The 56975-nt window shown below is 70.8% G+C and carries 56 protein-coding genes and 3 pseudogenes (1 of these 59 running past the window's edge); 32 read left to right on the forward strand and 27 right to left on the reverse strand.

The features are described from left to right. A partial coding sequence (locus AB0J06_RS10245; protein WP_357426798.1) for a LysE family transporter occupies window positions 1-349 on the reverse strand: 349 nt, incomplete at its 3' end. A gap of 201 nt (window positions 350-550) precedes the next feature. On the opposite strand from AB0J06_RS10245, the gene AB0J06_RS10250 reads away from it, so the two are divergent. Further along, complete coding sequence (locus AB0J06_RS10250) at window positions 551-3760, forward strand: penicillin acylase family protein (protein ID WP_357426800.1); 3210 nt, start codon at window positions 551-553, stop codon at window positions 3758-3760. 52 nt (window positions 3761-3812) lie between these two features. Here AB0J06_RS10250 and AB0J06_RS10255 read toward each other — a convergent pair whose 3' ends face one another. The 8 genes from AB0J06_RS10255 to AB0J06_RS10290 all read right to left on the reverse strand — a co-directional run bounded on the left by AB0J06_RS10255 (window position 3813) and on the right by AB0J06_RS10290 (window position 10437). After that, complete coding sequence (locus tag AB0J06_RS10255; protein WP_357426802.1) at window positions 3813-4181, reverse strand: metal-sulfur cluster assembly factor; 369 nt, start codon at window positions 4179-4181, stop codon at window positions 3813-3815. Beyond that, window positions 4178-4663, reverse strand: coding sequence for a Fe-S cluster assembly sulfur transfer protein SufU (gene sufU, locus AB0J06_RS10260; RefSeq protein WP_357426804.1), 486 nt, complete (start codon window positions 4661-4663; stop codon window positions 4178-4180). Before sufU ends, AB0J06_RS10255 begins: the two co-directional genes overlap by 4 nt. Continuing rightward, the gene (locus AB0J06_RS10265) at window positions 4663-5967 is read right to left on the reverse strand and encodes a cysteine desulfurase (RefSeq protein WP_357426806.1); all 1305 of its coding nucleotides are present in this window, start codon (window positions 5965-5967) and stop codon (window positions 4663-4665) included. Before AB0J06_RS10265 ends, sufU begins: the two co-directional genes overlap by 1 nt. Before the next feature lie 34 nt (window positions 5968-6001). Then, the gene (gene sufC / locus AB0J06_RS10270) at window positions 6002-6775 is read right to left on the reverse strand and encodes a Fe-S cluster assembly ATPase SufC (RefSeq protein WP_357426808.1); all 774 of its coding nucleotides are present in this window, start codon (window positions 6773-6775) and stop codon (window positions 6002-6004) included. Then, the gene (locus AB0J06_RS10275) at window positions 6772-7119 is read right to left on the reverse strand and encodes a non-heme iron oxygenase ferredoxin subunit (protein ID WP_357427043.1); all 348 of its coding nucleotides are present in this window, start codon (window positions 7117-7119) and stop codon (window positions 6772-6774) included. Before AB0J06_RS10275 ends, sufC begins: the two co-directional genes overlap by 4 nt. Before the next feature lie 11 nt (window positions 7120-7130). Beyond that, a complete protein-coding gene (gene sufD / locus AB0J06_RS10280; protein WP_357426810.1) occupies window positions 7131-8273 on the reverse strand; it encodes a Fe-S cluster assembly protein SufD in 1143 nt (380 codons plus the stop codon). Between the two features lie 77 nt (window positions 8274-8350). Then, window positions 8351-9781, reverse strand: a complete 1431-nt coding sequence (sufB, locus tag AB0J06_RS10285) for a Fe-S cluster assembly protein SufB (protein WP_357426812.1) — start codon at window positions 9779-9781, stop codon at window positions 8351-8353. Then, window positions 9778-10437 carry a transcriptional regulator gene (locus AB0J06_RS10290; protein ID WP_357427045.1) on the reverse strand — a complete coding sequence of 220 codons (660 nt, stop codon included), beginning with the start codon at window positions 10435-10437 and terminating at the stop codon, window positions 9778-9780. The genes sufB and AB0J06_RS10290 overlap by 4 nt, the downstream gene beginning before the upstream one ends. A gap of 236 nt (window positions 10438-10673) precedes the next feature. Here AB0J06_RS10290 and AB0J06_RS10295 point away from each other — a divergent pair, with 236 nt between their 5' ends. After that, window positions 10674-11627 carry a COX15/CtaA family protein gene (locus AB0J06_RS10295; protein ID WP_357426814.1) on the forward strand — a complete coding sequence of 318 codons (954 nt, stop codon included), beginning with the start codon at window positions 10674-10676 and terminating at the stop codon, window positions 11625-11627. Between the two features lie 78 nt (window positions 11628-11705). Here AB0J06_RS10295 and AB0J06_RS10300 read toward each other — a convergent pair whose 3' ends face one another. From AB0J06_RS10300 to AB0J06_RS10310, 3 genes are all read right to left on the reverse strand, one after another. Next, entirely contained in the window at window positions 11706-12632 is a 927-nt protein-coding gene (locus AB0J06_RS10300; RefSeq protein WP_357426816.1) for a hypothetical protein, read from the reverse strand. Window positions 12633-12684: 52 nt separating this feature from the next. Further along, window positions 12685-13017, reverse strand: coding sequence for a hypothetical protein (locus AB0J06_RS10305; protein ID WP_357426818.1), 333 nt, complete (start codon window positions 13015-13017; stop codon window positions 12685-12687). 239 nt (window positions 13018-13256) lie between these two features. After that, complete coding sequence (locus tag AB0J06_RS10310) at window positions 13257-14219, reverse strand: heme o synthase (protein WP_357427046.1); 963 nt, start codon at window positions 14217-14219, stop codon at window positions 13257-13259. A 256-nt stretch (window positions 14220-14475) separates the two neighbouring features. Between AB0J06_RS10310 and tkt the strand changes: the two genes are divergently transcribed. The 6 genes from tkt (at window position 14476) to pgl (ending at window position 22917) form a co-directional block, all read left to right on the forward strand. Continuing rightward, complete coding sequence (tkt, locus tag AB0J06_RS10315; protein WP_357427048.1) at window positions 14476-16638, forward strand: transketolase; 2163 nt, start codon at window positions 14476-14478, stop codon at window positions 16636-16638. Between the two features lie 12 nt (window positions 16639-16650). After that, window positions 16651-17829 carry a transaldolase gene (tal, locus tag AB0J06_RS10320; protein WP_357426820.1) on the forward strand — a complete coding sequence of 393 codons (1179 nt, stop codon included), beginning with the start codon at window positions 16651-16653 and terminating at the stop codon, window positions 17827-17829. Then, window positions 17826-19475: a glucose-6-phosphate isomerase gene (locus AB0J06_RS10325; RefSeq protein ID WP_357426822.1), complete on the forward strand. Its 1650-nt coding sequence runs from the start codon at window positions 17826-17828 to the stop codon at window positions 19473-19475. Before tal ends, AB0J06_RS10325 begins: the two co-directional genes overlap by 4 nt. A 40-nt stretch (window positions 19476-19515) precedes the next feature. Continuing rightward, window positions 19516-21030 carry a glucose-6-phosphate dehydrogenase gene (gene zwf / locus AB0J06_RS10330; RefSeq protein ID WP_357426824.1) on the forward strand — a complete coding sequence of 505 codons (1515 nt, stop codon included), beginning with the start codon at window positions 19516-19518 and terminating at the stop codon, window positions 21028-21030. Further along, window positions 21027-22046: a glucose-6-phosphate dehydrogenase assembly protein OpcA gene (locus tag AB0J06_RS10335; protein ID WP_357426826.1), complete on the forward strand. Its 1020-nt coding sequence runs from the start codon at window positions 21027-21029 to the stop codon at window positions 22044-22046. The genes zwf and AB0J06_RS10335 overlap by 4 nt, the downstream gene beginning before the upstream one ends. 100 nt (window positions 22047-22146) lie before the next feature. Continuing rightward, window positions 22147-22917: a 6-phosphogluconolactonase gene (pgl, locus tag AB0J06_RS10340; RefSeq protein WP_357426828.1), complete on the forward strand. Its 771-nt coding sequence runs from the start codon at window positions 22147-22149 to the stop codon at window positions 22915-22917. A 9-nt stretch (window positions 22918-22926) separates the two neighbouring features. On the opposite strand, the gene AB0J06_RS10345 is transcribed toward pgl, so the two are convergent. The 11 genes and pseudogenes from AB0J06_RS10345 to uvrA form a co-directional block, all read right to left on the reverse strand. Beyond that, entirely contained in the window at window positions 22927-23271 is a 345-nt protein-coding gene (locus tag AB0J06_RS10345; RefSeq protein ID WP_357426830.1) for an RNA polymerase-binding protein RbpA, read from the reverse strand. A gap of 126 nt (window positions 23272-23397) precedes the next feature. Next, the gene (secG, locus tag AB0J06_RS10350) at window positions 23398-23658 is read right to left on the reverse strand and encodes a preprotein translocase subunit SecG (protein WP_357426832.1); all 261 of its coding nucleotides are present in this window, start codon (window positions 23656-23658) and stop codon (window positions 23398-23400) included. A 120-nt stretch (window positions 23659-23778) separates the two neighbouring features. After that, window positions 23779-24573, reverse strand: coding sequence for a triose-phosphate isomerase (gene tpiA, locus AB0J06_RS10355; protein ID WP_357426834.1), 795 nt, complete (start codon window positions 24571-24573; stop codon window positions 23779-23781). Beyond that, window positions 24573-25775, reverse strand: a complete 1203-nt coding sequence (locus tag AB0J06_RS10360) for a phosphoglycerate kinase (protein WP_357426836.1) — start codon at window positions 25773-25775, stop codon at window positions 24573-24575. The genes tpiA and AB0J06_RS10360 overlap by 1 nt, the downstream gene beginning before the upstream one ends. After that, window positions 25772-26776, reverse strand: a complete 1005-nt coding sequence (gap, locus tag AB0J06_RS10365; protein ID WP_357426838.1) for a type I glyceraldehyde-3-phosphate dehydrogenase — start codon at window positions 26774-26776, stop codon at window positions 25772-25774. Before gap ends, AB0J06_RS10360 begins: the two co-directional genes overlap by 4 nt. A gap of 255 nt (window positions 26777-27031) precedes the next feature. Beyond that, on the reverse strand, window positions 27032-28012 hold the full coding sequence (whiA, locus tag AB0J06_RS10370; RefSeq protein ID WP_357426840.1) for a DNA-binding protein WhiA: 981 nt from the start codon (window positions 28010-28012) through the stop codon (window positions 27032-27034). Between the two features lie 56 nt (window positions 28013-28068). Next, complete coding sequence (locus tag AB0J06_RS10375) at window positions 28069-29103, reverse strand: 2-phospho-L-lactate transferase CofD family protein (protein ID WP_357426842.1); 1035 nt, start codon at window positions 29101-29103, stop codon at window positions 28069-28071. Continuing rightward, on the reverse strand, window positions 29100-29975 hold the full coding sequence (gene rapZ / locus AB0J06_RS10380; protein WP_357427050.1) for an RNase adapter RapZ: 876 nt from the start codon (window positions 29973-29975) through the stop codon (window positions 29100-29102). The genes AB0J06_RS10375 and rapZ overlap by 4 nt, the downstream gene beginning before the upstream one ends. Before the next feature lie 118 nt (window positions 29976-30093). Next, a complete protein-coding gene (uvrC, locus tag AB0J06_RS10385) occupies window positions 30094-32145 on the reverse strand; it encodes an excinuclease ABC subunit UvrC (protein ID WP_357426844.1) in 2052 nt (683 codons plus the stop codon). Between the two features lie 101 nt (window positions 32146-32246). Next, window positions 32247-32732, reverse strand: a complete 486-nt coding sequence (locus AB0J06_RS10390) for a Rieske (2Fe-2S) protein (protein ID WP_357426846.1) — start codon at window positions 32730-32732, stop codon at window positions 32247-32249. A 367-nt stretch (window positions 32733-33099) separates the two neighbouring features. Next, window positions 33100-36009 (reverse strand): annotated as a pseudogene (gene uvrA / locus AB0J06_RS10395) (excinuclease ABC subunit UvrA); the annotation flags it as partial. Between the two features lie 349 nt (window positions 36010-36358). Between uvrA and AB0J06_RS10400 the strand changes: the two are divergent. Further along, a complete protein-coding gene (locus AB0J06_RS10400; RefSeq protein ID WP_357426848.1) occupies window positions 36359-37510 on the forward strand; it encodes an LCP family protein in 1152 nt (383 codons plus the stop codon). Window positions 37511-37519: 9 nt separating this feature from the next. On the opposite strand, the gene rsgA is transcribed toward AB0J06_RS10400, so the two are convergent. Further along, complete coding sequence (gene rsgA / locus AB0J06_RS10405) at window positions 37520-38572, reverse strand: ribosome small subunit-dependent GTPase A (RefSeq protein ID WP_357426850.1); 1053 nt, start codon at window positions 38570-38572, stop codon at window positions 37520-37522. A 203-nt stretch (window positions 38573-38775) separates the two neighbouring features. Here rsgA and AB0J06_RS10410 point away from each other — a divergent pair, with 203 nt between their 5' ends. The 3 genes from AB0J06_RS10410 to AB0J06_RS10420 all read left to right on the forward strand — a co-directional run bounded on the left by AB0J06_RS10410 (window position 38776) and on the right by AB0J06_RS10420 (window position 42087). Further along, on the forward strand, window positions 38776-39495 hold the full coding sequence (locus tag AB0J06_RS10410) for a maleylpyruvate isomerase family mycothiol-dependent enzyme (RefSeq protein WP_357426852.1): 720 nt from the start codon (window positions 38776-38778) through the stop codon (window positions 39493-39495). A gap of 13 nt (window positions 39496-39508) precedes the next feature. Beyond that, entirely contained in the window at window positions 39509-40162 is a 654-nt protein-coding gene (locus tag AB0J06_RS10415; RefSeq protein ID WP_357426854.1) for an MBL fold metallo-hydrolase, read from the forward strand. A gap of 263 nt (window positions 40163-40425) precedes the next feature. Further along, on the forward strand, window positions 40426-42087 hold the full coding sequence (locus tag AB0J06_RS10420) for a methyl-accepting chemotaxis protein (RefSeq protein ID WP_357426856.1): 1662 nt from the start codon (window positions 40426-40428) through the stop codon (window positions 42085-42087). 106 nt (window positions 42088-42193) lie between these two features. On the opposite strand, the gene AB0J06_RS10425 is transcribed toward AB0J06_RS10420, so the two are convergent. Together AB0J06_RS10425 and AB0J06_RS10430 are read right to left on the reverse strand one after the other, a co-directional pair. Next, the gene (locus tag AB0J06_RS10425; protein WP_357426858.1) at window positions 42194-42805 is read right to left on the reverse strand and encodes a DsbA family protein; all 612 of its coding nucleotides are present in this window, start codon (window positions 42803-42805) and stop codon (window positions 42194-42196) included. A gap of 221 nt (window positions 42806-43026) precedes the next feature. Beyond that, a complete protein-coding gene (locus AB0J06_RS10430) occupies window positions 43027-43716 on the reverse strand; it encodes a 50S ribosomal protein L11 methyltransferase (RefSeq protein ID WP_357426860.1) in 690 nt (229 codons plus the stop codon). 176 nt (window positions 43717-43892) lie between these two features. Between AB0J06_RS10430 and AB0J06_RS10435 the strand changes: the two genes are divergently transcribed. From AB0J06_RS10435 to AB0J06_RS10450, 4 genes are all read left to right on the forward strand, one after another. After that, complete coding sequence (locus AB0J06_RS10435; RefSeq protein ID WP_357426862.1) at window positions 43893-44096, forward strand: cold-shock protein; 204 nt, start codon at window positions 43893-43895, stop codon at window positions 44094-44096. Between the two features lie 234 nt (window positions 44097-44330). After that, the gene (locus tag AB0J06_RS10440) at window positions 44331-44783 is read left to right on the forward strand and encodes a ribonuclease domain-containing protein (protein WP_357426864.1); all 453 of its coding nucleotides are present in this window, start codon (window positions 44331-44333) and stop codon (window positions 44781-44783) included. 53 nt (window positions 44784-44836) lie between these two features. Further along, complete coding sequence (locus AB0J06_RS10445) at window positions 44837-45256, forward strand: barstar family protein (protein WP_357426866.1); 420 nt, start codon at window positions 44837-44839, stop codon at window positions 45254-45256. A gap of 88 nt (window positions 45257-45344) precedes the next feature. Beyond that, window positions 45345-45977, forward strand: a complete 633-nt coding sequence (locus AB0J06_RS10450) for a LysE family translocator (RefSeq protein WP_357426868.1) — start codon at window positions 45345-45347, stop codon at window positions 45975-45977. A gap of 6 nt (window positions 45978-45983) precedes the next feature. Here AB0J06_RS10450 and AB0J06_RS10455 read toward each other — a convergent pair whose 3' ends face one another. Next, a complete protein-coding gene (locus AB0J06_RS10455) occupies window positions 45984-46607 on the reverse strand; it encodes a VTT domain-containing protein (RefSeq protein ID WP_357426870.1) in 624 nt (207 codons plus the stop codon). A gap of 494 nt (window positions 46608-47101) precedes the next feature. Here AB0J06_RS10455 and AB0J06_RS10460 point away from each other — a divergent pair, with 494 nt between their 5' ends. The 16 genes and pseudogenes from AB0J06_RS10460 to AB0J06_RS10535 all read left to right on the forward strand — a co-directional run. Continuing rightward, window positions 47102-47752 carry a hypothetical protein gene (locus tag AB0J06_RS10460; protein ID WP_357426872.1) on the forward strand — a complete coding sequence of 217 codons (651 nt, stop codon included), beginning with the start codon at window positions 47102-47104 and terminating at the stop codon, window positions 47750-47752. A 5-nt stretch (window positions 47753-47757) separates the two neighbouring features. Continuing rightward, window positions 47758-48834 carry an SRPBCC family protein gene (locus tag AB0J06_RS10465; protein WP_357426874.1) on the forward strand — a complete coding sequence of 359 codons (1077 nt, stop codon included), beginning with the start codon at window positions 47758-47760 and terminating at the stop codon, window positions 48832-48834. 8 nt (window positions 48835-48842) lie between these two features. Beyond that, window positions 48843-49070, forward strand: a pseudogene (gene gvpJ / locus AB0J06_RS10470) (gas vesicle protein GvpJ); the annotation flags it as partial. Window positions 49071-49209: 139 nt separating this feature from the next. Further along, on the forward strand, window positions 49210-49974 hold the full coding sequence (locus tag AB0J06_RS10475; RefSeq protein ID WP_357426876.1) for a GvpL/GvpF family gas vesicle protein: 765 nt from the start codon (window positions 49210-49212) through the stop codon (window positions 49972-49974). A gap of 13 nt (window positions 49975-49987) precedes the next feature. Next, window positions 49988-50197, forward strand: coding sequence for a gas vesicle protein GvpG (locus tag AB0J06_RS10480; RefSeq protein ID WP_357426877.1), 210 nt, complete (start codon window positions 49988-49990; stop codon window positions 50195-50197). A gap of 35 nt (window positions 50198-50232) precedes the next feature. After that, on the forward strand, window positions 50233-50637 hold the full coding sequence (gvpO, locus tag AB0J06_RS10485) for a gas vesicle protein GvpO (RefSeq protein WP_357426879.1): 405 nt from the start codon (window positions 50233-50235) through the stop codon (window positions 50635-50637). Window positions 50638-50687: 50 nt separating this feature from the next. Further along, window positions 50688-50837 (forward strand): annotated as a pseudogene (gvpJ, locus tag AB0J06_RS10490) (gas vesicle protein GvpJ); the annotation flags it as partial. Window positions 50838-50977: 140 nt separating this feature from the next. Continuing rightward, window positions 50978-51796 (forward strand): GvpL/GvpF family gas vesicle protein, encoded by an 819-nt coding sequence (locus AB0J06_RS10495; RefSeq protein WP_357426881.1) that lies wholly within the window; start codon window positions 50978-50980, stop codon window positions 51794-51796. Then, window positions 51793-52002, forward strand: a complete 210-nt coding sequence (locus tag AB0J06_RS10500; RefSeq protein WP_357426883.1) for a gas vesicle protein — start codon at window positions 51793-51795, stop codon at window positions 52000-52002. Before AB0J06_RS10495 ends, AB0J06_RS10500 begins: the two co-directional genes overlap by 4 nt. Beyond that, on the forward strand, window positions 51996-52304 hold the full coding sequence (locus AB0J06_RS10505) for a gas vesicle protein K (RefSeq protein ID WP_357426885.1): 309 nt from the start codon (window positions 51996-51998) through the stop codon (window positions 52302-52304). Before AB0J06_RS10500 ends, AB0J06_RS10505 begins: the two co-directional genes overlap by 7 nt. A gap of 69 nt (window positions 52305-52373) precedes the next feature. Continuing rightward, complete coding sequence (locus tag AB0J06_RS10510) at window positions 52374-53204, forward strand: MBL fold metallo-hydrolase (RefSeq protein ID WP_357426887.1); 831 nt, start codon at window positions 52374-52376, stop codon at window positions 53202-53204. Between the two features lie 210 nt (window positions 53205-53414). Continuing rightward, the gene (locus AB0J06_RS10515; RefSeq protein WP_357426889.1) at window positions 53415-54500 is read left to right on the forward strand and encodes an S-(hydroxymethyl)mycothiol dehydrogenase; all 1086 of its coding nucleotides are present in this window, start codon (window positions 53415-53417) and stop codon (window positions 54498-54500) included. Beyond that, window positions 54500-55129, forward strand: a complete 630-nt coding sequence (locus tag AB0J06_RS10520) for an MBL fold metallo-hydrolase (RefSeq protein ID WP_357426891.1) — start codon at window positions 54500-54502, stop codon at window positions 55127-55129. Before AB0J06_RS10515 ends, AB0J06_RS10520 begins: the two co-directional genes overlap by 1 nt. Window positions 55130-55490: 361 nt before the next feature. Continuing rightward, the gene (locus AB0J06_RS10525; protein ID WP_357426893.1) at window positions 55491-56285 is read left to right on the forward strand and encodes a hypothetical protein; all 795 of its coding nucleotides are present in this window, start codon (window positions 55491-55493) and stop codon (window positions 56283-56285) included. Window positions 56286-56370: 85 nt separating this feature from the next. After that, window positions 56371-56625: a hypothetical protein gene (locus tag AB0J06_RS10530; protein WP_357426895.1), complete on the forward strand. Its 255-nt coding sequence runs from the start codon at window positions 56371-56373 to the stop codon at window positions 56623-56625. Window positions 56626-56738: 113 nt separating this feature from the next. Beyond that, window positions 56739-56975 carry the beginning of an EAL domain-containing protein gene (locus AB0J06_RS10535; RefSeq protein ID WP_357426897.1) on the forward strand. The gene runs 2805 nt beyond the window's last position, so the window shows 237 of its 3042 coding nt (coding positions 1-237); it begins with the start codon at window positions 56739-56741; its stop codon lies beyond the right edge, outside the window.

A 56975-nucleotide genomic window follows, 5' to 3' on the forward strand; every position in this document is an offset into this window, starting at 1 on the left:
CACGCTCGCGCTCCTCTCGCCGCAGGACCAGGCGCTCATCTCCGGCTTCGTCATCAACAAGTTCCGTGGCGATCTCGGACTGCTCCGCCCCGGCCAGCCCGAGCAGGACGACCGCCGCGAGCCAGCGCAGCGGGCCGGCGACCGGCGCGATGGCGCCGGCGAGCGCGGCGCCGCCGAGGACCGCGACAACCGCGTAGAGGCCGTCGGCGGTCGCCACGCCGAGCGCGGCGGCGGCGCCGACCCGCAGGGAGGTACGCGCGGTCAGGCCGAGGATGAGGATGGCGATGGCGCCGACGGGGACCGCGACGCCGTAGCCGGCGAGCAGGCCCGCGACGAAGACCTCACTCATGGCTTGATCACGCGGTGATCCTGCGGCGCGAGCCGCCGCACGGTCGAGGGGTTTTCGTCGCGGGCATCGACCGGCGTATGTCTTTCCGGCTACCATCCGGTAACCAAGACCTTTCCGATCTACCGCCGTCGCCACGGCGGGCCCGGCACCAGCCCCAGCTCCGCGGTCACCTGTCCCCCGCGCCGATGGAGGGATCCGCCCATGAGCCGACACGTCATCCGCCGGGCCGTCGCGGCCGCGGCGGTCGCCGCCACAGCCGCGGCGATCTCCCTCGTCGCACCGCCCGCCCCGCCCGCGGCGGCCAGCGCGTTCACCGTCGACGACTACTGCCTGGGGCAGTGCGCCGACATCCTGCCACCGGGTCAGAACGGCAACGCCACGCTGGTGGACATCCTCGGCCACCAGACGCTCGGCACCATGCCCGCGCACGCCGGCGACCAACTCGGCCGCTACGCCAACCTCGTCTACGGGTACGCCGGGCTGAGCGAGGACCAGCTCGGTCGGTTCTTCAACGACGCCTCGTTCGGCGTACCCGCGGGGCAGGTCGAGCGGAGTTACCGGCCCCGCGCGGACGTGACGATCGTGCGGGACAGGGCGACCGGCGTCCCGCACGTCACCGGCACCACCCGCACCGGCACGATGTTCGGGGCCGGCTACGCGGGAGCCGAGGACCGGCTGTTCACGATGGATCTGCTGCGCCACGTCGGGCGCGGCACGCTGACCCCCTTCGCCGGCGGCGCCCCCGGCAACCGCGCGCTGGAGCAGAGCGTCTGGCGCAACTCCCCCTACACCGAGGCCGACCTGCAGGCACAGGTCGCCGCGCTGCGGCAGCAGGGCGGCAGCCGCGGCGAATTGCTGTACAACGACGTGCAGAGCTACATCGCCGGCGTCAACGCCTACATCGGCGTCTGCATGGCCCACCGCAACTGTCCCGGCGAATATGTGCTGACCGGGCACCTCGACGCAATCACCAACGCCGGGGGGCCGGAGCCGTTCGCGATGACCGACCTGATCGCGATCGCCGGTGTGGTCGGTGGGCTCTTCGGCGGGGGCGGCGGCGCGGAGATGCAGTCCGCGCTGGTGCGGATCGCCGCGCGTGCCCGCTACGGCGCCGTCGAGGGCGACCGGGTGTGGCGCGGCTTCCGCGCCCAGAACGACCCGGAGACCGTGCTGACGCTGCACGACGGGCAGAGCTTCCCGTACGGCGACGCGGCCGACGACGCGCCGAGTGTGGTCCTGCCCGACGCCGGCTCCGCGACCGCGGAGCCGGTCGTCCGCGGCGCCACCGGATCAGCGCTGTCGAGCGCCGACACGCCCGGCGCCGATCTCGCCGCGGCCCTCTCCGGGCTCACCATCGGCGCCCACCGCGGCATGTCGAACGCCGTCGTGATCTCGGGCGCGCACTCGACGACCGGTCATCCCGTCGCCGTCTTCGGGCCACAGACCGGCTACTTCGCCCCACAACTGCTGATGGTCCAGGAGCTGCAGGGCCCGGGGATCAGCGCCCGCGGCGCCGCCTTCGCCGGACTCAACCTCTACGTGCTGCTCGGTCGTGGACAGGACTACGCGTGGAGCGCCACCTCGTCCACCCACGACATCACCGACACGTACGCCGTTCCGCTCTGCACGACGGACGGCAGCGCGCCGACGCTGCAGGCAACCCGGTACCGCTACCGCGGCGAGTGCGTGGCGATGGAGCAGATCTCCCACGTCAACCGCTGGTCGCCGACCGTCGCCGACTCCACCCCGGCGGGCTCGTACGAGATCGTCGCGTGGCGCACCCGGCTCGGCCTGGTCGGCTGGCGCGGCATGGTCGACGGGAAGCCGCACGCCTTCACCCACCTGCGCTCGACCTACCGGCACGAGGCCGACTCGGCGATCGGCTTCCAGATGTTCAACGACCCGGCGGTCATGGGCAGCGGCCAGGCCTTCATCGACGCGGCCGCCCACATCGGCTACACGTTCAACTGGTTCTACGTGAACTCCACCGAAGCGGCATACGTCAACTCCGGGCTCAACCCCGTGCGCGCGGCCGGGGCGAACCCGAACCTGCCGATGAAGGGCGAGCCGGCGTACGAGTGGCAGAGCTTCGATCCGGCCACCAACACCGCCCGCTACGCCCCGGCCGACGAGCATCCCCACTCGGTCAACCAGGACTACTACGTGAGTTGGAACAACAAGCAGGCCAAGGACTTCGGTGCGGCGGACGGCAACTTCAGCTTCGGCTCGGTACACCGCGGCGACCTGCTCGACGCCCCGGTCCGGGCGGCGCTGCGGGCCGGGCAGAAGCTCGACCGCGCCGCGGTGACCCGGCTGATGGCTCAGGCCGCGGTGACCGATCTGCGCGGCATCGAGCTCGTCGACACGCTGCTGCGGGTGGTGCAGAGTCAGGCCGTCACCGACCCGACGCTGGCCACGGCCGTCGGTCAGCTCAAGGCGTGGCGCCAGGACGGGGCCCGGCGGGTCGAGACGGACGCCGGCTCGAAGTCCTACGCGCACGCGACCGCGATCCGGGTCTTCGACGCCTGGTGGCCGCTGCTCGTCCGGGGCGAGTTCCGGCCCGGGCTCGGTCCCGACCTCTACCAGGCGCTGGTCAACGCGCTGCAGATCAACGAGTCACCATCGGGGCACCAGCGCGGCGACGCCTCCACGGTGCCGACCTCGGCGAGCGAGGCGCAGGCGCACAAGGGATCGTCCTTCCAGTACGGCTGGTGGGGCTACGTCGACAAGGATCTCCGTACGGTGCTCGGCGAGCCGGTGGTCGGCGGACCGGGGCGCGGCTACTGCGGCGGCGGCGTGCTGAGCGCCTGCCGGCAGATGCTGCTGGACACCTTGCGGGAGGCCACGGCGCAGCCGGCGACGGAGATCTATCCCGGCGACGAGCACTGCGCGGCCGGCGACCAGTGGTGTGCGGACGCGATCGTGCAGTCTCCGCTCGGCGGGATCACGCACGAGCCGATCGCGTGGCAGAACCGCCCCACCTACCAGCAGGTCGTCTCGTTCCCCGCGCGGCGCGGGGACGACGTGGCGAACGTCGCCGCGGGACGGACGGCGAGCGCCTCCAGCAGCCAGTTCGGGCATCCGGCGGGCCGGGCGGTCGACGGTGACCCGGGGACCCGCTGGGCCAGCTCCTGGACGGACAACCAGTCGATCACCGTCGACCTCGGCTCCGTGCGGCGGATCGGACGGGTGGCGCTCGCGTGGGAGGCCGCGTACGCGCGATCGTACCGGATCGAGGTCTCGACCGACGGCGGCGGCTGGCGCCCGGTCTGGGCGACGACGGCGGGCGACGGCGGCCGGGACACGCTCGCCTTCGCCGCCACCGACGCGCGGTACGTGCGGATGGTCGGGCTCACCCGGGGCACCGGGTACGGGTTCTCGCTCTGGGAGTTCGAGGTCTACCCGCGCTAACGCCATCAGGGGCACCCGCCGCGCGGCGGGTGCCCCTGATGGACACGGGAAATCAGAGGTTGAAGCCGAGCGCCCGCAGCTGCTCGCGACCCTCGTCCGTGATCTTGTCCGGGCCCCATGGCGGCAGCCACACCCAGTTGATCCGGATGTCGGAGACCAGCCCGCCTCCCGGACCCGTGGTCAGCGCCGACCGGGCCTGGTCCTCGATGACGTCGGTCAGCGGGCAGGCCGCCGAGGTCAGCGTCATGTCGAGGGTGGCCACGTTGTCGTCGTCGATGTGCACGCCGTAGACCAACCCCAGGTCGACCACGTTGATGCCCAGCTCGGGGTCGACGACGTCCTTCATCGCCTCTTCGACGTCCGCGACCGCGGCCTTAGTCGGGCCAGCCTCCGCGGGCGTCACGGTGTCCTGCTCGCTCATGCCTTCACCTCCGGGCTCACGCCCACACCGGCGCGCGCCGCGGCGTCCTTGAACGCCATCCACGGCAGCAACGCACATTTCACCCGCGCGGGATAGCGCGCCACTCCGGCGAACGCCACCCCGTCACCCAACACGTCCTCGTCCGGGGTGACCTGGCCACGCCCGGACATCAACTCCACAAACGCCTCGTGCACCGCGAACGCGGCCTCGACCCGTTGACCGCGCAGCAACTCGTGCAGCACGCTCGCCGACGCCTGGCTGATCGAGCACCCCATGCCGTCGTACGACACGTCGGAGATCAGCTCGTCGTCGACCGCCACCCGGATCGTCACCTCGTCCCCACAGGTCGGGTTGACGTGGTGCGCCTCGCCGGACGGGAGCGGAGCACCGTCGGCCGACATCGCCGGCTCGCGCAGCCCGCGCCCGTGCGGGTGCTTGTAGTGATCCAGGATGATCTCCTGGTAAAGCTGGTCGAGCTGCATCAGCCGAAGACCTTCCGCACCTCATCGAGACCGCGCACCAGCGCGTCGATCTCATCGGTGGTCGTGTAGAGGTAGAACGACGCGCGGGTGGTGGCCGGCACGCCGTACCGCACGCAGATCGGACGGGCGCAGTGGTGCCCCACCCGGACCTCGACACCCTGGGCGTCGAGGACCTGTCCCACGTCGTGCGGGTGGATCCCCTCCAGCGCGAAGGAGATCGTGCCGCCCCGGCCGACGGGCGCGGCGGGGCCGAAGATCCGCAGCCCCGGCACGGTGGCCAGCGCGTCCAGCGCGTACGCCGTGATCTCCTTCTCGTGCCACTGGATCGCCCGCATCCCGATCGCCGACAGGTAGTCGACGGCCGCGCCGAGCCCGACCGCCTCGGCGATCGGCGGCGTGCCCGCCTCGAACCGGGCCGGCGGCGGCGCGAAGGTGGAGCGCGCCATCGTGACCGTCTCGATCATGGAGCCACCGCCGAGCACCGGCGGCATCGCCGCCAGCAGCTCGGCCCGGCCCCACAGCACACCGATGCCGCTCGGCCCGCACATCTTGTGGCCGGTGAACGCGATGAAGTCGACGTCGTAGTCGACCACGTCCATCGGCATGTGCGGCACCGACTGCGAGCAGTCCAGCATCAGCAGCGCGCCGACCTCACGTACCCGCTCGGTGATCCGGGCGGTGGCGTTGATCGTGCCGAGGATGTTGGACATGTGCACCAACGAGACGAGCTTCGTCCGCTCGTTGATCAGCTCGTCGAGGTTGGACTCGTCGAGCCGTCCCTCGTCGGTGACGCTGAACCAGCGCAGCGTGGCACCGGTCCGCTCGCAGAGCAGCTGCCACGGCACGATGTTGGAGTGGTGCTCCATTTCGGAGATCACCACCTCGTCGCCGGGCCCGAGCCGGAACCGTGGGTCACCGCCGGCGCTGGCGGAGGCGTTGGAGAACGCGTACGCCACCAGGTTGATCGCCTCGGTGGAGTTCTTCGTGAACACCACCTCGTCCGGGCTGGGGGCGTTGATGAAGGCGGCGATTTTGGCGCGCGCGGCCTCGTACGCCTCCGTCGCCTCGGTCCCCAGCGTGTGCACCGAGCGCGAGACGTTGCCGTTGCGCTGCTCGTAGTGCTCGCGCAGCGCGTCCAGCACCTGTCGCGGCTTCTGCGAGGTGTTGGCGCTGTCCAGATAGACCATCCGGTGCCCGTTGACCTCCCGACCGAGGATCGGGAAATCGGCACGGACCGCGTCGATGTCGAAGCGGGGCACCTCGTCGTATTGCGGCATGCCCTCTGGAATCACGATGGTGGTCATCTCCGGCAGCACCCTTTCTCGGGAACGGGACGACTCAGGCGTTGGCCGCGCCGGCGCCTGCGACGTACCGCTCGTAGCCCTCGGCTTCCAGCTTCTCGGCCAGCTCCGAGCCGCCCTCCTCAACGATGCGGCCACCGACGAAGACGTGCACGAAGTCGGGCTTGATGTAGCGCAGGATCCGCGTGTAGTGCGTGATCAGCAGCAGGCCGGTCTCGCCGGTCTCGCGGATCCGGTTGACGCCTTCGCTCACGACGCGCAGGGCGTCGATGTCGAGGCCGGAGTCGGTCTCGTCGAGGATGGCCACCTTCGGCTTGAGCAGCTCGAGCTGCACGATCTCGTGCCGCTTCTTCTCACCGCCGGAGAAGCCCTCGTTGACGTTGCGCTGGGCGAACGCCGGGTCCATCTGCAGGCGCTCCATGGCGCCCTTCAGCTCGCCGGCCCAGGTGCGCAGCTTCGGCGCTTCGCCGTCCACGGCCGTCTTCGCGGTGCGCAGGAAGTTGGCCACCGAGACGCCGGGCACCTCGACCGGGTACTGCATGGCCAGGAAGAGGCCGGCGCGGGCCCGCTCGTCGACGGACATCGCCAGGACGTCCTGGCCGTCGAGGGTCACCGAACCACCGGTGATCTCGTACTTCGGGTGGCCGGCGATCGAGTACGCCAGGGTCGACTTGCCCGAGCCGTTGGGGCCCATGATGGCGTGGGTCTCCCCCGACCGCACGGTCAGGTCAACCCCGGCCAGGATCGGCTTGAGCTCGCCCTCGGGCAGCTTCACCGACACCTGCAGGTTGCGGATCTCCAGAACGCTCACGGTGCTGTTACTCCATTACTCGGGTTGGGACGGCCGTTGTCGTCGACTGCGATGTAGATGTCACCGTCGCGGATCTCGACGGGATAAACGGGCACCGGTTCGGTGGCGGGCAGACCGGTCGGCTCGCCGGTGCGCAGGTCGAAGCGGGAGCCGTGCAGCCAGCACTCCAGGCTGCACCCCTCCACCTCGCCCTCCGACAGCGCCACGGCCGCGTGCGAGCACTCGTCGCGTACGGCGTAGAACCCGTCGTCCTCGCCGTGCACGATCGCGACCTGCGTGCCGGCGATGTCGGCGCTGACCGCGGTGCCCTTCGGCACGTCCTCGGTCGAGCAGACCAGAACCAGCTCGGACATGGTCAGAGGGTCGCCTTCTGCAGGCGCTGCTCGATCGCGTCGCCGAGCCGGTCGCGCAGCGCCTCGACCGGGATCTTGTTGATCAGCTCGGCGAAGAAGCCGCGGACGACCAGCTTGCGCGCCTCCCGCTCCGGGATGCCCCGCGCCATCAGGTAGAAGAGCTGCTCGTCGTCGAAGCGGCCGGTCGCGCTGGCGTGACCGGCGCTGACGACCTCGCCGGTCTCGATCTCCAGGTTCGGTACGGAGTCCGCCCGTGCCCCGTCCGACAGGACGAGGTTGCGGTTGATCTCGTACGTCTCGGTGCCGGTCGCCTCGGCCCGGATCAGCACGTCGCCGACCCAGACCGTGTGCGCCTCGTCGCCCTGCAGCGCGCCGCGGTAGCCGACGTAGCTGCGGCAGTCCGGCACGGTGTGGTCGACCAGCTGCCGGTGCTCCTGGTGCTGGCCGGCGTCGGCGAAGTAGAGGCCGTAGAGCTCGGCCTCACCGCCGCGCCCGGTGTACTCGACGCTGGTGAACTGCCGGACGAGGTCGCCGCCGAGCGTCACCTGCACGTGGGTGATCCGCGCGTCGCGCCCCAGCCGCACCTTGAGGTGCTGCGCCTGCACGGCGTCATCCGCCCAGTCCGCGACGGTGACCAGGGTGAGCTTCGCCCCGTCAGCGACCGTGACCTCGACGTTGTCGGCCAGCGTGGTCGAACCCACCTGCTCCAGCACGAGGGTCGCCTCGGCGAACCGGCCGACGTCGACGAAGGTGTGCCCGTAGGCGATCCCCGCCGCGCCGCCGCCGACCACGCGCAGCAGCGCCGGCTCGGCGACCACCGCGTCGGGCGCCACCGAGATCAGCACCGCCTGCTCGGCACGGCCGTGGGCGAGCGCGCTGATCCGGTCGAACGGGGTGAGCACGCTGCCGACCCGCGGGTCGGCCTTGTCGAGCGCGGAGACCGTGACGCCGGCGGGCAGCTGCCCGTACTCGTGCGCGATCGACGCGGTCGCCCCCGGTTCTCCCGTGGTCAGGCCCCGGAAGCGCTTCAGCGGGGTGAAGCGCCACTCCTCCTCCAGGCCGGTGAGGGCCGGGAAGTCAGCGACGTCGTACGAGCGCAGCGCCTGCGACTTGGTCTTCGGTGGCGCGAAAGCCTGAGTGCTCATCTCTTCCTTGGTCTGTCTCGCGAGTGTCGAACTGGACAATCCCCGGGGGCGTGAGCCCCCGGGTGCAGCGGGCGGTCTTAGCCGACCGCCCCCTCCATCTGCAGCTCGATCAGGCGGTTGAGCTCCAGCGCGTACTCCATCGGGAGCTCCTTGGCGATCGGCTCGATGAAGCCGCGCACGATCATCGCCATCGCCTCGTCCTCGGTCATGCCCCGGCTCATCAGGTAGAAGAGCTGGTCCTCGCTGACCTTGGAGACGGTCGCCTCGTGCCCCATCGACACGTCGTCCTCGCGGATGTCGACGTAGGGGTAGGTGTCCGACCGGGAGATGGTGTCGACCAGCAGCGCGTCGCACTTCACCGTCGACTTGCTGTGGTGCGAGCCCTCCAGGACCTGGACCAGGCCGCGGTAGGAGGTGCGGCCGCCGCCGCGGGCGATCGACTTGGAGATGATCGTGCTCGAGGTGTGCGGGGCCGCGTGCACCATCTTGGCGCCGGCGTCCTGGTGCTGACCCTCGCCGGCCATCGCCACCGAGAGCACCTCGCCCTTGGCGTGCTCGCCGGTCATGAAGACCGCCGGGTACTTCATGGTGACCTTCGAGCCGATGTTGCCGTCGATCCACTCCATGGTCGCGCCCTCGTGGCACACGGCACGCTTGGTGACCAGGTTGTAGACGTTGTTCGACCAGTTCTGGATGGTCGTGTAACGGCAGCGGGCGTTCTTCTTCACGATGATCTCGACGACCGCGCTGTGCAGCGAGTCGGACGAGTAGATCGGGGCGGTGCAGCCCTCGACGTAGTGCACGTAGGCGCCCTCGTCGACGATGATCAGCGTCCGCTCGAACTGCCCCATGTTCTCGGTGTTGATCCGGAAGTAGGCCTGCAGCGGGATCTCGACGTTGACGCCCTTGGGCACGTAGATGAACGAGCCACCGGACCACACCGACGTGTTCAGGGCGGCGAACTTGTTGTCGCCGACCGGGATCACCGTGCCGAAGTACTCCTTGAAGATGTCCTCGTGCTCACGGAGCGCGGTGTCGGTGTCCAGGAAGAGGACGCCCTGCTCCTCCAGATCCTCACGGATCTTGTGGTAGACGACCTCGGACTCGTACTGCGCGGCGACGCCGGCGACGAGGCGCTGCTTCTCCGCCTCCGGGATACCGAGGCGGTCGTACGTCGCCTTGATGTCCTCGGGCAGCTCTTCCCAGCTGGTCGCCTGCTTCTCCGTGGAGCGGACGAAGTACTTGATGTTGTCGAAGTCGATGCCGGTGAGATCGGCGCCCCAGTTCGGCATCGGCTTGCGGTCGAAGAGGCGCAGCCCCTTCAGGCGCAGGTCGAGCATCCAGGCGGGCTCGTTCTTCTTGGCCGAGATGTCGCGCACCACGGCTTCGTTGATACCCCGCTGGGCAGCCGCGCCGGCCACGTCGGAGTCGGCCCAGCCGTATTCGTAGTTACCCAGGGCGGCAAGCTGCTCCTCCTGGGTCAGGGGCTGGACGATCTGCTCGGTCATCTATCTGTCCTCACAGTGGTGACGGTGGTTGTTCCGGTCGGAGCGCGCCGCGGATCGGGGATGTGCGTGGTGCACACACCGTCACCGTGCGCGATGGTGGCCAGGCGCTGCACGTGGGTGCCGATCAGACGGGAGATGACCGCCGTCTCGGCTTCGCACAGCTGGGGAAACTCGGCGGCAACGTGCGCCACCGGGCAGTGGTGCTGGCACAGCTGGCCACCGGAGGCGATCGTGGACGCGTTGGCAGCGTAGCCCTCGGCGGTAAGCGCCCCGGCGAGCGCCTCCGCCCGCGCGAGCGGGTCGTCCCCGGCGCCTTCCATAGCGGAGCGGCACCGCGCCTCGAGCGCGGCCACCTGATCGGCGGCGAACGCCTCGATGGCCTTCCCGCCACCGTTGCGGGCGATCCAGCGCAGCGCGGCGGTGGCCATGCCGTCGTAGGTGTGCGTGCCGCAGCGGATCCGGGCCGAGTCGGTCAGCGTGAAGACCTTGGCCGGGCGGCCCCGTCCGCGCTGACCGCGCACGGGCTGCTCACGCGAGACGACGTCGCCGTCGGCGAGCATCGCGTCGAGGTGCCGACGGATCGCCGCCGAACTCAGGCCGAGCTCGCCGCCCAGCTGAGCGGCGGTCGCCGCGCCCTGCTCCAGCAGCAGCTGCATGACCCGGTCGCGCGTGCGCCCGTCGGACGTGGCGACGACCGGATTGGCCGAAGACGTGACGGCCCCGGCGACCGGACCGGCCGTCGGGTGAAGCTCGGGGAGCGCCGCCAGGTTTTTCACAACACCAACGTTACGTATTTCGGCGTCGACCCGCAAACGCGGGTCCCGGTGATCCACACCACCGGGGTACGGCGGTCGCGCGGGCCGCGAGCACTACGCTGCGTAGGATTGCGCCCGTGAACCGATTCGACCGGTTTTCGGTCAGCACTCTTCTCCTGCGGCGTCTCGCGCTCGCCTCCATCGTCGCCAATATCGTGATCGTCGTCACCGGGGCGGCCGTGCGACTCACCGGTTCCGGGCTCGGCTGCCCCACCTGGCCGCGCTGCACCACCGACTCCTACACGGCGACCCCGGCGATGGGCATCAACGGCGCGATCGAGTTCGGCAACCGGCTGCTCACGTTCGCCGTGGCGGCCATCGCGCTCGCCGGACTGGTCGCGGCGCTACTGCACCGGCCACGGCGGCGGTCGCTCGTGATGCTCTCGGGCGGGGTGCTGCTCGGCATCCCGGCGCAGGCCGTGATCGGCGGCGTCACCGTGCTGACCGACCTCAACCCCTGGGTGGTCGGTTTCCACTTCCTCGCCTCGATGGGGGTCATCGCGGTCGCATACGCGTTCTGGCACCGGACCTTCGAGCCGGACGCGCCGGCCGTGGCGATCGTGCCGGGACCGCTGCGCGCGCTCGCCCGGCTCACCGCGCTGGCGAGCGCCGCGGTGATCGTCATCGGTGTCGTGGTGACCGGCAGCGGCCCGCACGCCGGCGACCAGGACGCGAAACGCAACGGGTTGGACCCGGCGACGATCTCGCAGGTGCACGCCGACGTGGTCTTCCTGCTGCTCGGACTCTCCGTCGCGCTCTGGCTCGCGCTCAAGGCGGTCGGCGCGGCCGGCGCCGCACGGGCGGCGGGCGTGCTCGTCGTGGTGGAGCTGGCGCAGGGACTGATCGGCTTCGTGCAGTACTTCACCGGCCTGCCGGTCGTCGTGGTCGGCGCGCACATGCTCGGCGCCTGCCTGGTCTGGGTGGCGACCGTGGCCGTCCTCTTGGCCACCCGCACCCGCCACCCCCTCCCCGCGACCCCCACCTCCCCCGCCGGGCTCCCCGTCGATCAAGGGCTTATTCACACGGTTTGATCTCCGATCATGTGAATCATTCCTTGATCGACGCACAACTCCTTGATCGGCCGCGGGTCGGTCCAGGGGTGGAGCGCCTTACGGCAGCCGGGCGACGATCGCGTCCGCGAACCGCTCCGCGGCGCCGTCGGCGTAGCCGAGGAAGAGCGACGGCTCGGTCAACTCCAACTCGACCAGAACGGGCGTGCCGTCCGGGCCGGGAATCAGGTCCACCCGCGCGTAGAGCAGCCGCTCGGCCCCACCCGGCACCGCGGCGAGCACCTGCCGGGCCACCGCCTGCTCCGCCTCGCTCGGCGTGCGGGGGGTGATCTTCTCCGCCAGGTAGAGGTCGTCGACGCCCTGATCCGGGCCGGTCAGCATCGGTCCCTTACGGATGGCGTGGCTGAACGCGAGGCCGTCCGGCCCGGCGAAGAAGAGCAGCGCGGTTTCGCCGTACGTGTCGACGGCCTCGAGGTAGGGCTGCACCATCACCAGACGCTGCGCGGCCTGTAACCGGGCCACGTGGTCGACGGCGAGCCGTCGGTGCTCCGCGGCCGTCTCCGGGGCGGAGAAGTCGTAGCGGCCGGTATCCTTGCTCCCGGCGCTCACCGCCGGCTTGATCACGTATTCGCCGACCTCGGGTGGCGTCCAGTCGTCGCCGGGGCGCACCCAGTCGGTCGCCACGGTCGGAACGCCCGCGGCGGCGAGCCCCGCCAGATAGCCCTTGTCGGTGTTCCACGCGATCGTGTCGGCGGGGTTCGCCAGGGCCGGCACGCTGCCCGCCCATGCGACGAACTCGTCGCGCCGCGGCACGTAGTCCCACGGGGAGCGGAGCACGGCGAGGTCGTATCCACCCCAGTCGACACCCTCGGCGTCCCAGACGACCGGCTCGACGGTGACGCCGCGCGCGGCCAACGGGGGCAGGACGAGGCGGTCGTCGGCTTCGAGGTCGGGAATCGTGGAGCAGGTAACGAGAGCGACCCGGGCGTTCGCCCGGGTCGCCGTACGGTCGTGCTGGAAATTCACGCTCTGCCTGTCGTCGATGATCTGTCGTCGTCAATGAGGAGAAGTTGCGGGGTCAGCGGGCCATCGCACGCCGGGACATCGAGCGCCAGAGGTCGTTGCTCGGACGCATCTGGTCCATCAACTCCCGCTCCCACCCGTTCTCCACGGTGACCCCGGCCTTGTCACACGCCGCGCGGGCGACGTCCGTGCCGTCGGCGAACTGGTCCGCCCACGCACCGTCCTCACCCACCAGGACGATCCGGGCCCCACGCTTGCCGACGTACTCGATGACCGCCTTCGCCCCACCGTGCTGGGAGGCGAAGGACTTGATGCCGCCAACCAGTCCGCCCGGCGTCGCCGCCGGAACGGTTTCGGTCGCCAGCGTCGTATCGGAACCATCTGCCATGACGGCAGCGTAAGCAGAGTCGCAGTGGAAAGTGGCTCACGTATCCCGGTTTTGTGATGCCAATTACCCGCAGGTTTGAAAACGTTTACCGGAGGTTCAGCCCGATTTTTCGGCTAAGTGCTGTTATAGCGGTGGAACAAATAAGGCATCAATCGAAAGCGGGGCGCGCTAACGGAATCCACGAATCAAATCGGGCAATCCGACTAAAGCCACACAAGACGGAAATGCGGCTGTTGGGATCAGATGAGCGCGTCGAGGGCGACCGCGACGAACAGGATCGTCAGATAGGTCGTCGACCAGTGGAAGAGCCGCATCGGCCGCAGCGGCTCACCCCGACGCGCGCGCCCGTGCAGGCGGTGCGCCTCGAGAACGAAGAGCGCGCCCACGACCACGGCCGTGATCCCGTAGATCGGGGTCATCCCCAACGGCCAGACCGCGACCGAGGAGGCCACCGTCAGCCAGGAGAAGATGACGATCTCCAGGTTGACCCGGCGCACGGACGCCACCACCGGCAGCATCGGGATCCCGGCGCGGGCGTAGTCGTCCTTGTACTTGATGGCGAGCGCGTAGAAGTGCGGCATCTGCCAGAAGAAGACCACCGCGAAGAGACCCCATGCGGCGGGCGCGAGCGAACCCGTCACCGCGGCCCAGCCGATGAGCACCGGGGCCGCGCCGCAGATGCCACCCCAGAAGGTGTTCTGCGACGTCGTGCGCTTGAGCCACATCGTGTAGATCACGTCGTAGTAGACGATCGCGGCGAGCGTCAGCGCGGTGGCGAGCCAGTTGGTGAAGACCGCCATCACCGTCACCGCCACCGCGGCCAGGACGAGACCGAAGACCAGCGCGGCGCGGGGTGTCACCGTGTGCGCGGGCAGCGGGCGCCGCTTCGTGCGCCGCATCAACTGGTCGATGTCGCGGTCGATGTAGCAGTTGAGCGCGCTCGCCGCGCCGGCCGCGAGCGAGCCGCCGACCAGCACCACCGCGACCAGCCAGAGCGACGGCCATCCACCGGCCGCGAGCATCATCGCCGGCACGGTCGTGACCAGCAGCAGCTCGACGATGCGCGGCTTGGTGAGGGACACGTACGCCTTGATGATCGCCGGGATGTCGCGCCCCGTCGCGTCGCCGCCACTCCCCGGCGATACGGCTGCGCCGTCCGACGGAGGAGCCGCGCTCCCGTAGGCAGAGCGCTCGGTGATCATGCTCACGGATTGCAACCTTCCGGCGTCGGCGCTGGCGGTCGAAGCAGGCGGCGCCCGCAAGGTCAGCGCGCCGAACGACAGCGTACGCGCAGGCATTCGCCCTGCCCGGCCGACCCGGCACGGGTGCCGGCCGTCACACGGACAGGTGATCGGAGCCGGCCGACGCCGCGTCCGCTGACAGCGCAACAGGTTGTCGCGATCGGCGCACGGAGGTTTAGAACCGGCCGATAAGGTCATCAGAGAGGGTTCCGCCCACCTGTCGAGGAGCACAACAATCGTGGCTGCCAAAAAATCCGCGCAAGCCCCTTTGAACTGGTCTGATCTGGACGGCCGGGCGGTCGACACCGCCCGCGTGCTGGCCATGGACGCCGTCGAGAAGTCGGCCAACGGCCACCCGGGCACGGCTATGAGCCTCGCCCCCGCCGCGTACCTGCTGTTCAACCGCCTGATGCGACACGACCCCAGCGACCCGGCCTGGCCCGGCCGCGACCGCTTCGTGCTCTCCGCGGGCCACTCCAGCCTCACCCTCTACATCCAGCTCTACTTCTCCGGATACGGGCTCAGCCTCGACGACCTCAAGTCGCTGCGGCAGTGGGGCTCGCTCACGCCGGGCCACCCCGAGCACGGCCACACCCTCGGCGTCGAGACCACCACCGGCCCGCTGGGCCAGGGCGTGGGCAACGCCGTCGGCATGGCGATGGCCGCCCGTCGCGAGCGCGGCCTGCTCGACCCCGACGCCGCCCCCGGCGAATCCGTCTTCGACCACCACATCTGGGCGATCGCCTCCGACGGTGACCTCGAAGAGGGCATCAGCCACGAGGCGTGTTCGATCGCCGGCCACCAGAAGCTCGGCAACCTGATCCTGATCTACGACGACAACGAGATCTCGATCGAGGACGACACCCGGATCGCGAAGAGCGAAAACACGGCCGCCCGGTACGAGGCGTACGGCTGGCACGTGCAGACCGTCGACTGGCGGGCCGGGCACGACGCCGGTGACGGCGAATACGCCGAGGACATCGAGGCGCTCTACAACGCCCTGCAGGCGGCGAAGGCCGAGACCGAGCGGCCGTCGTTCATCGTGCTCCGCACCATCATCGGGTGGCCGGCGCCCAACAAGCAGAACACCGGCAAGATCCACGGGTCGGCGCTGGGCGCCGCCGAGGTCGCCGCGACCAAGGAGCTGCTCGGCTTCGACCCGGCACAGAGTTTCGCGGTCGACGAGAAGGTCTTCGCGCACGTACGCGAGGTGCTCGACCGGGGCCGCCAGGCGAACGCCGGGTGGCGGGAGGCGTACGACGCCTGGGCGGCCGCCAACCCGGAACGCAAGGCGCTGCACGACCGCCTCACGCAGCGGGAGCTTCCGGCCGGCTGGACCGACGCCCTGCCGAGCTGGCCTGCGGACCCGAAGGGGATCGCCACCCGGGCCGCCTCCGGTCAGGTGCTCAACGCGCTCGCCCCGGCCCTGCCGGAGCTCTGGGGCGGCTCGGCCGACCTGGCCGAGAGCAACAACACGACGATGAAGGGCGAGCCGTCGTTCATCCCGGCCGAATACGCCACCGAGGCGTTCCCGGGGCACCCGTACGGCCGCACCCTGCACTTCGGCATCCGCGAGCACGCGATGGGCGCCATCCTCAACGGCATCGCGCTGCACGGCGGCACCCGCCCGTACGGCGGCACCTTCCTGGTCTTCAGCGACTACATGCGACCGTCGGTGCGGCTCGCCGCGCTGATGAAGCTGCCGGTGACCTACGTCTGGACGCACGACTCGATCGGTCTCGGCGAGGACGGCCCCACCCACCAGCCGGTGGAGCATCTCTCCGCGCTGCGCGCGATCCCCGGCCTGGACGTGGTCCGGCCGGCCGACGCCAACGAGACCGCCTGGGCGTGGCGGATGGCGATGGAGCACACCGACCGGCCCACGGCGCTGTCGCTCACCCGGCAGAACGTGCCGGTGATCGACCGGGAGAAGTACGCCTCGGCCGAGGGGGTGCGGCACGGCGGCTACGTGCTGGCCGACGCCGGCAACGCGCAGCCGACGGTGATCCTGATGGGCACCGGCTCCGAGGTGCAGTTGCTGCTCGTCGCGCGGGAGCGGCTGGAGGCCGAGGGGATCGCGACCCGGGTGGTCTCGATGCCCTGCCAGGAGTGGTTCCGCGCGCAGGACGAGGCCTACCGCGAATCGGTGCTGCCGCGCGGCGTGCGGGCACGGGTCAGTGTCGAGGCAGGGGTCGCGATGTCCTGGCACGACCTCGTCGGCGACTGTGGCGAATGCGTCAGCCTTGAACACTTCGGTGCCTCCGCGCCGTACACCGTGCTGTACGAGCAGTTCGGCTTCACCCCCGACCGCATCGTGGCGGCCGCGCACGCGTCGCTGTCCCGGATCGGCGACATCACCGGCACCACCACCGGAAACTGAGGAGATCTCGTTATGACTGACCGGTTGGGCGAACTCACCGCCGCGGGTGTCGCGGTATGGCTGGATGATCTGTCGCGGCAACGGCTGACCAGTGGCAACCTCGATCAACTGCGCCGCGAGAAGCACGTGGTCGGGGTGACCACCAACCCCACGATCTTCGCCAAGGCCCTGAGCGACGCCGACGAATACAACTGGCAGCTGAAGGACCTCGCGAAGCGGGGGGTCGACCTCGACGAGGCGGTCCGCATGCTGACCACGTACGACGTGCGGTGGGCCTGCGACGTGATGCGCCCGGCGTACGACGCCAGCGCCGGCGTCGACGGGCGGGTCTCCATCGAGGTGGACCCGCGGCTGGCGTACGAGACCGAGAAGACGGTCGCGGAGGCCAAGGCGCTGTGGTGGCTGGTGGACCGGCAGAACCTGTTCATCAAGATCCCGGCGACCGAGGCCGGGCTGCCGGCGATCACCGCCACCCTCGCCGAGGGGATCAGCGTCAACGTCACGCTGATCTTCTCGCTCGAGCGGTACAGCGCGGTGATGGACGCGTTCCTCGCCGGCCTTGAGCAGGCCAAGGCGAACGGGCACGACCTCACCAAGATCGGATCCGTGGCGTCGTTCTTCGTCTCCCGCGTGGACTCCGAGGTCGACAAACGACTCGACAAGATCGGCAGCGAGCAGGCGAAGGCGCTGCGGGGCAAGGCCGCGATCGCCAACGCCCAGTTGGCGTACGAGCGCTACACCGAGGTCTTCTCCTCGGACCGCTGGCAGACGCTGGCCGACGCCGGCGCCCACCCGCAGCGGCCGCTCTGGGCCTCCACCTCCACGAAGAACCCGGACTTCCGCGACGTGATCTACCTGGAGGAGCTGATCGCTCCGGGCACGGTCAACACGATGCCCGAGTCGGCGATGAACGCCTACGCCGACCACGGCGAGACGCGCGGCGACACCGTCACCGGCTCGTACGACGCGGCCCGCAAGGTCCTCGACGACCTGCGCGCGGTCGGCGTCGACTTCGACGACGCGGTGGCGACCCTCGAACGCGAGGGCGTGGAGAAGTTCGAGACGAGCTGGCGGGAGCTGCTCGCCGGCGTACGCGAGTCGCTGGAGGCGGCGGCCAAGGGCGCCGGCCGCCCGAACAAGGCCGCCGAGTCGCACGGCGAGAAGGCGCAGCAGGCGGGAGGCAACGCGTGACGGACTTCATGGACGGCGGCGTCGAGGCGGCGGCCGGGCTCGCCGTCTACGGCGCCGAGGCGGTGGACAGGTCCGCCCCCGCGTCGACGCGGGCCGAGCTGGTGGCCGACGAGGTGCCCGCCCTGCTGGCACGGAAGGACCCGACGCTGTGGGGTCCCGAGGCGGAGGCCGAGGCGAAGGTCCGGCTCGGCTGGGTCGACACCCACCGGCGCAGCCGCGAACTCCTCCCCCAGCTCGCCGAGCTCAAGGCAGAGCTGGGCGACCTGGACCACGTCGTGCTCGCCGGCATGGGTGGCTCGTCGCTGGCCCCCGAGGTCATCGCGCGTACGCTCGGCCGACCCTTGACGGTCCTCGACACCACCGACCCCGGACAGGTCCGGGCGGCGCTGGCCGACCGACTGGAACGCACCGTCGTCGTGGTCGCCAGCAAGTCCGGCTCCACGGTGGAGACCGACAGCCATCGGCGCGCGTACTGGCAGGCGTTCCTCGACGCCGGGTTGAGCGAGGCGGAGGCCGGTCGGCATTTCGTGATCGTCACCGACCCCGGCTCGCCGCTGGAGGCCACCGCGCAGGAGATGGGGGCCTTCCTGGTGCACGCCGACCCGGAGGTCGGCGGCCGCTACTCCGCGCTCACCGCATTCGGACTGGTTCCCTCGGCGCTCGCCGGGGTCGAAGTCAGCTACCTGCTCGACGAGGCCGACGCGCTGTCGGAGTCGCTCGGCCGGGACCGGGACAACCCGGCGCTGGCGCTCGGCGCCGCGCTGGGCACGGCGGCCACCGCGGGCCGCGACAAGGTCGCGCTGATCTCAGACGGCACCGGCATCGACGGCCTCGGCGACTGGGCCGAGCAGCTCATCGCGGAGTCGACCGGCAAGGGCGGGGTCGGGATCCTGCCGGTCGTGGTGGAGAGCCCGGACAGCCCCGGCGCCACCGGCGACGACGTGCTGACCGTGACGTACGGCGGCTCGCAGGCGCCGAACGCCGTGCCCGGCGGCGGCGTACGCCCGAACCTGGCGGTGAACGGGCCGCTCGGTGCGCATTTCCTCGCCTGGGAATACGCCACGGCGATCGCGGGTCGGGTACTCGGCATCGACCCGTTCAACCAGCCCAACGTCACGGAGTCCAAGGAAAACACCGCCCGCCTCCTCGAAGCCGGCCTCCCGACGGAGAAGCCCGCGTTCACCGAGGGCGCCGTCGAGGTGTACGCCTCGGGCGCCGTACCCGACAACCTGGCCGGGGCGCTGCGCTGGCTGATCGACGGCGTCATCGACGAGGGCTACATCGCCGTCATGGCCTACCTCGACCGCTTCGCCGACGCCGACACCGCCGAACTGCGCCCGCTGCTCGCCGCAGCTTCCCGCCGACCGGTGACCTTCGGGTGGGGGCCGCGGTTCCTGCACTCGACCGGGCAGTACCACAAGGGTGGGCCGCAGGTCGGCTCGTTCCTGCAGATCACCGGGGCGGTCGCCGAGGACCTCCCGGTGCCCGGCCGGCCGTACACCTTCGGGCAGCTGCAGGCCGCGCAGGCGGCCGGCGACCGGCAGGCGCTCGCCGGACGCGAGCGGCCGCTGCTGCGACTGCACCTCACCGATCGTGTAACGGGTGTCGCAGAGCTGGTTGCCGCGGTTCGCGGCCTCGCGGGCTGACAATGATCCGCACGGACGACGACGTGAAGAAGGAGGCGACGTGAACCCGTTGCGCGACCCGCAGGACCGGCGGCTGCCGCGCATCCCGGAGCCGTGTGCTCTGGTGATCTTCGGCGTGACCGGTGACCTCGCCCGCAAGAAGCTGCTTCCCGCCGTGTACGACCTGGCCAACCGGGGGCTGCTGCCGCCCGGCTTCGTCGTGCTCGGCTTCGCCCGCCGCGACTGGGGCGACGGGCACTTCGAGTCGCTGGCCTACGAGGCGGCGAAGAAGTACGCCCGCACCCCGTGGCGGGAGGAGGTGTGGGGCCGGCTCGCCGGCAACATCAAGTTCGTCGGTGGCTCGTTCGACGACGACGCCGCGTTCGACCAGCTCGCCTCCACCCTCGACGACCTGCGGGAGACGCACGGCATCCCCGGCAACGCGGCGTTCTACTTCTCCATCCCGCCGGCGGCGTTCCCGGTCGTGCTCAAGCAGCTGGCCCGCACCGGACTGGCCGACAACGCGCGCTCCGGCGGCTGGCGCAGGGTCGTGGTGGAAAAGCCCTTCGGGTACGACCTCCCGTCGGCCAAGGCCCTCAACGACCTGGTCGACGACGTCTTCACCCGCGACGACGTGTTCCGCATCGACCACTACCTGGGCAAGGAGACGGTCCAGAACATCCTGGCGCTGCGGTTCGCCAACAACCTGTTCGAGCCGCTCTGGAACTCCAAGTACGTCGACTCGGTCCAGATCACCATGGCCGAGGACGTCGGCATCGGCAGCCGGGCCGGCTTCTACGACGCCGCCGGGGCGGCCCGCGACGTCGTGCAGAACCACCTGCTCCAGCTCCTCGCGCTCGTCGCGATGGAGGAGCCGACCAGCTTCGACGCCAGCGAGATCCGCGCCGAGAAACTGAAGGTCCTCAGGGCGATCCATCTGCCCGAGGACATCCGCACCGGCACGGTGCGGGGGCAGTACCTGCCCGGCTGGGTCGCCGGTGAACGGGCCGTCGGCTACCTGGAGGAGCCGAACGTCCCGCCGACCTCCACGACCGAGACCTACGTCGCGGTCAAGCTCGGCATCCAGAACCGACGCTGGGCGGGCGTCCCGTTCTACATCCGCGCGGGCAAACGGCTCCCCCGCCGGGTGACCGAGGTGGCGATCATGTTCAAGAAGGCGCCGCACCTGCCCTTCAACCGGGCGGACGTGGAACTGCTCGGCCACAACCAGCTGGTCATCCGGGTCCAGCCGGACGAGGGCGTGGTGCTCAAGTTCGGTTCCAAGGTGCCGGGCACCACGATGGAGCTGCGCGACATCGCGATGGACTTCCAGTACGGCGAGGCGTTCACCGAATCCAGCCCGGAGGCGTACGAACGACTCGTCCTCGACGTGCTCATCGGCGACCGTACGCTCTTCCCCGACGCCGCCGAGGTGGAACAGAGCTGGCACGTCATCGACCCGCTGGAAGCGGCGTGGGCGGGAAGCCGCCCCGAGCCGTACCGGGCGGGCGAATGGGGACCCCGCGCGGCCGACGATTTGCTGGCCCGCGACGACCGCGCATGGAGGAGAGCATGATCAGCCTCTGGGACACCACCGGCACCGAGGTGGTCAAGGCGCTCTCCGCTGAGCGGCGCAGCGCGGGAGGCGTCGCGAGCGGGATGGCGCTGACCCTCATCGTGGTCGTCGACGAGAAGCGCGTCCGGGAAGCCGAGGCGGCGGCCACCATCGCGGCGGCGACCCACCCGTGCCGGCTGCTGGTCGTGGTCCGCTCCGACGTGGACAGCGAGCGCAACCGGCTCGACGCCGAGATCGTCGTCGGCGGCCGGCTCGGCCCGTGCGAGGCGGTGGTGGCGCGGATGTCGGGGCGGCTCGCGCTGCACGCGGAGTCCGTCGTCATGCCGCTGCTCGTACCGGACGTGCCGGTGGTCACGTGGTGGCACGGCGAGCCGCCGGCGCAGATCGCCAACGACTTCCTGGGCGTGGTCGCGGACCGGCGGATCACCGACTCCGCCCAGGCCGCCGACCCGGTCCAGGCGCTGCGGCAGCGCGCCATCGACTACGCCCCCGGCGACACCGACCTCGCCTGGACCCGAATCACCCCCTGGCGGACCCTGGTGACCGGCGCGTTCGACACCACGGAGGCACGGGTCAGCGGGGCGACCGTGGTCGCCCCGAAGAGCGACCCGACCGCCGCGCTGATGACCAGTTGGCTCGCCACCCGGCTCGGGATCACGCCGGTCTGGGAGGAGACGACCGAGTTCCCGCGGATGCGGTCGGTGGAGCTGCGCTGCGCCAACGGCGACCATGTGCTGCTCACCCGGGAAAACGGCTCCGCCATCTTCAACCGCAGCGGCCAGCTGGAGCGGCATCTGCCGCTGGTACGCCGGCCGCTCGGCGAGGAACTGGCCGAGGAGCTCCGACGGCTCGACGCCGACCAGGTCTACTCCGAGGCGCTCGGCGCCATGGCCGGCGTCCACGGTTTGGAGTCGCGTCCCGCGCAACGCGTGCACGTCTGGCGGGACCCGGTGACCGCCAGGCGCGCCGAGTCGGCGATGGGCGCCCACGCCGGTCCAGGCGGGTCCGCCGCGTGAGCCTCACGCGCCACCCCGTTGATCATGGACATACTCGCGACAAATCGGAGACGACGATGGCGCGTATGACCATGATCAACGCTTGGATGAGGTGGGTGTCGTGAGTGAGACGAGCGTGGTCGTCCACGCCGACACGGACGTGCTCGCCCAGGCGGTGGCCGCTCGGCTGATCGTCAAGCTGATCGACGCCCAGGCCGACCGGGGCGAAGCCGGCCTCGTGCTCACCGGCGGCCGGGTCGCCGCGGCCGTGCAGCGCGCCGTGCGGGAACTCCCCGCGCGCGACGCGGTGGACTGGTCGCGGGTCGACGTGTGGTGGGGCGACGAGCGCTTCCTCCCGGCCGGGCACCCGGAACGCAACGAGACGCAGGCGCGTGAGGCGCTGCTGGACGCCCTGCCACTCGACCCGGCGCGGCTGCACCCGATGCCCGCTAGCGACGGCCCGGACGGCACCGACCCGGAGGCGGCGGCGGCACGCTACGCCGCGGCCCTGGCATCGGCGGCCCGTCCCGGCACCGCCCCCCTGCCCCACTTCGACGTGCTGCTGCTCGGCGTCGGCGAGGACGGGCACATCGCCTCGGTCTTCCCCGAGCACCCGGTGGCGTACGAGACGCGGCCGGTCAGCGCCGTGCGGGGCAGCCCGAAACCACCCCCCATCCGGATCAGCCTGACCATCCCCGCGATCAACACCGCGGAAGAGGTGTGGCTGGTCGCGGCCGGGGCGGACAAGGCGCGGGCGGTCGGGATGGCGATGGCGGGCGCGGGCCCGGTGCAGGTGCCAGCGGCCGGCGTACGCGGGGTGGGCCGCACGCTGTGGTTGCTGGACCGCGCCGCCGCGACCGACGTGAAGCCGACCTTCCGCAGCCTGCGCTGACCGGTCGGGCTAGAGCTCGCCGCGCCGACGTCGCAGCGCGGCGAGCGCCTCGTCGAGGAGCGCCTCGCCATCGGCGTCGCTGCGCCGCTCCTTCACGTAGGCGAGATGCGACTTGTACGGCTGGCTGCGTTCCCGTCCGGGCGGATTCTGCGGGTCCTGCCCGGCGGGCTGCCCGCAGTGCGGACATTCCCACGTGGCGGGGATCGGTGCGTCGGCCGCGAGACGGATCTCGACGCTGTGCCCGTTGACACACCAGTAGGAGACCGGGCGGCGCGGGGCGGGTTCGCCGCGTTCGGACGGCTTCATGGGGCCGGACCCGACCCGGGTGCCACGGATGGCGCTACCACTTGGCACGGTGATCGCTCCTGTCGTCGAAGGGGTGTCGCCGTCGGGGGCGACGGCGCGACGCGGTGAAGCGGAAACAACTACGCGCGGCCCGTAATGACGGACCGCGCGCAGTCTATGACGTATGCAGGCAGGTCAGGCGCCCGTGTTCATTGCGAGTTTCAGCCAGAGGCCGAGCCCGATGATGCAGGCGAACCAGACGATGCCCACCAGGACGGTGTAGCGGTCCAGATTCTTCTCGGCAACGGACGATCCGGCGAGGCTGGAGCTGACGCCACCGCCGAACATGCTGGAAAGACCGCCGCCCTTGCCGCGGTGCAGCAGGATCAGCATGGTGAGCAGGACGCTCGTGATGATCAGCAACACGATCAACGTGTATGCGAACCAGATCGGCATGTGACGGTCAGTCCTCTCGAAACGGGGGCTCGCCAAGAATAGCGGCAGGTCGCGCTCCGGGATGCACCCGGTTGGCCGGAAGGCCCCACCGAATGCCGGCTGGGGCCCTCCGCCCGATGATCAGCGAACGATGTGCTCGGGGAAGCGGCAGATCTGCGCGAACTCCTCGGCGTCGATGCTCGCCCCGCCGACCAACGCGCCATCGACGTCCGGCTGCACCATGATCCCGGCGATGTTGGCCGCCTTGACCGACCCGCCGTAGAGGATCCGGACCCGGTCCGCCGTTTCCTGGCCGTACTTCTCCGCCAGCCGCTGCCGCAACGCGCCGCAGACCTCCTGCGCGTTCTCCGGCGTGGCCGTCTTGCCCGTGCCGATCGCCCAGACCGGCTCGTACGCCACCACGACCTTCTCCACGTGGTCCGCCTTGAGCCCGGCGAGCGCGGCGTCGAGCTGCTCACGGCAGTGCGCGACGTGCCCCTCCGCCTCGCGGACCTCCAGCCCCTCCCCCACGCAGAGGATCGGCGCGATGCCGTTGGCGAGCGCGGCGGCCACCTTGGCCTTGACCACCGCGTCGTCCTCGAAGTGGTAGGCCCGGCGCTCGGAGTGACCGACGACCACGTACTGGCAGCCGAGCCTCGCCAGCAGCGGGCCGGAGATGTCCCCGGTGTAGGCGCCGGACTTGTGCGGGGAGAGATCCTGCGCGCCGTAGCCGATCAACAGCTTGTCCCCGTCGACCAGCGTCTGCACGCTCCGCAGATCCGTGAAGGGCGGCAGTACGACCGCCTCGACGTCGGTGAGCTGCTTCTCGGAAAGGCTGAACGCCAACTTCTGAACCAGCGCGATGGCTTCCAGGTGGTTGAGGTTCATCTTCCAGTTGCCGGCCATCAGTGGCCGGCGCGCGAACTTCTCGGCCATCAGTGCTCCAGGGCGGCAACGCCGGGGAGGGGCTTGCCCTCCAGGTATTCCAGCGAGGCTCCCCCGCCGGTCGAGATGTGTCCGAACGCCACCTCGTCGAGGCCGAGCGCCCGCACCGCCGCGGCCGAATCGCCGCCGCCGACGACCGTGAAGCCGTCGACCTTGGTGATCGCCTCGGCGACGCCGCGCGTGCCGGCCGCGAACGGCGCCAGCTCGAACACGCCCATCGGCCCGTTCCAGAAAACCGTCTTCGCCCCGGCGATCACCTCGGCGAACGCGGCCGTGCTGCGCGGCCCGATGTCCAGGCCAAGCCGATCGGCCGGGATCGCCTCCGCGTCCACCACGTCGTGCCCGGCGTCGGCCGCGAACGCGGTCGCCGCGACCACGTCGGTCGGGAGCAGGATCTTCCCCTCGCCACGGGCGAGCAGGTTGCGGCAGGTCTCGACCATCTCCTCCTCGAGGAGGGACTTGCCGACCTCGTGACCCTGGGCGCGCAGGAACGTGAAGCACATCCCGCCACCGACGAGGAGCCTGTCGACCTTCGGCAGCAGCGCCTCGATCACCGCGAGCTTGTCGGAGACCTTGGAGCCACCGAGCACGACCACGTAGGGGCGGTCGGGCTCGCCGGTCAGCCGGGAGAGCACCTCCAGCTCACGCAGCACCAGGCGACCCGCGACGTGCGGCAACCGGGCGGGGACGTCGTAGACGCTCGCGTGCTTGCGGTGCACCGCGCCGAACGCGTCGTCCACGTAGGCGTCGGCGAGCGCCGCCAACTGGTCGGCGAACACGCCCCGCTCCGCGTCGTCCTTGCTGGTCTCCCCCGGGTTGAAGCGCAGGTTCTCCAGGAGGGCGACGTGCCCGCCGGCGAGGGCGGCGACCGCCGCGCGCGCCGACTCGCCGACCGTGTCCGCCGCGAAGACCACCGGCTTGCCCAGCAGCTCACCGAGGCGTCCCGCGACGGGCTCCAGGCTGTATCGCGGGTCCGGCGCGCCCTTGGGACGGCCGAGGTGGGAGCAGACGATCACGGCGGCGCCGGCGTCGCGCAGGGCGATCAGCGTCGGCAGTACGGCCCGGATCCGGCCGTCGTCCGCGATGACGCCCGGGTTCTCCTTCTCGAAGGGAACGTTCAGGTCGGCGCGGACAAGCACGCGCCGACCTGACACACCCTCGGCGAGAAGATCGTCGAGAGTCCTGATCGTCACAGCGACGAGCCCACCAGCTTGACGAGGTCAACCAGGCGGTTGGAGTAACCCCACTCGTTGTCGTACCAGCCGACGACCTTCACCTGGTTGCCGAGCACCTTGGTCAGCGGGGCGTCGAAGATGCAGGACGCCGGGTCGGTGACGATGTCCGCGGAGACGATGGGGTCCTCGTTGTAGACGAGGTAACCCTTGAGCGCGCCCTCCGCGGCCGCCTTGACCGCCGCGTTGACCTCCTCGACCGACGTGTCGCGGCTGGCCGTGAACGTCAGGTCGGTCGCCGAGCCGGTCGGTACCGGCACGCGCAGCGCGTAACCGTCGAGCTTGCCCTTGAGCTCCGGCAGCACCAGGCCGATCGCCTTCGCGGCGCCGGTCGAGGTGGGGACCACGTTGAGCGCGGCGGCGCGGGCCCGGCGAAGGTCCGAGTGCGGACCGTCCTGCAGGTTCTGGTCCTGCGTGTAGGCGTGGATCGTGGTCATCAGGCCACGCTCGATGCCGATCGCGTCGTTGAGCGCCTTCGCCATCGGGGCCAGGCAGTTGGTCGTGCACGAGGCGTTGGAGATGATCGTGTGCTGCGCCGGGTCGTACAGGTCGTGGTTGACGCCCATGACGACGGTGAAGTCCTCGTTCTTCGCGGGCGCCGAGATGATGACCTTCTTCGCACCCGCCTCGACGTGCGCACGGGCCTTGGTGGCGTCGGTGAAGAAGCCGGTCGACTCGATCACGACGTCGGCGCCGAGGTCCCCCCAGGGCAGCTTGCCCGGGTCCCGCTCGGCGAGCGCCTTGAAGGTGTGGCCGCCCACGGTGATCTCGTCGGCGGTCGCCTTCACCTCGTGCTTCAGCCGGCCCAGGATGCTGTCGTACTTCACCAGGTGCGCGAGCGTCGCGTTGTCGGTGAGGTCGTTGACGCCCACCACCTGGATGTCCGCGCCGGACTCCAGCGCGGCCCGGAAGAAGTTACGGCCGATGCGGCCGAAGCCGTTGATGCCAACCCGGATGGTCACAGGTTCCATCTCCTCGCGTTCAGGTCCGCCGGCATGACCCCATTCGCCGACGGAAGTCTCTGCGCCGACCGGTGGGGTCGGCCGTTACTACGTCAACTCGGCGCCCCACCGCGGTCCGGACTGGACCTGACCGCCCGAGGCGGTGAGCACGGCGGCGAACCGAGTGCCGGCCCCGTCGCCGTACGCTGTCGACCCTATCCGAGGAGGCATCGACACGGTGAGGCGGGGCACACCGCCTCACGCGTGTCGAGGAACTCAGCCGACGAGCATCTCGGCCGTGACCGCGGCCTCCGTGTCCGGGATGCCCAGATCGCGGGCCCGCTTGTCGGCGAGCGCCAGCAGACGCCTTATGCGGCCGGCGATCGCGTCCTTGGTCAGCGGCGGGTCCGCCAGCGCGCCCAACTCCTCCAGCGAGGCCTGCCGGTGCTCCAGCCGCAGCTGGCCGGCCGACGTCAGGTGGTTGGGCGCCTCGTCCGCGAGGATCTCCAAGGCGCGGGTCACCCGCGCCGCCGCCGCGACCGCCGCCCGCGCGGAACGGCGCAGGTTGGCGTCGTCGAAGTTGGCCAGCCGGTTGGCGGTCGCCCGCACCTCGCGGCGCACCCGGCGCTCCTCCCACGCCAGCACGCTGGCGTGCGCGCCGACCCGGGTGAGCAGCGCGGCGATCGCGTCGCCGTCCTTGACCACCACCCGGTCGACCCCGCGGACCTCGCGGGCCTTGGCCGTGATGCCGATCCGGCGGGCCGAGCCGACCAGCGCGAGCGCCGACTCCGGCCCTGGGCAGGTGATCTCCAGCGCGCACGAACGGCCCGGCTCGGTCAGCGAGCCGTGCGCCATGAAGGCGCCGCGCCACGCCGCCACGGCGCAGCAGACGTTCGCGGAGACCACGTGCGGCGGCAGCCCCCGCACGGGACGGCCCCGCACGTCGAGCAGCCCGGTCTGCCGGGCCAACGCCTCGCCGTCCTTCACCACCCGCACGATGTAGTGGCTGCCCTTGCGCAGGCCGCCGGAAGCGAGCACATGGATCTCGCTGGGGTAGCCGTACACCTCGGCAATCTCGCGCCGCAGGCGGCGCGCGACGGCGCCGGTGTCCAGCTCCGCCTCCACGACCACCCGCCCGGAGACGATGTGCAGCCCCCCGGCGAAGCGCAGCAGGGCAGCCATCTCCGCCCGTCGGCAGCAGGGCTTGGGTACATCGACCCGGCTCAGCTCGTCTTTGACCGAAGCGGTCATCGCCATTGTCTCGTCACCTCGTGGGGCCGGTCCCGGCAAAGTTGCCGGTGATTCGTACGTGCTTAACGATCGGCGCCCAAGAGAGGCACCAGTGCGGCTCCCAGCGCTTCGAAATCATGCCGGGGACTGCCGTCCGCTACCGACACCGGGGCGAGGACCAGCCGCGCACCCAGCGATTCTGCCGCACGTCCGACCGGTTCGGGGTCGCCTACGGCTTTCCCGTCCGCGAGAACCGTGTCGACATGCAATTCCGGTAGGTACCAGGACAGTGCGGCAAGGTGGTCGGCGACCGATAACCCGTCCGTTTCCTTCTCCGCCGCGAGGTTCAGATTGACCAGCCGGCGGGCCGGACTGGCGACGATAGCCGACGCCAACTCGGGCACGAGTAGGTGAGGAATGACACTCGTGTACCAGCTCCCCGGCCCGAAAATCAGCCAGTCGGCCGCGGCCACCGCCTCGAGCGCCTGCGGACACGCCGCCGGCCCTTTCGGCGTCAACCGGACGGTCTCGACGAGCCCCGGCGTCACCGCGACCGCGTGCTGACCACGGACGGTCACCACCTGGCCGGGGCGGCCCGGGTCGGCGCCGCGTACCTCCGCCTCGATGCCGAGCGGCTCGCACGACATGGGCAGCACCCGACCGGTGACGCCGATCATCCGCGCCACGTGGTCGAGCGCGGCGACCGGATTGCCGAGCATCTCCATCAGACCGCAGAGCACCAGGTTGCCGACCGCGTGACCGGTGAGCGGATCGGTGGGCAGCTCGAGGGCGGCGTCCGCGACCGGGGCACAGCCGCGATCGTCGGGCCCACCCGCGACGCGCCGCTCGCCCGGATCGGCCTGGAAGCGGTGCTGGAACAGCTCGGCGGTGAGCTGGTTGACCGGATCGGAGCCGGCCAGCGCGGCGAGCGCCTGCCGCAGGTCGCCGGGGGGCAGCGCGTTGCGCTGAGCGCGCAGCCGGCCGCTGGACCCGCCGTCGTCGGCGACCGTCACCACGGCGGTGATATCCAGGTCAAGGCCGGCCGCACTGCGCAGGGCACGCAGCGAGGCGGACAATCCGTGCCCGCCACCGAACGCGACGACCTTGATCGCCGTCACTCGCGCCCCAGGTCGCGGTGCAGCGCGTTGGCCGCCAGCCGGGACTGCCGCAGCTGCCCGGCGAGCTCCTCGGCGATCGCCACGCTGCGGTGCTTGCCGCCCGTGCAGCCGACGGCGACGGTGAGGTAGCGCTTCCCCTCCCGTTCGAAACCGGGAGCGGTCGTGTTGATCAACTGCGCGTACGTCTCGACGAACTCGACCGCGCCGCGCTGACCGAGCACGTAGCCGCTGACCGCCTCCTCACGACCGGTGTGCTCGCGCAACTCCGCCACCCAGTACGGGTTGGGCAGGAACCGGGCGTCCAGCACGAAGTCCGCGTCGGGCGGCAGGCCGTACTTGAAGCCGAACGACAGCACCGTGACCCGCAGCCGCCGCGCGTCCTCGCCCCCGAAGAGCTCCTCCACCCGCCGCCGCAACTGGTTGACGTTGAGCTGGCTGGTGTCGATGATCACGTCGGCCTGCTCGCGGGCCTCGGCGAGCAGTTCCCGCTCGGCCGCGATCCCGTCGGCGAGCCGACCGTCGCCCTGCAGCGGGTGCGACCGGCGCACACCCTCGAAGCGACGGATCAGCACCTCGTCATCGGCGTCGACGAAGACGACCCGCGGTTGGAACCCGCGCTCCCTGAGCGCGCGGATCGCCCCGGCGAGATCCGTGGAGAAGGCCCGGCTCCGCACGTCGAGAACCATCGCGGTGTGCCGCGCGGCGCCCCCGGCCTGCAGCGCCAACTCGGCCATGTCGAGCATGAGCGCCTGGGGCAGGTTGTCGACGACGTAGAAGCCGACGTTTTCCAGGGCCCGCGCGACCGTGCTGCGTCCGCCGCCGGACAGGCCGGTGACCACGACGAGCACGGTGTCGGACTGCACCGGCTCCATCTGCTCGGGTCGTTCGCTGGTTTCGCTGCTGCTTCGCTCGTTCGGTTCCCGCACGCTCTTCCTGTCAGATGTCGGGGGGTGAATTGCCGGGGGACCGCGCTGGCCCTGGTCGCCGATTCTAGGCGTCCGTTTCGGGCCGCACGGGTGCGGACCCACCGGGCAACGCCTCGTCAGCTGCGGAATTGACCGGGTCGCCGGTCTCCGCGTCCACCTCGACGATGGGCGGGACAGCCGCCGCGGCCGGGCGCGCGTCGTCGCCGGTGAGGGTGGCGATGATCGCCTCGGCGGTGCGCCGCCCGATGCCCGGCACCTCGGTGATCTCCTCGACGGTCGCCGCGGAGAGTCGCTTGAGCGACCCGAAGTGACGCAGCAGGGCCTTGCGACGCACCTCGCCGAGCCCCGGAATCCCATCCAGGCCGGACTGCGTCATCCGCTTGGACCGCCGCTGCCGGTGGAACGTGATCGCGAACCGGTGCGCCTCGTCACGGATGCGTTGCAGCAGGTAGAGCCCCTCGGACGTGCGCGGCAGGATGAGCGGGAACTCGTCGGAGGGAACCCACACCTCCTCCAACCGCTTGGCCAGGCCGCAGAGCGCCACGTCGTCGATCCCCAACTCGGCCAGGACCGCCGCCGCCGCGTTGACCTGCGGCTGACCACCGTCCACCACGACCAACTGCGGGGGGTACGCGAAGCGGCGCGGCCGCCCCGTCGTCGGATCGATGCCTGGCTTGTCGGGGTCGGCGGCCATCTCCTCCCCCAGCTCACCGGTCTCCGCCCGCGCGTCGAGGTAGCGGGCGAACCGGCGGCGCAGCACCTCGGACATCGCCGACAGGTCATCGGTGGCCCCGCGGACGGCGAACGTCCGGTATTCGCTCTTGCGGGGCAGCCCGTCCTCGAAGACGACCATGCTGGCCACCACGTCGGTGCCCTGGATCTGCGAGATGTCGTAGCACTCGATCCGCAGCGGCGCGGTCTGCATGCCCAGCGCGTCCGAGATCTCCTCGAGCGCCTGGCTGCGCGTCGTCAGATCGGACGACCGGCGCAGCTTGTGCCGGTTGAGCGCCTCGGCGGCGTTACGCGCCACCGTCTCCAGGAGGGTCTTCTTGTCGCCCCGTTGCGGGACCCGCAGCGCCACCCGGCTGCCCCGGTGCGCGGAGAGCCAGTCGGTCAACGCGTCGGCGTCCGGCGGCAGCGCCGGTACCAGCAGCTCGCGGGGCACGTCGGCCTCACCGCGCTCGCCGCCGTAGACCTGGGTGCAGAAATGGTGCACCAGGTCACCGGTAGTGAGGTCCTCGACCTTCTCCACCACCCAGCCGCGCTGTCCGCGCACCCGCCCCCCGCGCACGTGGAACACCTGCACCGCGGCTTCGAGCGGATCCTCGGCGAAGGCCACCACGTCGGCGTCGGTGCCGTCGCCGAAGACGACCGTCTGCTTCTCCATCGCCCGACGCAGCGCCGCCGCGTCGTCGCGCAGCCGCGCCGCCCGCTCGAACTCCAACTGCTCGGACGCCTCCTGCATCTCGCGTTCGAGGCGGCGGACCAGCGTGTCGGTCTTGCCGGCCATGAAGTCGCAGAAGTCCTCGACGATGTCGCGGTGCTCCTGCGCGGAGACGGTGCCGACGCAGGGCGCGGAACACTTGCCGATGTAGCCGAGCAGGCAGGGGCGGCCGATCTGACCGGCCCGCTTGAACACGCCGGACGAGCAGGTGCGGGCCGGGAAGACGCGGAGCAGCAGGTCGAGCGTCTCGCGGATCGCCCAGGCGTGCGAGTAGGGGCCGAAGTAGCGCACACCCCTGCGTTTGGCCCCCCGCATGACCTGGAGCCGCGGGAACTCCTCGTCGAGGGTCACCGCCAGGTAGGGGTAGGTCTTGTCGTCGCGGTAGCGGACGTTGAACCGCGGGTCGTACTGCTTGATCCACGAATATTCGAGCTGCAGCGCCTCCACCTCGGTGCCGACCGTGACCCAGTCCACCGAGGCGGCCGTGGTCACCATCTGCTGCGTGCGCTGGTGCAGATGCCAGAGGTCACCGAAGTAGGAGTTGAGGCGGCTGCGCAGGCTCTTGGCCTTGCCGACGTAGATGACCCGGCCGGTCGGATCGCGGAAGCGGTAGACCCCGGGGGCGTCCGGGATGGTGCCGGGCGCCGGACGGTAGGTGGATGGGTCTGCCACGGCGGCAAGACTAGTCCGTACCCCCGACATGATCCGCCGCGCGCGGACGTCCGGCGCCGTAGGCGTGCGTGACGCGCACGACGCCGGACGATCGCGACGGATCAGGCGAGAACGATGTTGTCGCCCTCGACCTTGACGTCCTTGGCGGGCAGCGGCCTTTTCGCCGGGCCGCCCTTCACGGAGCCGTCCTCGATCGAGAACTTGCTGAAGTGGCAGGTGCAGGTGATCGTGCCCGCGTCGATGCTCGAAACGGGGCAGCCCTGGTGTGTGCAGATGTTGCTGAAGCCCTTGAACTCCCCGGCGGTCGGTTGGGTGACCACGACCCCCTCCTTGGCGAAGATCTTGCCGCCGCCGACCGGAATCTCCCCCTTCTTGGCAAGCGGGGCGGCTCCGGGGTTCGACCCGCCGCCCTGGGGGCTGCCACTGGCGCTCTGGGGGCTGCCGGTGCCGCCGCCGTCACCCAGGTCCTTGTCGTTGCCGGTGCCGCACCCGCCGAGCGCGACGGTCGCGCCGACGGCGCCCGCGCCCAGCAACAGGGCACGGCGGCTCGGCGCGTCGGCCCCGGTCACGGCCTGATCCTCACTCATGCGACGCTCTCCTTTCGGCTGCCGCGGCTGGTCCCGCGACGGCCCACGCCAGTAGACACGGCCCATCCCGAGGCTGGGTTCATCGGCTACTGATATCGCGAAAAAATGTGGTTCGCGTAGCGTTACGATTACCGACCGCGTCGAACGCCCCGCGCCGCGGTCGTGGTGCTCGCCCGATGGGCAAGCACCACGACCTCCGTCAGGTAGCGCCGTCGCAAGAAGCGCGCTAGGCGCCGGCCTTGGCGGCCGTACGGCGGGCACGCGGCTTCGTGACCTCGCCGTTGGCCTTCGTCTCGGCGCTGGGCTTGACCTCGCCGTTGGCCTTGCTCTTGGCGGCGCCGTTGGTCCTCGTCTTCGCGGCGCCGTTGGCCTTCGCGCCGCCATTGGCCTTCGCGGCGCGCGACGTGGCGGCGGTCGCCCCGGCCGCGGCGCCATCCAGCCCGAGCACCGGTCGCAGGAACTGCCCCGTGTGGCTCTCCGGCACCTCCGCCAACTCCTCGGGCGTCCCCGTCGCGACGACCACGCCGCCCCGGTGACCGCCCTCCGGCCCCATGTCGATCAGCCAGTCGGCGGTCTTGATGACGTCGAGGTTGTGCTCGATGGTGATCACCGTGTTGCCCTTGTCGACCAGGCTCTCCAGGACCCTGAGCAGCTTGCGGATGTCCTCGAAGTGCAGGCCGGTGGTGGGCTCGTCGAGCACGTAGACGGTCCGCCCGGTGGAGCGCTTCTGCAACTCGGAGGCGAGCTTGACGCGCTGCGCCTCGCCGCCGGACAGGGTCGGCGCCGACTGGCCCAGCCGGACGTACCCCAGACCGACGTCGACCAGGGTCTTGAGGTGCCGGTGGATCGCCGGGATCGCCTCGAAGAACTCGGCGCCGTCCTCGATCGGCATGTTCAGCACGTCCGAGATGGTCTTGCCCTTGTAGTGGACCTCCAGCGTCTCCCGGTTGTAGCGGGCGCCCTTGCAGACCTCGCAGGGGACGTAGACGTCGGGGAGGAAGTTCATTTCGATCTTGATGGTGCCGTCACCCGTGCAGGCCTCGCAGCGACCACCCTTGACGTTGAACGAGAAGCGGCCGGGACCGTACCCCCGCACCTTCGCCTCGGTGGTCTCCGCGAAGAGCTTGCGGACGTGGTCGAAGACGCCGGTGTAGGTCGCCGGGTTGGAGCGGGGCGTGCGACCGATCGGCGACTGGTCCACCCCGACCACCTTGTCCACGTGTTCGAGGCCGGTGATCCGGGTGTGCCGGCCGGGCACCAGGCGCGCCCGGTTGATCTGGTTGGCGAGCACCGTGTAGAGGATGTCGTTGACCAGCGTCGACTTGCCCGAGCCGCTCACTCCGGTGACCGCGATGAACTGCCCGAGCGGGAACGAGACGGTCAGATTTTTCAGGTTGTGCTCCCGCGCGCCCTGCACGACCAGCTCGCGACCGGGGGTGGGCTTGCGGCGCTGCGCGGGCGTGGGGATCGAACGACGACCGGAGAGGTAGGCGCCGGTGACCGACTCCTTGTTTTTCAGCAGCTCCGGCACCGATCCGCTGTGCACGATCTTTCCGCCGTGCTCGCCCGCGCCGGGACCGATGTCGACGATCCAGTCGGCCATCCGGATCGTGTCCTCGTCGTGCTCCACCACGATCAGGGTGTTACCGAGGTTCCTCAGTCGGACGAGCGTCTCGATGAGCCGGTGGTTGTCGCGTTGGTGCAGCCCGATCGAGGGCTCGTCGAGCACGTAGAGGACGCCGACCAGACCGGATCCGATCTGCGTCGCGAGGCGGATGCGCTGCGCCTCACCGCCGGAGAGCGTGCCCGCGGCCCGGTCCAGGGAGATGTAGTCGAGGCCGACGTCGACCAGGAAGCGCAGCCGCGCGTTGATCTCCTTGAGCACCCGCTCGGCGATCAGTTTCTGCCGGTCGGTGAGGACCATCCCGCCGAGCAGATCGGCGCAATCCCCCACGGACAGGTTGCAGATCTCGGCGATGTTGCGTCCCCCGATGGTCACGCCGAGCACCTCGGGCTTGAGCCGGGCGCCGCCGCACGCCGCGCAGGGCACGTCGCGCATGTAACCCTCGTACTTCTCGCGCGACCAGTCCGACTCGGTGTCCGAGTGGCGCCGCTCGATCCACTGCACCACGCCCTCGAACCCGGTGTAGTAGGAGCGCTCGCGGCCGTACTTGTTGCGGTAGCGGACGTGGACCTGGTCGTCCGAGCCGTGCAGGATCATCTTCTGCGCGCGGGAGGGGAGCTTGCGCCAGGGGGTGTCGAGGTCGAAGTGCTGCGTTTCGCCGAGCGCCTCGAGCAGACGCAGAAAGTATTCGAGGGTGTGGCCACCGGACCAGGGCTGGATCGCGCCCTCGCGCAGCGTGCGCTCGACGTCGGGCACGACCAGCTCGGTGTCGATCTCCTTCTTCGTGCCGAGGCCGGTGCACTCGGGGCAGGCGCCGTAGGGCGCGTTGAAGGAGAACACCCGGGGCTCGAGATCCTCGATCGCGAGGGGGTGGTCGTTGGGGCAGGCGAGATGCTCGGAGAAGCGTCGCTCGCGCTGCGGGTCGTCCTCGGCCAGGTCGACGAAGTCGAGCAGGACGATGCCACCGGCCAGACCCAGGGCCGACTCGACGGAGTCGGTGAGGCGCTGCTTGGCGCTCGTCTTCACGGTGAGCCGGTCGACGACCACCTCGATGGTGTGCTTTTCCTGCTTCTTCAGCTTTGGCGGCTCGGTCAGCGGGTGCACCACGCCGTCGACCCGGGCCCGTGCGTAGCCCTTGGACTGCAGCTCCGCGAAGAGATCGACGTATTCACCCTTGCGACCCCGGACGACGGGGGCGAGCACCATGAACCGGGTGCCCTCCTGCATCGCGAGCACCCGGTCGACGATCTGCTGCGGGCTCTGCTTGGAGATCCGCTCGCCGCAGACCGGGCAGTGCGGCTCGCCGACGCGGGCGAAGAGGAGCCGGAGGTAGTCGTAGACCTCGGTGATGGTGCCGACCGTCGAACGCGGGTTGCGCGAGGTCGACTTCTGGTCGATCGAGACGGCGGGGCTGAGCCCTTCGATGAAGTCCACGTCGGGCTTGTCCATCTGCCCGAGGAACTGCCGGGCGTACGACGACAGCGACTCGACGTAGCGCCGCTGCCCCTCCGCGAAGATCGTGTCGAACGCCAGGCTGGACTTGCCGGACCCGGACAGGCCGGTAAACACGATCATGGCGTCGCGTGGCAGGTCGAGGCTGACGTCACGCAGGTTGTGCTCGCGCGCGCCACGGATGATCAGTCGGTCGGCCACTGTCCGCCCACTCCCGGGAAGAAAAAAGACGATTTGTCGATCTAGTAAAGGCACGAATCGCGCCCCGGCAACTTTAGCCCTGGCGTATGACAGTTGCCCTTGCCGGCACATTCCCCCAGGTCAGCGACGGGACCACGATCACTGCGCCAGTCTTCGGTCGCGCTCCGTCCCCCGCCGCGAGGGTCTCGCCATTCGAGATCGGAAATATGGTTTATGTCCCACATTAGCGGCATAGCTGGCGTAGCGTAAGGTCAGCGATCCGCTCAGGAAGCCGGGCCGGTTCGTCCTATCGGGGGGTGGGACGGACCGGCCCTCCCCCGCCCAACGCCGGCGACGGAGATTCGGTCACATGCAGGAGAAACAGCGCAGCGGATCACCTTCGGCCGCCGATCTTCGGCCGCCCGCAGCGTCGACAACCGCCCCTCGCTGCGCGCGATCGGACGATCCCCGATCGGCGGCGGGGACGGCCGCGCTCCCCGACGAGCAGCCGGACGGGCCCGCGGCGCCGGCGTCGAGCGGACTGCGCGCGCGGCGCCGGTTCCGGATCACCGCACTGATCGTGGGGCTGGTGCTGCTGCTCGTCGTCGGTGGCCTGGGGCTTGGCGGCCGGCTCTACGCCCGGTCGGTCGGGCAGGAAATCGAGCGCGTCGACGCGTTCAGCCACGTGCCGGAGGCGGAGCGGCCGACCAGGGCCGCCTCGAAGGCGCTGAACCTGCTGATCCTGGGCAGCGACTCGCGCGACCCGGACACCAAGGGATCGCGCACCGACACGATCATGGTGCTGCACCTGCCGGCCGCCCGCGACCGGGCCCAGTTGATCTCGATTCCCCGTGACACCTGGGTCACCGTCCCGAAGTCGGCCGACGGCAGGACGGGCGGCGCGAATGCAAAGATCAATACCGCGTACGCCTGGGGCGGCACTTCGCTCATGGTGCGCACCGTGGAGAGCTTCACCGCCGTCCGCATCGATCACGTCCTGCTCATCGACTTCGCCGGCTTCCAACGGATCGTCGACGCCGTCGGCGGCGTCGAGATCGACGTCGACCGGGGATTCACCTCGATCCACCCGCCCCACCGCACCTTCACAGCGGGGCGGCAACGACTCAACGGTGCGGCCGCCCTCGACTACTCCCGGCAGCGCAAGCAGTTCAGCGACGGTGACTTCGCGCGGATCCGTCACCAGCAGCAGGTGATCGCGGCGATCATGGATCAGGCAGCGGCGAAGGGTTTCCTGGCCAACCCGGTCCGGCTCAACAGCTTCCTGCGGGCGACCGCCGACGCCATCACCGCCGACAAGACGCTCTCCGTCTTCGACCTCGCCTGGGAGATGCGCGGCGTACGCAGCAGCGACCTCAGCCGGCTGACCAGCCCCTCCTCCGGCACGGGCACCGAGGGCGACGAGAGCGTCGTCTACACCGACACCGGGCAGGCCCGGCGCCTCTACCAGGCGGTGAAGGACGATGCCATGGAGAAGTGGCTCGCCGACAACCCGCCGAGCTAGCGGCCCCGGTCAGCCACCCGTCCGCTTCGCGGCGCGCTTCCCCGTCGTCCGCTCCCGCGCCGCGAGCCGCGCATCCTTACGCCGCATCTCGAACGCGACCTCGCGCTGCAGCTTCTGCCAACTCTCCCAGCGACGCCCGGTCAACTCACCGGACTCCACCGCCCCGCGCACCGCGCAACCCGGCTCGGCGCCGTGGCCGCAATCGGAGAACCGGCACGCGGCGACGAGTTCGGCGATCTCGGCGAACGCGTTGTCCAGCCCTGCCGCCACGTCGAGCAGACCGACCGCGCGGATGCCGGGCGTGTCCAGCACGGCGCCGCCGCCGGGAATCGGGATCAGCGCGCGGTAGGTCGTCGTGTGCCCCCCCTTGCCGTCCACCCGACGGATCGCCTGCGTGGTCATGACGGTCGCGCCGGCCAGGGCGTTGACCAGGGTGGACTTTCCGGCGCCCGAGGGCCCGAGCAGGGCGAGGGTGCGCCCGGCGGCGATCCGGGGGCGCAACGCCGCCAGCCCGTCCCCGCGCTCGGCGCTGACCGGGACAACCTCGGCGCCGGGTGCGATGTCGGCGACCTGCGCCGCGATCGCCGCCGGGTCGGTGGCGAGATCGCTTTTGGTGAGTACGACCAGCGGCTGCGCGCCGGACTCCCAGACCAGTGCGAGCAGCCGCTCGATGCGCCCCATGTCGGGCGCCGGGTGCATCGGCTCGACGACGGCCGCCGCGTCGATGTTGGCAGCCAGCACCTGCCCCGTGGAGTCCTTGTCGGCGGTGCGCCGCACGATCGCCGTACGGCGCGGCAGCACGGCCTCCGCCGTGACCCGCTGGTCGGGCCAGGAGCGCACGGCCACCCAGTCGCCGGCGCACGGCAGGTTCGCCGGGTCACGCGACGCGCCGGCGAGGATGGATCCGGCGAGGGTGGCGCGTACGGGGCCCTCCGGACGGAGCACGGTGCACACGCCACGGTCGACCCGGATCACCCGTCCGGGCTGGAGATCGGCGGGAAGCGCCCGCAGGGCGACGGTGAAGGGAGCGTCCCATCCGAGGGACGCGAGATCGAACGTCATCTGAACCCTCTGTCAGGTGGGGGCGGTGACGGGCCGGTGGGCCGTCAGACGCCGGACGAGGTGGGAACGAACGCGGGCATCGGCATCCCCACCTCCTCCCAGGTCCTGCGTGACGCGTCTGCACCGACGGTAGATGCCGGTGGCGTACCTCCGAAACCGATTTCCGCCCGGGCCGGACGCGGTCGGACAGCTAGGGTCGAAGGGTGACCGTTGACCCGCTCGGCCTCATGGCCGAGGTCGACCGCGCCACCGACCGACTGCTGCGCACCGTCGCCGGACTCAGCGACGCCGACCTGCCCGTGCCGTCACTGCTGCCCGGCTGGACCCGCGGTCATGTGCTGGCGCACATCGCCCGTAACGCCGACGGCTACGTGACCTTGCTGACCGCCGCGGCCACCGGCAAACGGGTCCCGCAGGACGTGAGCGTGGCGGCACGGGAGGCCGACATCGAGGCGGACGCGGTCCGACCGCTCGCCGACCACCTCGCCGACCTGCGCGGATCCGCGTCCCGGTTCGCCGACGCGGTTACCGTGATGCCGGCGTCGGGCTGGCGGGTCGAGGTGGAGCCCAGCCTGGGGCCGCGGCGGCCCGCGGCGATGCTGATGTGGGGCCGGCTGCGCGAGGTGGAGGTCCACCACGTGGACCTCGGCGCGGGATACACGGCGGCGGACTGGCCGGACGCGTTCAGCCACCGGCTGCTGCACGAGGTGGTGACCGGGTACGGCGGGCGGGGTGACGCGCCACCGCTCGTGCTCTCCCCCGCCGAGGCGGGCCATGCGCTTATGATCGGCGAGGCCGACGGCGCGCCGACGGTTTCCGGCCCCGCGCACAGTCTCGCCGGCTGGCTGACCGGCCGGGGCGACGGCGATGGGCTCACGATCGCGCCCAGCGGGCCACTGCCGATCCCCCCGATCTGGATGTAGAGGTGCCCCCCGCATGGCTTACACCGGCAACGTCGCGACCGGCGGCGCACCCGACGTGCGCGAACTCGATGCCCTGACCATCACGAAGGTGTCGGTGGGGCCGATGGAGAACAACGCCTACCTGCTGCGCTGCCGCGCGACCGGCGACCAACTGCTGATCGACGCGGCCAACGAGGCGCCGCGCTTGCTGGAGCTGGTCGGCGACGGCGGCCTGGCCACCGTGGTGACCACCCACCGGCACATGGACCACTGGGTGGCCCTGGAGGAGGTTGTCGCCAAGACCGGCGCGCGGTCAGTGGTGCACGCCGCCGACGCCGAGGGCCTGCCGATCGACTCGGAGACACTGACCGACGGCGACACGATCCGGCTGGGCGACTGCGCCCTGGAGGTCATCCACATCGTCGGGCACACCCCCGGTTCGGTGGCGCTGCTCTACCGCGACCCGGCCGGTTTCCCGCACCTCTTCACCGGGGATTCGCTCTTCCCCGGCGGGGTCGGCAACACGGAGAAGGACCCGGAGCGTTTCGCGTCGCTGATCGACGATGTCGAGCACAAGCTCTTCGACCGTCTCCCCGACGACACCTGGTTCTACCCCGGCCACGGCAAGGACAGCACGCTCGGCGCGGAGCGGCCGGCGGTCCCGGAGTGGCGCGCCCGCGGCTGGTGACCATCCCGGCCTCCCTCAGTTCGGCCTGAGCAGTCCCGGCCCGTGCCCGCGATCGGGGACGCGGGCTCAGCGCTCGCGGGTCATGACAACGCGCACCGTGACCCGCATCACGGAAAAATGTCTGTATTGCCCACTCTTCTGCGCCGATGGACCGGTGGCGCAGGTCATAGACCATGTGACCCGCGCCCCTGCACCGAGCCGTGTCACGGGTCCGCGCGTCCGCCCGGAGCAGGACCATTCGCACCGGCGTAGACAGGAGCATCATGACGACGACCAGTACGGGCGACCGGCGAGGTGGGCGCCGCTCACTCCGCCAGCGCTACGCGGATACCCGGGTCGGCACAAAGTTCGCCGCGACCGTTGCCGCGCTGGCCTTCAGCGTCATGGCCGTGACCGGCGTCGGCATCTGGGGCTCCTCGCGGCAGGGAACTGCCCGCACCGAGGTCTCGCACCTGAACACCGTGTCGCACCAGATGCAGTTGCTCGAGTGGTACAACCTCGACATCATCGCGTGGCAGGCCTGGTACATCCTGGACGGCTACGCGAAGAGCCCCCGCGAGTCGGTCGACCCGGCCAACGCCAACCGCAAGGGCTACCTCAAGGCCGTTGATGACCTGAAGGTCGTGCTCAACGGAGTGAACGAGCAGTGGATGACCGCGGATGAGCGGGCGACCATGAACGACCTACGCAAACAGTGGGAGGCCGTCTTCGCCACCGACGCGAAGATCGTCGCCACCCTGCAGCAGGGCGCCCCGACCAGCGCCGCCGAGGCCGTGAAGATCCTGAACGGAGACTCGAACGACCTCTTCGGCGCGCTCGGCAAGACCACGAAGACACTCGTCGACTCGGTGGCCAGGCGCTCCGCGCAGGCGAACAGGGACGCGGACGATGTCGCGCGGAACGTCCTGGTCATGACCATCGCCGCGGCGGCGCTCGGACTCACCCTCGGTGGCGCGCTCGCCCTGTGGACCTCCCGCCTGATCGTCTTCCCCGTACGCCGGGTACGGGACCTGCTCGGAAAGATGGCGGACGGCGACCTGACCGAGGCCGTCGAGGTGCGCAGCCGCGACGAGGTCGGCGAGATGGCGGCGGCGCTGGAGCGGATGCGAGTGTCGCTACGCGACGCGGTGGCGAGCATCGTGCAGACGTCCGGTGCCCTCTCCGCCTCCTCTCAGCACCTCACCACGGTCGGCGGCTCCATGGCCGCCTCGGCGCACGAACTGTCGGCGCAGGCGAGTGTGGTGGCGGAGACCGCCGACCAGGTCTCACGCAACGTGCAGACCGTTGCCGCGGGCTCGGAGCAGATGGGGGCCTCGATCAGCGAGATCGCGCACAACGCCAACGAGGCGGTCACGGTCGCCGGGCAGGCCGTGGAGGTCGCCGCCACGACGACCGGCACGATGAGCAAGCTGGGCGAGTCGTCGTCCCAGATCGCCGACGTGGTCAAGGTGATCACCTCGATCGCCGAGCAGACCAACCTGCTCGCGCTCAACGCGACGATCGAGGCGGCCCGGGCCGGCGAGGCCGGCAAGGGCTTCGCCGTCGTGGCCAGCGAGGTCAAGGATCTGGCTCAGGAGACGGCGCGGGCGACCGAGGACATCGCGCACCGGGTCCAGACGATCCAGGGTGACACCGCGGGCGCGGTGGAGGCGATCGGGAAGATCAGCGCCATCATCGGGCGGATCAACGATTACCAGCTCACCATCGCCTCAGCGGTGGAGGAGCAGTCCGCCACGACCGGGGAGATCACCCGCAGCGTGTCGGAGGCGGCCACCGGCAGCACGGACATCGCGTCCACCATCGCCGGTGTGGCCACGGCGGCGTCCGCGACGACCCAGGGCGTCACCGAATCGCAGAACGCGGCGGAGGAGTTGGCCCGGATGAGCAGCGATCTGCAGCAGGTCGTCGGTCACTTCCGCGTCTGACCGCGCGACCCGAGCCGTACGCGGTCGAACGCCGCCGGTGCTGGACGGACCCGAGGTCCGACCGCACCGGCGGCGTTTTCGCGCGCCGTATCCCTGACCGGCGGCCTCATCCGGTCGGGAACCGCCCGATCAGCTGTGTGGCGCTGCCGTCCCAGCCGGCGAGCGCGGCGGCGACCCGGCCGGGCGGCGGGGCCCCGAAGAAGACCGGCTGACCGTCGACGGCGAGGGTCGGCACGCCGTGCACCCCGATGGCGGCGGCTTCGGCGCGCAGCGCCCGCAACCGCGTGTGCAGTGCCGGGTCCCAGGCGGCTGCCACCGCCGCCGACGCGTCCAGCCCGCACTCCCGTGCCATGCGCCGCAGCGCGCGCTCGTCGCTGACGTCGCGTCCCTCCACGAAGAAGCTGCGCTGCGCGGCGGTACGCCATGCGCGTCCCGCGCCCTGCTGGTGCGCCCACAGGCCGGCAGCGAGGACGAGCGTCGAGCGCGGCTGGTGGACCGGCACGTGGATCTCGATCTCGTACGCGAGCGCCAGCGGGTAGACGTGGTCACGCCAGTGGTCGCGGATGTACGTGCCGCGCGGGTCCGGCAGCGGGTCGGGCGCCGGGCGCAGTTCGAAGGGGACCCACTCCACGGGGGTGCCGGCGTCCTCGCCTGCTTCCACCTCCGGCATGAGGAGGTAGCTGTAGGGGCAGACCACGTCGAAGTAGTAGCGCAGCATGCCGCCAACCTTCCCCCGCCGCCGGATCCGACACCTGTGCGGCCGGCACCGGGCCGCCCGCGCGAGGCGCCGGGTCGATCGGCGCATGACGGTCATGACCTGCCGGTATGGTCGCCGCATGGCGATGAACAAGCCCGTTGTTTTCGGCATTCTGGGCGGGCTGGCGTGGTTCGTGGTCGGTCTGCTCGTCGGCCACTACCTCTGGACCTGACCCGCCGGGTTCAACACCGTGGCTGCAGCACGTTCGTCTGGGTGACCTCCAGGTCGGCGAAGGCGTCCACCGGCGGCCCCGGGTAGGTCTCCACCACCTCCAGCCGCCCCTCCGGCAGGTGGAGGCGGCCAGGGTCACCCACGAGCACGCGGGCGCCGCGCGCGACGACGCGCTCCAGGAACACCAGCATCCGCTCGGCGATCGGCCGGCTGTAGAACACGTCTCCGGCGAGGACCAGGTCGGCGTCACCGCCGTCCCCGTCGAGCAGGTCGTCGGTCTGGAGAGTGAGCGTGACGTCGTTGGCCTCCGCGTTCAGGGTGATCGCGGCGAGCGCGTACGGGTCGATGTCGTTGGCGGTGACCGCGGCGGCACCCGCCTTGCAGGCCGCGATCGCCACGAGACCCGATCCGGCGCCGAGGTCGAGCACCCGCCGTCCGGCGGCGGCCTCCGGGTGATCGAGCACATACCGTGCGACGGCCTGACCGCCGGCCCAGGCGGAGGCCCAGAACGGCGGCGGGAGCGTGTCGCCGGCCTCCGCCTCCATTCGCGCCCACCAGACGATGGCGTCCTCCGCCAGGTGCAGGCGAATCTCGGGTACGAAGGGGACCTGGACCAGGCGAATACGGTCCAGACCAGCGGAATCAGGCCCCGAAATCTGTCGCTGAAGGTCGGCCAGCGGGTGCCCCGTCCGACGCGTCACAGGTCCAGCATGACGGACAAATCTCACCCTCGCCGGCATTTCTTCGGCAGAGAGTCGGACCTCCCCGCGCCGAACCACGGGGCGGACCGCTACTGTCGTACCCGTGTGGGCCAATCAACGGGTCGCAGAACCTGCGACCCAGGACCTCGGCGCCCACGCCCGTTAAGGAGATTTGCATGGCAACCGGCACCGTCAAGTGGTTCAACTCGGAAAAGGGCTTCGGCTTCATCGAACAGGACGGCGGAGGGCCCGACGTCTTCGTTCACTACTCCGCGATCGCGTCCAGCGGCTACCGCGAACTCAACGAGGGCCAGAAGGTCGAGTTCGAGGTGACCCAGGGCCAGAAGGGTCCCCAGGCGGAGAACGTCCGGCCCCTCTGATTTCGCCCCCGCAAGGGAGTGGAGACGGCCATCGTCTGTGTGGCGGTGGCCGTCTCCGGCCGGGGCGGGTGCGACCGGGGGTCCGGGTCGGACAGCCGGCGGCGTCTGGGTGGATTGTCGATTAATTCGGCGTTCGCGTCTTCCATCCGGGTCTTTCGCTGTCGACACTGGAGGGGCTACCCGCGCGGGATGCGGGTTTGTGCCCATCTCCGTCCACCCCCATCGGAGGTCGCCTTGACCGTCGTCGCTACCGGCCCGCAACCGGCCCGTTTCCGTTCCCACCGGCTCGTCCGGACACTCGCCGCGCTGACCGCGCTGGTCGTCGCCGCGCTGATCGGGCCGTCGGTAGTCGCTCCGGCACACACCAGTTCCGCGTCCGCCGCCGTCTACGGCTCGTGCACGATGTCGCGGTGCGCGGATGCCCGCAACGCCCGCGCCGGCTGGTCGGGCAAGGGCTTCCCGACCTCACGCGGCTGGTACTCGTGGAGCGGTGGCCTGTCCAACTTCGCCGGCGGCCAGTTCCAGAACCGCGAGGGACAGCTCCCCACGGGCGCCACCTACTACGAATACGACGTCTACCCTCGCGCGCAGGGCGCCGCACGGGACGCCTACCGGATCGTGATCAACCGGAGCAGCGGCGCGACGTGGTTCTCCCCCAACCACTACACCGACTTCTACCGGATCTGACCGGGGCGCCGGGCCGGTGGTTGACACCCGCCCGGCCCAACGGAAGGCATCACATGCCAGACGCCGTGACGCCGACGCCGGCCGGACAACACCTGCCATCGTGGCTGCGGATGTCGACCAGCGCTCCGCCCGCGCACGCCACCGTGGTCGGCGGCCGGGCATCCCGGACCCGGCCCGGCCTCTTCGCCGAATGGGCCGGGACGCTGAGCTTCCCCGACTATTTCGGGCACAACTGGGACGCCCTCGCCGACGTGCTGACCGACCGGGTGCAGGACGGCGGACTGACGATCGTCGTGGACAACGCGGAACACCTGCTCCGCGACGAACCTCCCGCGCAGCTGACCACGTTGCTCGAGCTGCTCGGCGATGTCGCCCGGGGCGACCCGGCCACGCTCTGCGTCATCCTGCGCGCCGGCGCCGTCGAGGAGGACGACCTCCGCGAGCGGGTCATTGCCGCCCTGTCGCCCCGCTGAGCCGGCCCTAGCGGCAAGCCGGGCGCGCCGGGTCCCACCATCTCGTCAATGGACGCCGCGCACCTGAGCGGTGTGCGAGCCTTCTCTGATGCCGATCGATCAGCATCTCGTCGCGGCGTTCGTCGTGACGACCACCATCGCCATGATCACCCCCGGGCCGGACATGCTCTTCGTCCTCGGCTGCGGGATACGGGGCGGACCCCGCGCCGGCCTGCTCGCCACGGCCGGGGTCGCGACGAGCGAAGCGATCCACGTGGCCGTCGCCGCCGCCGGGCTCGCCGCCCTCTTCGCCGCGACGCCGGCCGCGTTCGCGGTCGTAAGGACCGTCGGCGCCGCGTATCTGATCTATCTCGGCGTGCAGGCGATCCGCCATCGCGGGCGGGGCCTGGTCGAGGTGGACACCGCGCCGGCCGGGGTCCCGGACCGCCGCGCCTATCTCAACGGACTGCTGACGAACCTGCTCAACCCGAAGATGGTCACCTTCACCATCGCCTTCCTCCCCCAGTTCATCAATCCGCGGCTGGGGCACGTCTGGGCGCAGTTCGCGCTCCTCGGCACCATCCTGATCACGTTGGAGTTCCTGGTCGACGGCGCGGTCGGCGTGCTCGCCGGACGGATCGGGAGCTGGCTGCGCCGACGTCGCGCCGCGCACCGCCGGCTGGAGGTGGCGACCGGCGGCATCTTCATCGGGCTCGGCGTACGGCTCGCCGTCGAGCGGTGACCGTCCTCAGTCCGCGATCGCAGCGCCCCCCGTGACGCGCAGCCGTCGGCGGGTCCCGAGCAGCACGATCCAGCCGACCACGAGTCCGATCGCCACGGTGACCACCATCGGGAGCGATCCGCCCGGCAGGAGCCCACCGAGCGACCGCGCGGCCGTACCCAGCAGCACATAGAGCCCGGCCCAGAGCGCCGAGCCGAGCGTCGCGCAGGCCAGGAACCGGCGGTACGACATCCGCAGGCCACCCGCGGCCAACGGCACGAGCGCGTTGAGCACCGGCAGGAACGGGGCGACGACGACAATCCGCCCGCCGCCACGGCCGACGGCCCCCTCGGCCGCGCTCCAACGCGTCTCGCCGATCCATCCGCCGACCCGGCTGTGGCGCAGCCGGTCACCGAAGTGCCGGCCGGCGAGGAAACTCAGCGACCAGCCGGCCACACATCCGGCGATCACCGCGAGAAATGCCAGTGCGGAGCTGCCCGGGGCGCCGACACCGGTCGCGGCGAGCACCGCGACATCGCCGGGGACCAGCACGCCGATCAGCGGGATCGCGTCGAGCATCATGACCAGACCGAGCATCCCCACGAGGAGTTCACCCGGTAACTCCCCTACCAGCCCGACCCATTGCGCCATGGCACGAACGCTACGGGCGAAGATCGTTTCCCGGTATCGGGGACCGCCCCGGTATGACGCCGACCGCACCCTGACCCTGCCTCAGGGTGGCCCGTCGATCGCCCCTCGGCGAGAGCCCGCGCCCGAGCCCGAAAGATCATTCATTTAATGCGATCACGCATTTCCTGACGCACGAGGACATGGCATTCTTTTCGTCACGGCCTTTCCGGAAATCACCTCGCTACGAAGTCCCAGCATCCCTGGCCGGCGACAGCACGAGTGAGCCGATTAGGCCGCCATGACCATTTCGGCGATCCGAACGAGTGAGGCTGGTGTGCCCGATGCCACGCCTGGCAATTACTGGTTTTCGGGGCAACGCCGCAGGGTACGGCAGGTGGGTCACATCAGAGCGGCTTTGCGGAAGCAGGCCCGAGAAAAGACCCAGCCGGCATTTCTATCACCCCGATCGGGTGAGCAGATTCGCGTGCCGGAAATGGGGAGTCGAAGGAGAAAAGATGGTGAAGCGCGTAGCGCGGGTCGCTGCGGCGGTCGGAATCGGTTACCTCCTGGGACGCCGTCGGAAGCTGCAATTAGCGCTGACATTGGGGGCCGCCGCGGCGGCCGGGCGGCTCAGCGGCAACTCAGGGGATCTGCTGCGCGGCGCGGGGTCGCTGATCTCCTCGCCCGAGTTGGGAAAACTCGCCGGCCTGGGCCGCCCCCTCGTGGCGGCCGGCAAGGCGGCGGCGATGACCGCCGTGAGCAGCCGGATCGACGCGATCAGCGACCAACTGCAGGATCGGGCCGGGACCCTTCGCGCAGCCCGGACGACCCCACCCGAACCGCGGTCCCGCGCGACGGTGCGCCCCGGGTCCGACGCGGAGACCGACGAGGACGAGTTCGACGACGAGCCGTACGACGACGAGGAGCAGGACGCGCCGCGCACACGGCGTCCGTCCGGTGAGCGGCGGGCCGAGGAGCCCGACGACGACGAGGACGAGTTCGACGACGACGACGACCGGGACGAAGACGCCGACGAGGATGACGACGACGACCAGGACCCGGACGACGACGAGGACGAGGACGAGCCGGCCCCGCCGGCGTCGCGCACCTCGTCGCGTTCCCGGGAAGCGGCCAGGCCGCCGGTGGTCCGTCGGCGCGGGAAGTGAGCGGCATGACGAGGCAATCCACGCAGCGCGGCGGCATCGGCGAGAAGCTCTCCGGCCGGCTCGTTGACGAGCTGCAGAACCTGGCGGGCGCGGCGGGCGAGCGACTGGTGTCCGCCGCGAGCGACCGGCTCGGCTCGGCGACGGAGCGGCTGACGGCGTACGCCGAGCAGGGCGGCGGACCGGGCCTGATCGCGGCCGCGACCGGCGCGCGGCGGCTCGCCGACGGGAAGTCGCCCGTCAGGGCCGCGGTCGGTGCCGGGCTCGCCGGTGGCAAGGCGAAGCTCAAGCAGGCGCTCGGTAAGGGCGGCCCGAAGAACAAAATCAAGGTGACCAACATCGTCGAGACCATCGACGTCGGGGCGCCGGTACGGGTCGTCTACAACCAGTGGACGCAGTTCGGGGACTTCCCGCGGTTCATGAAGAAGGTCGAACACGCCGAGCGGGAATCCGACCGGAAGATCACCTGGAAGGCACAGATCTTCTGGTCGCACCGGAGTTGGGAGTCGACCGTCACCGAGCAGGTGCCGGACGAGCGCATCGTCTGGCGCTCCACGGGCGAGAAGGGCTCCGTCGACGGAGCCGTGAGCTTCCACGAACTCACCCCCGACCTGACCCGCATCGTTCTCGTGCTCGAGTACCACCCGCAGGGGCTGTTCGAGAAGACCGGCAACATCTGGCGCGCTCAGGGCCGTCGGGTGCGGCTGGAACTGAAGCACTTCGTCCGGCACGTCATGACCCACACCGTGCTCCACCCCGACCAGGTGGAGGGCTGGCGCGGCGAGATTCGCGCCGGCCGGGTCGTCCGCGACCACGACTCCGCGGTCGCGGCCGAGAAACGGGAGCAGACCGGAAGCGCCGCCGACGAACGCGGACAGCGGAACGGAAGCGCGGGCGAGGAGCCGGCGAGCGGCGGTCCGGCGCGGAAGCGCCGGGACGTACCGGACGGCGACCCGGACCGGCGCGGCGCCCCGGCGGCCCGGCGGCCGCACCGTGATGACCAGGAGCCGCCCCACCGTGACGGGGAGCGGCCACGCCGCTCCGCGACGCGGCGGATGCGGTCGAGCGAGAGGAGCGGACAGTGACCAGTGCGATCCAGCCTTCGGGCGGCGGAGGGGTCTCCAGGGGCGGCGGCTCATCGTCGGACCTGGCCGAGGTCGTCGGAACCATCCTGGACAAGGGCATCGTGATCGACGCCCACGTCTCCGTCGGCATCGTCGGGATCAAGCTGCTGACGATCGACGCCCGCGTCGTCGTGGCCAGCGTCGACACCTATCTGCGGTTCGCGGAGGCGACCAACCGGCTGGACCTGACCAGCTCGCAGGGGAAGGGACTGCCGGAAATCGTGCAGGGCCCGAAGGGCGCCCTCATGGAGAAGGCCGGGGATGTACTCGGCGAACTGGTGGGCGGCGAAAGTCGCGAACGGGCGCCGCGCCGGCGGCGGCGGGAGGAGGACTGAGATGGCGGAGGCGACGGGTGTCGGCTACTTCATCTACGGGGTGGTGCCGAGCGATGTGGAGCCGACCGAGGACGCGCGCGGCCTGGGCGACCCGGCAGCGCCGGTTACGGTCGTCACCCACGGCGAGGTCGCGGCGCTGGTGAGCGAGATCGGGCTCGACCGGCCGCTCGGCCGCCCGGACGACCTGGTGGCGTACAAGCAACTCCTGGACGGTACGGCCGTCGAGGCGCCGGTGCTGCCGATCCGGTTCGGGACGGTGCTGGAGAGCCGCGACGCGGTCACTGAGCTGCTCAGCGCCGCGCACGACGACTATCTGGCCGCCCTCAACGAGCTGGACGGGCGCGTCGAGTACGTCGTGCGCGGACGCTACGTCGAACAGGCGGTCCTGACCGAGGTGCTGGCGGAGAACCCGGAGGCCGAGGAACTGCGGCAGCAGCTCCGCGGCGCCCCGGAGAACAGCTCGATGGACCTGCGGATGCGGCTCGGCGAACTGATCAACGAGGGCGTCGAAGCCCGGCGCGCGGCCGACACCGATCGACTCGTCGACGCGCTCACCGCCGTGTCGGTGGCGAGCGTGCTGCGCCCGCCGACCCACGAGCAGGACGCGGCGCACGCGGCCTTCCTGGTGGAGACCGAGCGGCGGGCCGAGTTCGAGGAAGCCGTGGAGCGTCTCGCCGACGATGAGTGGTCGGGGCGGGTGAACGTCAAGATGCTCGGCCCGCTCGCGCCGTACGACTTCGCGGCCCGACCGCAGCCGCAGGGGTGAAGGACACGTGCTGGTGACGCTGCTGACCCTGCCGTTCGCACCGGTTCGCGGGCTGACCTCGCTGGTGAAGCTGATCCGCGATCAGGCGGAGCAACAGCTCTACGACCCGGCGACGCTGCAGCGCCAGCTCGAGGAGCTGGACGCCGCGGCGGCCGCCGGCGAGATCTCGCAGGCCGAGCTGGTCGAGGCCCAACAGCAGATCCTCGACCGACTGATGGCCTGAGCGCGCGGCCACGACCAGAGAGCGGAGGTGATCGCGTGCCCGCGAGAAGGCGCGACCGCGAGGAACGCGGCCCGCAACGCCGGAGCGGCGCCGAGCCGAACGAGGAGAACGAGGAACACAAGGACGACGACACGTACGACGACGAGCCGCCCCCGCGGCGGCGGGGCCGGCAGCCGCTGCCGGCCAGCCTGGCGGCACAGGCGGGACTGCGGCACATCGCCGAGCTCTCCGGCCGGACGCCGATCGGGGTGACATCGCTGGAACGCGCCGAGGACGGCTGGCTGATCGGGGTCGAGGTGGTCGAGGACCGGCGGATCCCGTCGTCGACCGACATTCTCGGCGTCTATCAGGTCGAGGTCGACGTGGACGGCGCTCTGGTGGCGTACCGCCGCACCGGGCGCTATCCACGCGGCAAGACCGACAGGGGTGAGATGAGGTGACGAACGCGCCGGCGCGACGCCCGACCGGGGGGCAGGCCTCCGGATACGGCATGCCCGCCAATGATTCGACCAACCTCGGCGACATCCTCGAGCGGGTTCTCGACCGGGGCGTCGTGATCGCCGGGGACATCCGGGTCAGCCTGCTCGACATCGAGCTCCTCACGATCAAGCTGCGGCTGGTGGTGGCCTCCGTCGACACCGCCCGCGAGATGGGCATCGACTGGTGGGAGTACGACCCGTTCCTCACGGCGCGGCCGCGCGCCGCCCTGCCGCGGGAGAGCCGGGAGAACGACGGGAACGGCACGGAGCGCGAAGCCGTGCAGAATCGGGAGGAGCAGCGATGACGGGGAACCACGGTGTCTGGCTGCACCTGGTCGCCCGCGACCTCGACCCACGTCAGATCGTCGGGCTCACCGGGGTGGGCGGGGCGCCGCTGCGCGCCGTGGAGGCCGGCGGGCTGATCGGCGTGGTCGGCACGGTCGACCTCGACGAGTTCGGCGAGGAGCCGCTGCGGCGCAATCTGGAGAACCTGCCGTGGCTGGAGACGGTGGCGCGGGCGCACCACGACGTCGCACAGGCCGTCGGCCGGTTCGGTCCGGTCGCGCCGACCCGGCTGGCGACGGTCTACCACGACGACACCCGCGTCGCCTCCGTGCTGGCACAGCGCCGTACGGCGTTCACGGCCGCGCTGGACCGCGTCGCCGGGCGGACCGAGTGGGGCGTCAAGGCGTATGCCGCGGCGGGGACGGGCGCCGCCGCGGCGCGGCCCGTCCCCGCCGGTGGCGGCGCGAGTCCCGGGATGGCCTACCTGCAGCGGCGGCGGGCGCAGTTGTCGGCGAGCGAGGCGGCACAGCGGGCGGCCGTCAACGGCGCGGACGAGGTGCACACCGCGCTCGAACGGCACGCCGAGGCGGGCCGGCGGCACAAACCGCAGGACGAGCGGCTCACCGGAGCGGCCGGGTGGAACGTGCTCAACGGCGCCTACCTGGTGGATGCCGCGCGGGCCGAGGAGTTCGCGACGCTGGTGCGGCAGCTCGGCGACGCGCATCCGGGCCTGCGGCTGGAGTTGACCGGCCCGTGGCCGCCGTACTCCTTCGCGGTGGTCGAGGACGAGGTCGCCGGTGGCGATGCCGCCGGCGCCGGGAAGGCATGGCCGTGACCGAGATTTCGACTCCGGGCACCTACCAGCCGATCGCGCTGGTGGATCTGCTCGACCGGGTTCTGGCGACCGGCGTGGTGATCTCCGGTGAGCTGCTGCTGTCGATCGCCGACGTCGACCTGGTCTACATCTCGCTGCGCGCCCTGATCTCGTCCGTCCGGGCCGACATGGCGCATCCGCCCAGCCAGGAGGAGGCGCCGTGGTAGGCCCGCAGGAGCTCCCGGTGCGGCGTCTGGGGCCGCGCGTCGAGGTCGACCGGGACGGGGTCGAGCGCGGGCTGGCCAGCCTCGTGCTCACGATCATCGAACTGCTGCGGCAGTTGATGGAGCGGCAGGCGCTGCGTCGGGTCGATCAGGGCGACCTCACCGACGAGCAGGTCGAGCGGGTCGGCGCGACGCTGATGGCGCTGGAGGAGCAGATGGTGGAGCTCCGCGAGCATTTCGGGCTCTCCGCCGAGGACCTCAACCTCGATCTCGGCCCGCTCGGCCCGCTGTTGCCGCGCCACTGACCGCGGCCGGTCACGTGTGCGCGGCGCGCGGGCGGGTACCCGACCGCGACCCCACGCGGGAGGTGAGCCGTGAGCGATACCCCGACGCCGACGGGCACGGTGACGTTCGTCGGGACGGCGACGACCGTGCTGCGGATCGGCCCCTTCACCCTGTTGACCGATCCCAACTTCCTGCACTCCGGTCAACGCGCCTATCTCGGTTACGGGCTGTGGAGCCGGCGGCGCACGGAACCCGCGATGACCATCACCCAACTGCCCCCGCTCGACGGGGTCGTCCTGTCACACCTGCACGGCGACCACTTCGACCGGGTAGCGCGCGAGGGTCTGGTCCGCTCGCTGCCGATCCTCACCACCCCGCACGCGGAGCGGCGGCTGCGTCGGTGGGGGTTCCGCGCCGCCGTCGACCTGCCGACGTGGCACAGTCACGAGATGACGCGCGAGGGGTACACCCTGCGGGTCACGGCGCTCCCCGGACGGCACGGACCCGGACTCATCGACTACCTGCTCCCCGACGTGATGGGCAGCATGATCGACTTCGAGGAGAACGGCTCGCGACGACTCCGGTTGTATGTCACCGGAGACACCCTGAACCGGCCGGTGCTCGCCGAGATCCCGCAGCGTTTCCCGGAGATCGACGCGATGCTGATCCACCTCGGCGGGACCCGGATCATGGGAGTTCTCCTCACCATGGACGGCCGGCAGGGCGCCGACCTCGTCGACCTGATCCGGCCCCGACTCACGCTCCCGATCCATTACGACGACTACCGGGTGTTCCGGTCGCCCCTGGGGCAGTTCCTCGACGCGACCCGGCAACGGGGCCTGCTCCCGGGGATCCGGCCGATCATGCGTGGCGAGACGGTCACCCTGCCCGAGCACGCGACCGCCGCCCCGCGGGGCTGAACCGTCAGCGCGGGGCTAAGCGGCCCGCGCGGTCAGCATCGCGTTCAGTTCGCGGCGGGACATGCCGAGGGCGTGCCGTCCGTGCTCTCCCGGCCGATCCGGATCTTCTGCCGTAGCCTGACGTCGGACTGAGGCGGACAGCGAGCTTCCACCGCGTCAACCGCGAGAGGTCCTGTCCGCACTCAGCGACAGCGAGGATGAGGGGGAAGTGTGAGCCAGCAAGTCCGCGGAGTCATCTCGAGGGCCAAGGGCGCGCCCGTGGAGGTCACCACCATCGTTGTGCCGGACCCCGGTCCGGGCGAGGCTGTGGTGCGGGTGCAGGCGTGCGGTGTGTGCCACACCGACCTGCACTACCGGGAGGGCGGCATCAGCGATGAGTACCCGTTCCTGCTCGGACATGAGGCCGCCGGCATCGTCGAGCAGGTCGGCGCGGGCGTCACCGACGTCGCGCCCGGTGATTTCGTCGTGCTCAACTGGCGGGCCGTCTGCGGCCAGTGCCGCGCCTGCCGCCGCGGCCGCCCCTGGTACTGCTTCAACACCCACAACGCGGCGCAGAAGATGACGCTGACCGACGGGACCGTTCTGTCGCCCGCGCTCGGCGTCGGCGCGTTCGCGGAGAAGACGCTGGTGCACGCCGGGCAGTGCACGAAGGTCGACCCGGCGGCGCGGCCGGCCGCGGTGGGGCTGCTGGGCTGCGGGGTGATGGCCGGCCTCGGCGCGGCAATGAACACCGGGCAGGTGACCCGCGGCGACTCGGTCGCGGTGATCGGCTGCGGCGGAGTCGGTGACGGTGCGGTGGCCGGCGCGGCGCTCGCCGGGGCGACGACGATCATCGCGGTCGACACGGATCCCCGGAAGCTGGAGTGGGCGAAGGGCTTCGGCGCCACCCACACCGTCAACGCACGGGAGACCGACGCCGTCGAGGCGATCCGGGAGCTGACCGGCGGGTTCGGCGCCGACGTGGTGATCGACGCGGTCGGGCGGCCGGAGACCTGGAAGCAGGCGTTCTACGCCCGCGATCTGGCCGGCACCGTGGTGCTGGTCGGGGTGCCGACGCCGGACATGGAGATCAAAATGCCGCTGCTCGACGTGTTCGGCCGGGGCGGCGCGCTGAAGTCCAGCTGGTACGGCGACTGCCTGCCGAGCCGCGACTTCCCGATGCTGACCGAGCTCTACCTGCAGGGCCGGCTGGACCTGGACGCCTTCATCACCGAGGAAATCGCGTTGGATCAGGTCGAGGAGGCGTTCGGCAAGATGCACCATGGAGACGTGCTGCGCTCGGTGGTGATCTTCTGATGGCGGCCCGGATCGACCACGCGGTCACGTCGGGCACGTTCTCCCTCGACGGCCAGACCTTCGACGTCGACAACAACGTGTGGGTGGTCGGCGACGACGACGAATGCGTGGTGATCGACGCTCCGCACAATGTGGAGGCGATCCTGCGGGTGGTGAACGGACGCCGGGTCGTCGCGGTCCTCGCGACGCACGCGCATGACGATCACGTCCGCGCGGCGCCGGCGCTGGCCGCGGAGACGAAGAGCCGGGTGCTGCTGCACCCCGACGACCGGGTGCTCTGGGATCTGGTGCACCCCGACGTCGCGCCGCAGGGCATCGTGCGCGACGGGGAGAGCGTGGAGGTCGCCGGGACGACGCTACAGATCCTGCACACCCCGGGACACAGCCCGGGCGCCTGCTGCGTGTACGCGCCCGAACTCGGTGTCGTCTTCACCGGTGACACGCTCTTCGCGGGCGGCCCCGGCGCGACCGGCCGGTCCTACAGCGACTTCGGCACCATCATCGAGTCGATCCGCACCCGGCTGTTCACCCTGCCGCCGGAGACCAGGGTGCACACCGGCCACGGCGACAGCACCACGATCGGCGCGGAGGCCCCGCACCTCGACGAGTGGATCGCGCGCGGCCACTGACCGCCACAGACCGCCGCGCGCCGGCCCGCCCCGGGAACGGCGGCGGAGCGCCGGGGCGAAGGGACAGGATCCGCGTGATCAGGGAACGGGAACGTGACGCGCCGACGACACGTACGAGCTGTTGCCTGATCACGCGGATCATCTCGGGGCCTGCCCGTCGTGACGCTCCTTTGCGGACATTGTCCGGACATCGACAGCCTCACATCCGGCTCCGACACTTTTCCGCGGCGCGGCGCGCCCGGTAGCTTTTGCAACCGCACCGGGACCGGCATCCTGTATGTTCCGGAATCTGATCACGAGGGGAGGCAGCGGCCGGTCCCCCGCGGCGCCACGTCCGCCGGGCCTCCCGGTCGCGCGCCTGATGGCCGACAACGCACCCGCCCAGCCCGCCGCCAGCGCGGCGACGACCGCCGCGACGCGCCGGAACCACGACGCGGACTGGGACGCCTGGCCGGTGCGGGACTACCTGGCGGAGAACTACCGCGAGCTGCACCCGGCCGACGTCGCCGTCATCGACCATCACGCCGGCTTCTACCGCGATCTGGCTCCCGGCAGCATCGACGTCGGGCTGGAGTTGGGCGCCGGCCCCAACCTCTATCCACTGATGTTGGCCACGGCGGTGTGCCGGCGCGTTCACGCGGTGGAGCCGAGCGCGGCGAACCGGGCCTATCTGCGCGCGCAACTCACGTACGCGCCCGATCCCTCCTGGGAGCCCTTCTACGCGCACTGCCGTCGTCAACTGCCCGCGTTACCGTCGACCAGCGCCGCCGCGCTGTCCCGGGTGACCGTTTCCCGCGGTGACGCGCTGAACGTGCCGGCCGGCGGCTACGGGCTGGCCTCGATGCATTTCGTGGCCGAGAGCGTCACCGAGGACGCCGACGAGTTCCGGGCGTTGTGCGGGGCGTACGTGCGCTCCGTGCGCCCGGGCGGTCATCTCGTCGCCGCGTTCATGGAGAACATGGGGCGCTACCGGGTCGGTGCCGGACCCCAATGGCCGGGCTACCCGGTCGACGAGCCGGCCATCCGGTCCGTGTTCGAACCGCTCGTCGACGATCTGGTCCTGGCGCGGATCGACGCGGACCCCACGTTGCCCGCCTGGGGCTACACCGGGATGGTCCTGCTCACCGCTCGGCGCGCGGCCGAGCCGGTCCGGTAACGCCGGCCGGACGGAGGGGGCGGACCGTGGAAGAAGCGTCCTGGTCGCGATCGGATTTCTGGTCGAGTGCCCGGACCGCGGGCCCGTGCCGGAGATCGTCGAGGCGGCGGTGGAACCGGCGCTCACCGAACCGGCCGTGCTCGACGGCGTCCGGATCGCCGGTGAGCTGTGGTTGAGCGACGGGGTACGGGCGGGGACGTTCAACACCCTGAACGGCGACAAGATCTATCCGCTGCCGCCGCGGCGGCGGGCGGCGGGGCCGGTGGAGCTGCGGCTGCGCTACCGGCTCGGTGGCGGGCTGGCGGAGTTCGACGCGCGGTGGGGCGCGGGGACAGAATGATCCAATTTTCGGCCGAAAACACGTCTTTAGGACATAATGATCAGCGCTATCCTCGCGCGATCCGCTTCTTCCCGGGACGACGCGCTCAGGGAGTCCCGGCGGAAGGGGGGCGCATGGACACGCGCAGGTTAATGGGGTGCTACCTCGCCGTCGCGGCCGTCATCAGCGCCGCCTACTACGCCTTCCCCTCCTGGCACCTCGCCACCTGGGGGCTGCTCGGGCTCACGAGCGCCACCGCAGTGCTCGTCGGGGTGCGCCGCAACCGACCACGACGGCGCGCGCCGTGGCTGCTCCTCGCGGCGGCACTGCTCACCTTCACCGCCGGCGACGCCGCCTACAACATCCTGACC

This window comes from Micromonospora sp. NPDC049679 (assembly GCF_040659735.1).
In the GTDB taxonomy this organism is placed as follows: domain Bacteria; phylum Actinomycetota; class Actinomycetes; order Mycobacteriales; family Micromonosporaceae; genus Micromonospora_I.

Coding starts and splice junctions, on each gene's coding strand:
- AB0J06_RS10250 (WP_357426800.1), top strand. CDS start 551: ATGAGCCGACACGTCATCCGCCGGGCCGTCGCGGCCGCGGCGGTCGCC.
- AB0J06_RS10255 (WP_357426802.1), bottom strand. CDS start 4,181: ATGAGCGAGCAGGACACCGTGACGCCCGCGGAGGCTGGCCCGACTAAG.
- sufU (WP_357426804.1), bottom strand. CDS start 4,663: ATGCAGCTCGACCAGCTTTACCAGGAGATCATCCTGGATCACTACAAG.
- AB0J06_RS10265 (WP_357426806.1), bottom strand. CDS start 5,967: ATGACCACCATCGTGATTCCAGAGGGCATGCCGCAATACGACGAGGTG.
- sufD (WP_357426810.1), bottom strand. CDS start 8,273: ATGAGCACTCAGGCTTTCGCGCCACCGAAGACCAAGTCGCAGGCGCTG.
- sufB (WP_357426812.1), bottom strand. CDS start 9,781: ATGACCGAGCAGATCGTCCAGCCCCTGACCCAGGAGGAGCAGCTTGCC.
- AB0J06_RS10290 (WP_357427045.1), bottom strand. CDS start 10,437: ATGCAGCTGCTGCTGGAGCAGGGCGCGGCGACCGCCGCTCAGCTGGGC.
- AB0J06_RS10305 (WP_357426818.1), bottom strand. CDS start 13,017: ATGGCAGATGGTTCCGATACGACGCTGGCGACCGAAACCGTTCCGGCG.
- AB0J06_RS10310 (WP_357427046.1), bottom strand. CDS start 14,219: ATGATCACCGAGCGCTCTGCCTACGGGAGCGCGGCTCCTCCGTCGGAC.
- tal (WP_357426820.1), top strand. CDS start 16,651: ATGACTGACCGGTTGGGCGAACTCACCGCCGCGGGTGTCGCGGTATGG.
- AB0J06_RS10335 (WP_357426826.1), top strand. CDS start 21,027: ATGATCAGCCTCTGGGACACCACCGGCACCGAGGTGGTCAAGGCGCTC.
- secG (WP_357426832.1), bottom strand. CDS start 23,658: ATGCCGATCTGGTTCGCATACACGTTGATCGTGTTGCTGATCATCACG.
- tpiA (WP_357426834.1), bottom strand. CDS start 24,573: ATGGCCGAGAAGTTCGCGCGCCGGCCACTGATGGCCGGCAACTGGAAG.
- whiA (WP_357426840.1), bottom strand. CDS start 28,012: ATGGCGATGACCGCTTCGGTCAAAGACGAGCTGAGCCGGGTCGATGTA.
- rapZ (WP_357427050.1), bottom strand. CDS start 29,975: ATGGAGCCGGTGCAGTCCGACACCGTGCTCGTCGTGGTCACCGGCCTG.
- AB0J06_RS10390 (WP_357426846.1), bottom strand. CDS start 32,732: ATGAGTGAGGATCAGGCCGTGACCGGGGCCGACGCGCCGAGCCGCCGT.
- AB0J06_RS10400 (WP_357426848.1), top strand. CDS start 36,359: ATGCAGGAGAAACAGCGCAGCGGATCACCTTCGGCCGCCGATCTTCGG.
- rsgA (WP_357426850.1), bottom strand. CDS start 38,572: ATGACGTTCGATCTCGCGTCCCTCGGATGGGACGCTCCCTTCACCGTC.
- AB0J06_RS10415 (WP_357426854.1), top strand. CDS start 39,509: ATGGCTTACACCGGCAACGTCGCGACCGGCGGCGCACCCGACGTGCGC.
- AB0J06_RS10420 (WP_357426856.1), top strand. CDS start 40,426: ATGACGACGACCAGTACGGGCGACCGGCGAGGTGGGCGCCGCTCACTC.
- AB0J06_RS10425 (WP_357426858.1), bottom strand. CDS start 42,805: ATGCTGCGCTACTACTTCGACGTGGTCTGCCCCTACAGCTACCTCCTC.
- AB0J06_RS10435 (WP_357426862.1), top strand. CDS start 43,893: ATGGCAACCGGCACCGTCAAGTGGTTCAACTCGGAAAAGGGCTTCGGC.
- AB0J06_RS10445 (WP_357426866.1), top strand. CDS start 44,837: ATGCCAGACGCCGTGACGCCGACGCCGGCCGGACAACACCTGCCATCG.
- AB0J06_RS10450 (WP_357426868.1), top strand. CDS start 45,345: ATGCCGATCGATCAGCATCTCGTCGCGGCGTTCGTCGTGACGACCACC.
- AB0J06_RS10455 (WP_357426870.1), bottom strand. CDS start 46,607: ATGGCGCAATGGGTCGGGCTGGTAGGGGAGTTACCGGGTGAACTCCTC.
- AB0J06_RS10460 (WP_357426872.1), top strand. CDS start 47,102: ATGGTGAAGCGCGTAGCGCGGGTCGCTGCGGCGGTCGGAATCGGTTAC.
- AB0J06_RS10465 (WP_357426874.1), top strand. CDS start 47,758: ATGACGAGGCAATCCACGCAGCGCGGCGGCATCGGCGAGAAGCTCTCC.
- AB0J06_RS10475 (WP_357426876.1), top strand. CDS start 49,210: ATGGCGGAGGCGACGGGTGTCGGCTACTTCATCTACGGGGTGGTGCCG.
- AB0J06_RS10495 (WP_357426881.1), top strand. CDS start 50,978: ATGACGGGGAACCACGGTGTCTGGCTGCACCTGGTCGCCCGCGACCTC.
- AB0J06_RS10520 (WP_357426891.1), top strand. CDS start 54,500: ATGGCGGCCCGGATCGACCACGCGGTCACGTCGGGCACGTTCTCCCTC.
- AB0J06_RS10525 (WP_357426893.1), top strand. CDS start 55,491: ATGGCCGACAACGCACCCGCCCAGCCCGCCGCCAGCGCGGCGACGACC.